Here is a 55,364-nt window from a genome sequence, read left to right on the forward strand (position 1 = left end):
CATCCTGCGCATGCCGGCATGGCGGGTCCGCGATGACAGCGATCTGGGTGCCATTCCTGTCACAGTGGATGTTCCGCCATTGCCTGCCGGGCTCGTGCATCGCGCGCTGGGGCAGGGGCTGCAAAAGGCGCAAGAATTGCAGGCACAGGGCCTGCTGTGGTTCGCCCTGCTCGCCTGCCAGGGCCAGTTCGTGGCCACCGCGGCGGCGCAGCCAGCGGCGGATGGCATGGCGCTGCCGGTGGAAATGGCGCCGCAGGCAGAAGTTGGTTCGGTATTTGCTTAACGAATTGCACAGGTTTCCAAAATGATCCAGATACGACGTGTTTTCACCCATCTCGAGGAAGTCCGGCATGAATTCGGGCCCGTGGCCGATGTGCCGCTGCTGCGCGGCGCCATCGGCGCGGTGCTGACAAACCCCTATTCCGGCCGGTATGAGCCGGACATCCTCCCGATGATGGACGCCCTGCAGGATGTGGGGCTGGACATGGCCCAGCGGCTGCTCAAGGCCATGGCCGTGCCCGCCGAGCGCATCGCGACCTACGGCAAGGGCGCCATCGTCGGGGCCGCCGGCGAGCTGGAGCATGGCGCGCTTTGGCACGTGCCCGGCGGCTATGCCATGCGCGAGCTGCTGGGCTGGAAGGGCGACCGCAACGCCTATGCCAAGGGCCAGGCGGAAAAGAAGACCGGGCAGCCCGCCAATGCCCTGTCCATCGTGCCTTCCACCAAGAAGGTCGGCGGCCCCGGCGCGGCGCTGGATGTTCCGCTCACCCACATCAACGCCAGCTACGTGCGCAGCCACTTCGATGCCATCGAGGTGCGCGTTCCCGGAGCGCCCGCGTCCGATGAAATCGTCTTCATCCTCGCCATGACCACGGGCGCGCGCATCCATGCCCGCGTCGGCGGGCTCAAGGCCGCCGACATCAGCCAATGGGACGGCCTGCGCTGAAGGCGTCAGGCCCGCTGCCGCGCCCACAAGAAAACCAAGGAGCAACACATGCCAGCCAAGATCCGGAAAATCATTGTCCAGACGGATGAAGTCCGCGTGGAGATGGGGCGCGACGTGCAGCCCCCCGTGCGCAAGGCCCTCGCCATGGCCGTGATCGACAACCCCTTTGCGGGCCGCTATGTCGAGAACCTCGACGAGCTGGTGGCCATCGGCGAGGAGCTGGGGGCCCTGCTGGGCGCCCGCTGCGTCGCCGCGCTGGGCATCGAGCCGGGCCAGGCGCAGAGCTATGGCAAGGCCGCCATCGTGGGCGAGGCGGGAGAACTGGAGCATGCCGCCGCCATCCTGCACCCCAAGCTGGGCGCCCCGCTGCGCGTGGCGGTGGAAAAAGGCGCCGCGCTGGTGCCGTCGAGCAAGAAGATCGGTGGCCTGGGCACGGCCATCGACGTGCCCCTGGGCCACAAGGACGCGGCCTACGTGCGCAGCCATTTCGACGCCATGGAGGCCCGCGTGGCCGACGCGCCGCGGGCCAACGAAATCGTCGTCGCCGTCGTCGTGACGGACAGCGGCCGGCCGCTGCCCCGCGTGGGCGGCCTCAAGGCGTCCGAAATCCAGGGTACGGACGGGCTGCGCTGAGCGCGGTCCCCGGCACTACCATCACCCACCACCATCCCCCCTGTCTCCCCAACCCACCTTTCAGGAGTTTCCCCATGACGATGCGACGAAACCTCATGCGTGCCACGGCTGCGGCCGCGCTGGCTATCACGCTGGCCCCTGTGCACGCCCAGGATGTCATCAAGATTGGCGAGATCAACAGCTACAAGGCGCAGCCCGCCTTCCTGGAGCCCTACAAGAAAGGCATGGAGCTGGCCGTTGACGAGATCAATGCCGCGGGCGGCGTGCTGGGCAAGAAGGTCCAGCTGGTCATCCGCGATGACAACGGCAACCCCGGCGACGCGGTCCGGGCCGCCGAGGAGCTGGTGTCCCGCGAGAAGGTCGATGTGCTCACGGGGTCCTTCCTGTCGCACGTGGGGCTGGCGCTGACGGACTTCGCCAAGCAAAAGAAATTCTTCTTTCTGGCCGGCGAGCCGTTGACCGACAAGATCGTGTGGCAGAACGGCAACCGCTACACCTACCGCCTGCGCCCCTCCACGTACATGCAGGTGTCGATGATGGTGCCCGAGGCCGTCGCCCTGAAGAAGAAGCGCTGGGCGCTGGTCTACCCCAACTATGAATACGGCCAGTCGGCCGTGGCCACCTTCAAGCAGCTGCTCAAGGCGGCCCAGCCCGATGTGGAATTCGTCGTCGAGCAGGCGCCGCCGCTGGGCAAGGTCGACTCGGGCAGCGTGGTGCAGGCCCTGGCCGATGCCAAGCCCGATGCGATCTTCAACGTGCTTTTCGGTGCCGACCTCTCCAAGTTCGTGCGCGAAGGCAACACGCGGGGCCTGTTCAAGGACCGTGAGGTGGTCAGCCTGCTGACGGGCGAACCGGAGTACATGGACCCGCTCAAGGACGAGGCGCCCAACGGCTGGATCGTCACGGGATATCCCTGGTACGGCATCCAGACGCCCGAGCACAAGGCCTTCCAGACGGCCTACCAGGGCAAGTTCAACGACTACCCGCGCCTGGGCTCCATCGTGGGCTACAGCGCCATCAAGTCGCTGGCCGAGGGCATGAAGAAAGCCGGCTCCACCGACACCGAAAAGCTCGTGGCCGCGTTCAAGGGCCTGCAGGTGCCCACACCCTTTGGCCCCATCGTCTACCGGGCCGAAGACAACCAGTCGACCATGGGCGGCTACGTGGGCCGCACCAAGAACGAGGGCGGCAAGGGCGTGATGGTGAACTACCGCTACGTGGATGGCAGCAAGGTGCAGCCCAGCAACGACGAAGTCAAGAAGATGCGCCCCGCGGATTGAGTCGCAACCCTCCCTGAGACGCTTCGCGTCTTCCCCCTTCTGCCGTGCTGTGCGCGGGAAGGGGGCGCCGCCCCCGCTGCGGGGCGGCCCTTGCTCGGCTGCCCTGGCCTGGGGTGCGCCAGTTTCATAGGCTGTGGGCGGCGCGTAGGTAGCGCCGTGGAGACCTGAGATGGGTTTTTCGAGTTTTATCGTTCAGCTGCTCAACGGATTGGCGGGGGCTTCCTCGCTGTTCCTGGTGGGCGCCGGGCTCTCGCTGATCTTCGGTGTCACGCGCATCGTGAATTTCGCGCATGGCTCGTTCTTCATGGTGGGCATCTACGTCGCCTACTCGCTGGTGGCCAAGCTGGGCACGGGCCTGGGTTTCTGGCCCGCGCTGCTGCTGTCGGCCGTGGTGGTCGGCGCGCTCGGCGCCCTGGTCGAGGTGGTACTGCTGCGCCGCATCTACAAGGCGCCCGAACTGTTCCAGCTGCTGGCCACCTTCGCGCTCGTGCTGGTGATCAAGGATGCCGCGCTCTGGATCTGGGGCCCCGAGGAGCTGCTCGGCCCGCGCGCGCCGGGCCTGTCGGGCTCGGTGGACATCCTGGGGCGGCAATTCCCCTCGTACGACCTGTTCCTGATCGTGGTGGGGCCGGTGGTGCTGGGCCTTTTGTGGCTGCTGCTCACCCGCACCCGCTGGGGCACGCTGGTGCGCGCCGCCACGCAGGACCGCGAGATGGTCAGCGCCCTGGGCGTGAACCAGGCCTGGCTGTTCACGGCGGTGTTCGCGCTCGGCGCCCTGCTGGCGGGCCTGGGTGGCGCGCTGCAGCTGCCGCGCGAACCCGCCACGCTGGAGATGGACCTGAACACCATCGGCGCCGCGTTCGTGGTGGTGGTGGTGGGCGGCATGGGGTCCATCCCGGGCGCCTATGTGGCGGCCCTGCTGATCGCGGAGATCAAGGCCGTGTGCATCTGGCTGGGCGTGGTGGAGATCCTCGGCTACAGCGTCTCCTTCTCCAAGCTCACCCTGGTGGTGGAGTTCCTCGTGATGGCGGTGGTGCTGGTGGTGCGCCCCTGGGGACTGATGGGCCGTCCGCAGGGCGTGAGCCGCAACACGGGCCTGCCGGAGACACCGCTGCGCGCGCCCGACCGCTGGTTCAAGCTCGGCGGCGTGGCCCTGGTGGCCGTGCTGGTGCTGCTGCCGCTGCTCACGGCCGGCTCGCCGTACCTCACCGTGCTGTTCATCGACCTCTTGATCGCCGCGCTGTTCGCGGCCAGCCTGCACTTCATCATGGGCCCGGCGGGCATGCACTCGTTCGGCCATGCGGCCTACTTTGGCCTGGGTGCCTACGCGGCGGCGCTGCTGGTGCGCTCTGCGGGCATTCCCATGGAGCTGGCCCTGGTGCTGGCACCGCTCGCGGCCGCGGCGGGCGCGCTCATCTACGGCTGGTTCTGCGTGCGGCTGTCGGGTGTGTACCTGGCCATGCTCACGCTGGCCTTCGCGCAGATCACCTGGGCCATCTGCTACCAGTGGGACGGCTTCACCGGCGGCAGCAACGGCCTCACCGGCGTGTGGCCGGCGGCCTGGCTGTCGGACAAGCGCAACTACTACTACCTCACGCTGGCACTGGTCGTGGGGGGCGTGCTGCTGCTGCGCCGCATCCTGTTCTCGCCGTTCGGCTATGCGCTGCGCGCAGGCCGTGATTCGGTGCTGCGCGCCGATGCCATCGGCATCGACGTCAAGCGCATGCAGTGGACGGCCTTCGTGATCGCCGGGCTGTTCGCGGGCCTGGGCGGCGCGCTGTTCGCGTTTTCCAAGGGCAGCATCTCGCCCGAGACGCTGCACGTGGGCCGATCGGTCGATGGCCTGGTGATGGTGCTGCTGGGCGGCATCCAGACACTCGCGGGCCCCGTGGTGGGCGCCGTCACGTTCACCTGGCTGCACGACACCGTGGCGCGCAACACCGATTACTGGCGCGCCATGCTGGGCGCCATCATCCTGATCCTGGTGCTGCTGTTCCCCCAGGGCATTGCGGGGGCCATCAAGCAGCTCTTCGACAACCGGCGCGAAGCCGATATCAACAAGCAGGAGGGCAAGGCATGAGCTTGCTCAAAGTCACGGGCCTGGGCAAGTCCTTTGGCGGCGTCAAGGCCGTCGATGGCATCCATTTCGAGCTGGCCGCCGGCGAACTGCTGGCACTCATCGGCCCCAACGGCGCCGGCAAGTCCACCACCTTCAACATGGTCAACGGCCAGCTGGCGGCGGACGCGGGCTCGATCCAGCTCCACGGCCAGGAGCTCGTGGGCCGCAAGCCGCGCGACATCTGGCGCATGGGCGTGGGCCGCACCTTCCAGATCGCAGAAACCTTCGCCTCCCTCACCGTGGTGGAGAACGTGCAGATGGCGCTGATCTCCCACGACAGCCGCCTTTTCGCGATGTGGCGCAAGGCGGCCGACCACAAGCGAGAAGAAGCCCTGGCGCTGTTGGACCAGGTGGGCATGAAGTCCCAGGCCGACCGCCCCTGCAGCGTGCTGGCCTATGGCGATGTGAAGCGCGTGGAGCTGGCCATCGCCATGGCCAACGCGCCCAAGCTGCTGCTCATGGACGAGCCCACGGCCGGCATGGCGCCCAAGGAGCGCAACGAACTCATGGCGCTCACCAAGCAGCTCGTGATCGACCGCGGCATGGCCGTGCTGTTCACCGAGCACAGCATGGACGTGGTGTTCGCGTACGCCGACCGCATGATCGTGCTGGCGCGCGGGCGGCTCATCGCCGAGGGCAAGCCCCTGGAGCTGCGCGACCACCCCAAGGTGCAGGAGGTGTACTTCGGCACCGGCAAGACCTTCGAGAAGAAAACGGCAGCCGCTGCTGCAGAGGCCGCATGAGCATGACGACCAACGAAACCAAAGAAGTGCTGCTGCAGGCCCAGGGCCTGCAGGCCTGGTACGGCGCCGCGCAGATCCTGTACGACGTCGACCTGGAAGTGCGCCGCGGCGAGGTCGTGGCCCTGATGGGCCGCAACGGCGCGGGCAAGTCCACCACGCTCAAGACGCTGATGGGCATGCTCGCCAAGCGCAAGGGCCAGATCCGGTTCATGGGCCAGGACATCTCCAAAAGCGACCCGCACGACGCGGCGCGCCTGGGCCTGGGCTTCGTGCCCGAGGACCGCCGCGTGTTCACCGACCTCACGGTGATGGAAAACCTGGAGGTGGGGCGCCAGCCCGCCCGCAGCTGGCCCGATGGCACGGCAGCCCCGGTGTGGACACCCGAGCGTCTCTTCAAGCTGTTCCCCAACCTGGGCGAAATGCCCCAGCGCCCGGGCGGGCGCATGAGCGGCGGCGAACAGCAGATGCTGACCGTGGCCCGCACGCTCATGGGCAACCCCTACCTGGTGCTGCTGGACGAACCCTCCGAAGGCGTGGCGCCCGTGATCGTGGAGCAGATGGTGCACATGATCCTGGAGCTCAAGGAACAGGGCGTGAGCATCCTGCTGTCCGAGCAGAACATGCACTTTGCCGAACTGGTGTCCGACCGCGCCTATGTGCTGGAGAAGGGGCAGATCCGCTACCAGGCCACGATGGCGGAGCTGGCGGCGAACGAAGAGGTTCGCCGCGCCTACCTCAGCGTATAGCACCATGGCCGCTGCCCGCCCGCCCATGGCGCGGCCAGGGCCCGGGGTGGCGGCTATGACGGATTCACAACACCTCGCGGAAATGGTTGCACAGCCGCTTCGCTTGCAGGGAAACTTGCGCCTTTGATGTAAGGAGCGTTTCATGAAGTTTCGTGGGATGGAGGATGGGAGCATCGACCGCCGGGTGGTGCTGACGGCCCTGGCCGCCGCCGCTCTGGGAGCCGCTGGCCCGGCAGCGGCCGAGACCGGGGTGACGGACACCCGCATCAAGGTGGGGCAGTCGGCCGTTTTCACGGGGCCGGCCAAGGATTTCGGGGTGGACTACAAGGCCGGCATCGTGCTGGCGTTCGACAAGGCCAACAAGACCGGCGGGGTGCACGGGCGTGCGCTGGAACTCGTCTCGCACGACGACGCCTACGAGCCCAAGAAGACCGCCGAGAACACCACGCGCCTCATCGAGGAGGACAAGGTGTTCGCGCTGATCGGCTACGTGGCCACGGGCAACCTGATCGCGGCCATGCCCATCGCCGAGAAGGCGGGCGTGCCCATGTTCGCGCCGCTGGTGGGCACGACCTCGTTCCGCACCAACCACAACCGCCACCTGTTCCACGTGCGCGCCAGCTACGAGACCGAGCTGCGCAAGATCGTGGGCCACCTGGCCACCCTGGGCATCAACAACATTGCCGTCATCTACCAGAACAGCGCGTTCGGCAAGTCCAACCTCGAGACCTGCCTGCAGATCGCGCAGGGCCTGAAGGTGAAGGTGGTGGAATCCGTGCCCATGGAGATCGCCGCCACCGACGCCAAGCCCCAGGTTGCCACGCTCACCAAGGCCCAGCCCGGTGCCGTGGTGATGATCATGGCCGGCAAGATGGTGGAAGTGTTCCTGCGCGACTACCGTGCCAGCGGCAGCGCGGCGCCGCTGTACACCATCTCCGTCGGCATCACCGACGCGCCGGGATCTGCGCAGCGCCTGAACGGCGGCATCGAAGGGCTGGTGACCGCCAGCATCGTGCCGTCGCCCCAGTCCAGTCGCATGCCCATCGTGGCGGACTACCGCAAGGACCGCGCCGACGCCGGCGAGAAGATCGACAGCTACACCATGCTGGAAGGCTACATCGCCGCGCGCGTGTTCGTCGAAGGCCTCAAGCGCGCGGGCCGCAACCTCACGCGCGATGGCTTCATCAAGGCCATGGAGGACATGGGGACGACCAAGCTCGGCGACTTCCCGCTGCAATACGGCCCGGGCAACCACAATGGCTCCAACTTCGTGGACCTGGAGATGTACACGCGCTCGGGCACCTTGAAGCGCTGAAGGCCAGGAGTCCGTTCGCCCCATGCACGCCACCCCCAGCGCCACGGCCACCGTCAACGGCCAGCCCTGCGCACTGCCCGCCACCGGCGCGGACGGCGCCACGCTGCTGCACGTGCTGCGCAACGACCTGCAGCTCAACGGCCCCAAGTACGGCTGTGGCCTGGGGCAGTGCGGCGCGTGCACGGTGCTGGTGGACGGCGTGGCCGCGCGGGCCTGTGTGATCCCCGCGCGGGGCGCGGCGGGGCGCGACGTGACCACGCTGGAGGGGCTGCCGGCGCGCTGCGGCCAGGCCGCGGGGCTGCACCCGGTGCAGCAGGCCTTCATCGACGAGCAGGCCGCGCAGTGCGGCTATTGCCTGAGCGGCATGGTGATGATGGCCGTGGCCCTGCTGGAGCGCAACGCCGACCCCGACGAGGCCGCCATCCGCCGCGAACTGGCCAGCAACCTGTGCCGCTGCGGCACCCATGTGGAGATCATCCGCGCCGTGTTGCGCGCGGCCGTGCTGATGCGGGAGGCCAGGGCATGAGCACCACGCCCGCCGGCGCCTTGCCATTGCGCGCCCACGCACCCCTGACCCGCGCCGACTTCCATGCCGCGCAGGGTGTGCTGCTGGTGGTGCGCAACCCGCCGCCCGCGCCGCCGCCCGTCAAAGGCCAGCCCGCGCTGGTGGCGGGCAATCCGGCCGAGGGGGTCGAAATCCTGATTGCCGTGTGGGACGACGGCAGCGTGACCGCGCTCAACGGTCACGTCGACCTGGGCACGGGCATCCGCACGGCGCTGGCGCAGATCGTGGCCGAGGAACTCGATGTGCCGCTGGCCCGGGTGCACATGGTGCTGGGCGACACCGCGCGCGCGCCCAACCAGGGTGCGACCATCGCCAGCGCTTCGATCCAGATCCACGCCAGGCCGCTGCGCATCGCCGCGGCGCAGGCGCGCCACTGGCTGGTGGCGCGCGCCGCCGCGCGCCTGGGCGTGGCGGCCGACACCCTGCGGGTGCAGGCCGGGGTGGTGCAGGCGGCCGCCGAACCGGCGCGCCAGATGGCCTATGGCGAACTGCTCGCTGGCGCGCACACCACCCTGGAGCTCGCCGAGGCCACGCCCACCAAGCCCGCGGCCGACTACACCGTGGTCGGGCAGCCGGTGCCGCGCGTGGACATCCCCGCCAAGGTCAGCGGCGAGCTGGTCTTCGTGCACGACATGCGCGTGCCCGGCATGCTGCATGGGCGCGTGGTGCGCCCGCCCTATGCGGGCGCCGACCATGGCGACTTCATCGGCAACACGCTGGAATCGGTGGACCAGTCGTCCATCGCCCACATCCCGGGCATCCGCGCGGTGGTGGTGATCCGCGACTTCGTGGGCATCGTCGCCGAGCGCGAGGAGCAGGCCGAGCAAGCCCTGCGCGAGCTGAAGGTGCAGTGGAAGCACTGGCCCGGTTTCCCGCGCCAGGACAGCGCTGAAGCGGTGGAGCAGGCCATTCGCGCCAACCCCGCCACCCAGCGCCGCCTGGTGGACGAGGGCGATGTGGATGCCGCGCTGGCCGCTGCCGACCAGCCCATGCCGCGCACCTATGTGTGGCCCTACCAGCTGCACGGCTCCATCGGCCCCTCGTGCGCGGTGGCCGAGTGGCGCCAGGACGAAACCTCGGGCCGTGCCCGCATGGCCGTCTGGGCCGGCACGCAGAACCCCCATGTGCTGCGCGCCGACCTGGCCCGGCTGATGGGCCTGGCCGACGTGGACATCGACCTGGTGCGCATGGAGGCTGCGGGTTGCTACGGCCGCAACGGGGCCGACGACGTGGCGGCCGATGCTGCGCTGCTCTCGCGCGCCGTGGGGGCGCCCGTGCGCGTGCAGCTCACGCGCGAGCAGGAGCACCTGTGGGAGCCCAAGGGCACGGCCCAGCTCATGCAGGTGCGTGGCGGGCTCAACGCCGATGGCTCGGTGGCGGCCTACGACTTCGAGACCTCCTACCCCTCCAACGGCGCGCCCACGCTGGCCCTGCTGCTCACGCGCACCATCGAGCCCGTGGCCCAGGCCTACGAGATGGGCGACCGCACCGCGCGCCCGCCCTACGGCTACGACAACCTGCGCGTGGCCGTGAACGACATGGCACCCATCGTGCGGGCCTCGTGGCTGCGCGGCGTCTCGGCGCTGCCCAACTCGTTCGCGCACGAGTCCTATGTGGACGAGCTGGCCACGGCGGCGGGCGTGGACCCGGTCGAATTCCGCCTGCAGCTGCTGAACGATCCGCGCGCGGCCGAGCTCGTGCAGGCCACGGCGGAAAAGGCGGGCTGGGTGCGCCGCACCGGCCCCTTGCAGCGCGGGCTGGACGGCGACTGGGTGCAGGGCCAGGGCTTTGCCTACGCGCGCTACATCCACAGCAAGTGGCCGGGCTTTGGCGCCGCCTGGGCGGCCTGGGTGGCCGACGTGGACGTGAACCGGAAGACCGGCGAGGTGCATGTGCGCCGCGTGGTCGTGGGGCACGATGCGGGCCTCATGGTCAACCCGGCCGGCGTGGAGCACCAGGTGCACGGCAACGTGGTGCAGACCACCAGCCGCGCGCTCAAGGAGCAGGTGCGCTTCGACCCCGTCACGCAGGCGGTGGACACGCGCGAATGGGGCAGCTACCCGATCCTGAGCTTCCGCGAGGTGCCGGTCATCGAGGTCATGCACATGCCCCGGCAGGACGAGGCGCCGCTGGGTGCGGGCGAGTCGTCCTCCGTGCCCGGCACGGCGGCCATCGCCAACGCGATCTTCGACGCCACGGGTGTGCGCTTTCGCGCGCCGCCCTTCACGCCCGAGGTGGTGCGCGCCGGGCTCAATCCGCTGCTGGGCAACGCCGGTGCGGGAGATGCGGGCACGGCAGGCACCGCCACCACGCAGCCTGCCGACGTGCTGCCCACCCTGGAGCTGCCAGCGCCTACCGTGCCCGCCACTGCCACGTGGCCGCGCCAGCGCAGCCCCTGGGCGCGTGCACTGGCCCTGGCCGCGGGTGGGCTGGCCATGGGCGCCGCGCTGCTGGGCTGGCGCCCGTCCATCGCGCCCGTGGTGCAGACGGCGGGTGGTGCGGCGGTGTACAACGCCGCCACCATCGAGCGCGGCCGCCTGCTGGCCGCCGCGGGCGACTGCGTGGTCTGCCACACTGCGCCCGGCGGCACGCCCAACACGGGCGGGCGCGGCATGGAAACGCCGTTCGGCACCGTCTACACCACCAACCTCACGCCCGACGCCGAGACCGGCATCGGCCGGTGGTCGTTCAGCGCCTTCCAGCGCGCCATGCGCGAGGGCATCTCGCGCGACGGCCGCCACCTGTACCCGGCGTTCCCGTACACCTCGTTCGCGAAGATGAGCGACGACGACCTCACGGCGGTCTACGCCTACCTCATGGCGCAGCCCGCCGTGCGCGCCGAGGTGCCCGCCACCCGACTTGCATTCCCCTTCAGCGTGCGCCCGCTCATGGCTGGATGGAACGCGCTGTTCCACGACGCCACGCCCTGGAAGCCCGACCCCGCGCGCCCGCCCGAGTGGAACCGGGGCGCCTACCTGGTGCAGGGCGTGGGCCACTGCGGCGCCTGCCACACGCCGCGCAATGCGCTGGGCGCGGAGCAGGGCGGGGCGGCCTTCCTGTCGGGCGCGCTCATCGACGGGTGGGAGGCCCCCGCGCTCACCGGCTTGTCCAAGGCACCCGTGCCCTGGAGCGCCGAGTCGCTCTACGGCTACCTGCGCCACGGCCACAGCGCGCAGCACGGCAGCGCCTCCGGCCCCATGGCGCCCGTGGTGCGCGAGCTGGCGCACCTGCCCGACGGCGACATCCGCGCCATGGCCACCTACCTCGCCTCGTTCACGGCCGCCACGGAGCCTGCCGCCGACGCGGCGCGGGCCCGCGCCACGGCGGCCGTGGCCCAGGCCGCCGCGCTCGCGCCCCAGCCCGGCTCCGCGCAGCGCCTGTTCAACGGCGCTTGCGCCGCCTGCCACCACGACGGCGACGGGCCGAAGCTGCTGGGCGTGAACATTCCGCTGGCCCTCAACAGCAACCTGCACAGCGACCGGCCCGACAACCTGCTGCAGGTCATCGTGCACGGCATCCGCGAACCCGCCGCGCGCGACATCGGCTTCATGCCCGGCTTTGGCCACGCGCTCAGCGACGCGCAGATCACCGAGCTGGCAGGCTACATGCGCCAGCGCTACGCCCCCGGGCGCCCGGCGTGGCGTGATGTGCCCGAGGCGCTGGCCCGTGTGCGGGCGGGGCCTGCGCATCCTTAAGCTGACGATCTCGCAGAACCGCTCTGGGCGAGCGTCAACACGTTTTGAAGCTTTTTGGTGCTGAGGCGCTAGTGGAACATGCGCAAGCAGCTATCAAAAATGGAGCAAATGCAGGCCCCGTGTTCAGCCCGACAATCGGGTTGCACCATCGCCCAGACACCATGACAGATGCCGTCCCCTTGCCATCGCATAGCGCCTTGCGCACCCCGCACCGGCGCGCGCAGCGCATAGGCGGGGCCGCAACGCTGGCCCTGTGCTGCCTGGCCCTCACGGCCTGCGGGCCGGATGTGCAGGGGTCGCCCAAGCCGCCCCCGGCGTTTGGCCCCGTGCAGAGCAGCTGGTTCGGCTGCCCGTCGCTGCAAGGGGTGTACGCCTGGCCGCCGGTGGAGCCCGGTGGTGTGCGGGGCAGCCTGCCGTTTTTCACCGGTTCGCCGGAGATGCAGGTCTGGGTACAGCAGCAGCGCGGCGAAACCACGCTGCGCACGCGCACCGTCAACCGCGCGCGCAACGTGCGCACCTCGTTGACTCGGCAGTGGAGTCTGGTCACCTACGGCGGCGCGCAGGCCCGCTGCAGCTCCGGCATGCTCGACCTGGTCCCGCAGACCGTGTCGCCGGACAAGGAGCCTGGGGTCTCGGGCGTGCTGCAGGGTTTCAGGCTGGCGCTGCTCAAGGATGGCGGGCTGGCCGTGGGCAAGCGCACCGTCAGCACGGGCAACAAGGGCTCGTACTTCTCGTGGGGCGGGCAGTCCTACGGCAGCTACGACGCGCCCGATGTGGAGACCTGGACCTGGCTCAAGCTGGCCCGCACCGCTGCGGGGGACAGCGAGCCGCCGGTCATCGACGCCTACGTGCCCGGGGCCACCTCCCCTTAGGCTTTTTGATTGCAGAGCGGCGCGCGAAAAAGGCCGCGAACTTCCCCGTTTATCGCGCCACCGCCTGCGCTGCCGCCTCGGCACAGTGACATCGGGGCTTGGTCCATGGTGGGGCAGGCCCGGGCGCCCGCATTGTTGTGGCAGGCGCCCACGTCATCGGCCTGCCCAAGCAGCGGCCGTCCACTGTCGTTCAAGGAGAAGACCATGCCCGCTAGTGAACTGGAAATCCACGAGATCGTGCTGCGATTGCTGCGTGAAGGCTATGCCGCCCTGACCGCCGCCCAACGCAGGGTGGTAGACACGCTGATGGCGGTGTGCTGACGCGCCACGCGGCCATTCAAAGTCAATTTTGAATCTTTTAGGGCCCTAGCGCTGGCCCCGATTGCACTGGTGGCTACTAAAAATGTAGCAATTGCAATTCGGCTCGCATGGCCCGCGCAATGAGGCGCATGTCATGGTCGCTGACGGAGAGCAGCCCAAAGCGGAACTTGCTGCCCCAGCGCTGGCGGTCGTCCACAAATTCAAAATCGTCCAGCAGCGGCGCAATCGCCGCCTCACGTGCAGGCACATAGGCCACGTCCCGCCGCGACGGCACAAACCCGCCGCCCATGTCAAACGCATACGGCGCGCCCGGCAGCACGAGGCCGATGGAGACAAACGCCTGCAGCCGGTCCTTGCCATCCATGGTCACCGTGGGCGCGTAGTACGCCACGCGGTCGCCGGGCCGTATGCGCTGCAGCGGCGCTGCCTTGCCGTGGCACACCTGCATGTAGCCCGCACCGGGTGTGGCGCAGCCCCGGCGGGCGTGCTGGGCGCAGGCCACGGCGATCCAGTTGCGGCGCGCTGGGGCGCCAGAGGTTGCCGCCGACACGGACGTTTCCATGCGCACGGGCTCGGCATCCGGCCAAAGGGTGTGTTGCAGCACGGCGTCGGTCATGAGAAAAGCTCCTGGTCAAAGAAGCCACCGATGGTGCGGGCGGGCTGCTGACACCGCAGTGTCAGTACCCTTGCAGCATCTCCTGCGTTGGGTACACGAGCCGTCAGACCAGCTGCACCCACTGCCACAGCGCGAACCCGCCCAGCAGCAGCGCCGATGCCTGGTTGATGCGCTGGCGCCAGGCCGGCGTGAAGTGCCGCCGCTGGTACGCGATCGCGCCGGTCAGCAGCAGCCACCACGCTGCCGACCCAGCCAGCACGCCCGCCACCATCCACAGCGGTGACGGCATGGCCTGCCGGCCGCCGCCCAGCGACCCAAACACCGCGATGAACGACACGATGGTGGCCGGGTTGGCCAGCGTGAGCGCAAAGGTGCCCGCCGCCAGGCCCAGCAGGCCGCGCGCATCGCGCGCCGGGGCGGCGGTGTGGGCTACCGGCGCATGCCAGGTGCGCCAGGCCAGCACCAGCAGCAGCGCGCCGCCGCCCAGCGCGAGCGGTGTCTTGGCGCTGGCCAGCAGGTCGATCAGCCAGCGCACGCTGAAGGCGCCGATGGCGCCGTACACCGCGTCCGCGGCAGCGGCGCCCAGGCCGGTGGCCAGCCCGGCCGCCAGGCCCCGCTCCAGGGTGCGCTGCATCGTCAACAGGCCGATGGGCCCCACGGGGGCCGCGATGAGGACGCCAATGAGGGCGGCTTGAAGAAAGAGGGTGAGTGGTGCGAAGTCCATGCACCGATGCTAGGGGGGTGCCTTGCGAAGGAGAATGCTGAAAATTAGGTATTTTTCAATTCTGGTTTCCTATTTTTCTGCATTTACTCAAAAAGGCGTTCCATGGAAGTCGATGACAAGGCCTGGCGGCTCATCACCGCGCTGCAGGCCGACGGGCGTGCATCCCTCAAGGACCTGGCGCACACGGTCGGGCTGTCGGTGCCCGCCACGCTGGAGCGCCTGCGGCGCCTGCAGGAGGCCGGGGTGGTGCGTGGCGTGCATGCCGACATCGACCCCGCCCAGGTCGGCTACGGCGTGCGGGCGGTGGTGGGCATCAACGTGCCGCAGCCCGGCAAGAAGGCGCTGATCGACAAGCTGCGCCAATCCGCGCGGGTGCTGGAATGCCACCATGTCAGCGGCAACGATTCGTATGTGCTGCAGGTGGTGGCGCGCGACCTGCCGGATCTGGAGCGTTTCCTGGGCGACATCAATGGCTATGGAGAAACACGCACTTCCATCGTGTTCTCCACGCCGATACCGCTGCGCGGCCTGGCCCGCCCCGAGGTGGGTTGTTGATCCAGTGGCGGGGCCCGGGGCGTCAGGCCATCAGAACGTCACCTTGACCGACGGCGCGCTGCGCTGCGCCTCGCCGTGGAACACCGCCTCGATGTTGTTGCCGTCCGGGTCCAGCACAAAGGCGGCGTAGTAGCCGGGGTGGTACGGCCGCTCGCCCGGGGCGCCATTGTCCGTGCCGCCATGGGCAAGGGCGGCCTGGTGGAATGCCTCCACCATGGCGCGGTCCCGGGCCTGGAAGGCCAGGTGGTGCCGGCCCGTGAGATGGCCCTGGGCGGCGGCGCTGTCGGCGGTGGAGACAAACAGCTCATCCGCCCAGAAGTACCCTTCGCCCGTGCCGCCCATCGGCACCTGGAGCGCCTTGAACACGGCGGTATAGAAGGCCTGGCTGGCCGGCAGGTCGCGCACGACCAGCTGGATGTGGTCGATGAGGCGGCCCCTGTGCAGTTCCTGTGTTTCCATGCGGTTGTCCTTTCTTCAAGACAGTGCGTGAAGACCCACGCGGTTGCCATCCAGGTCATGGATGTGCGCGAAGAACCCCATGCCCGGCGGCAGTGCCTGGCGCGGCAGGGCCACGCGGCCGCCCTGGGCCACCACGCGCTCCAGCGCGGCGTCGAGCGAGGGCGATGCATCGAGGTACACCAGTGTGCCACCACCAGAAACCTGCGGCGCCGTGGGGCCCATCATCAGCGCGCCCCCCGCGCCATCGGCCGCGGGGTCGTAGGCAAACACGGCGCCCTCGCTCGGGCCCATGTTCTCGCGGCGCATGGGCTGGGCCAGCACGGCTTCATAAAAGGCCTGGGCGCGGTCCAGCTGGGTGGTGGGGATCTCGAACCAGGCGACGGCGTTTTTCATGGGGGCTCCTTGTGTGTGAAAGAAAGAAGCCCTGATGGTGATCGGGGGCTGCTGACAGCGGCGTGTCAGCAGCCTGTCACGCGGCATCACATCGCCGGGGTGGGCGCCGACGCAGCCACCTGCGCACGAAACGCGCGGGGTGACAGGCCCGCATCGCGCGTGAAGGCACGCGTGAAGTACGCCGGGTCCGCATAGCCCAGCGTGTAGGCGATGGTGGCCACGCCCAGATGGGTGTAGGCCAGGTTGCGCCGCGCCTCGCGCATCAGGCGCGCCTCAATGAGGCGCTGGGCCGACACCCCGGTGGTGGCGCGGGCCACCCGGCTCAGGTGCGTGGGCGATACGGCCAGCGCGCGCGCATAGTCCGCCACCTGCCAGTGCTCCAGAAAATGCGCCTCGATCAGCGCCTCCAGCCGCAGCACCAGGCTGGACTCTGGTGCTGCAGCGTCGCCCGGGCTGTGCTCTTCCGTGGCCCGGGCCACCCAGCCCAGCAGCGTGGCGCTCAGGCCCCGCAGCACCAGCGCACGCGCCTTGGCGCGGCCCGAGAACTCCTGCCAGATCTGGCCCATGGCCTGGTGCAGCTCAGGCGGCGCGGGCGCCACGGCGGGCCGCGCCAGGTCGCGCCGCACATCGCCCACGCGCACAAAAATCTCGTCCATCAATTCATCGGCCAGCGTGGCCACCCAGCCCTGCGTGTGCTGCGTGAAGCGAAACGCATGCACGTGCCCCTGCGGCACGTTGATGAGCGCACCCGCAAACAGCGCAATCCGCTCGCCATCCAGGTGCGCCACGCCCCCGCCCGAGGTGATCAGCAGCACCTGGTGCAGCCGCGTGTGCCGGTGCGGCGCCAGCTCCCAGTCGTGCAGCACCGAGCGCTCGGCAATTGTCTCGCAGTGCAATACATCGGGCAGGTGTTGCGACTCGCCGAACAGGCTGTACGAGTGGATGGTTCCGATGTTCGAAAAGTGCATGTTCTGGCTCCATCCGTCCATTCAACGCGGCGACTGTGCCACGTATCTTTGGGTGGTCCGTTTGACCCATGTCATGAACGCACCAACCACTACAGGAGACACCATGAAAACCCAGGTCTGCATCATCGGCGGAGGCCCCTCGGGCCTCATGCTCTCCCAGCTCTTGCACCTCAAGGGCATAGCCACCATCGTGCTGGAGCGCCAAAGCCGCGAATACGTGCTGGGCCGCATCCGCGCCGGCGTGCTGGAGCACGGCTTCGCCGCACTCATGCGCGAGGCCCAGTGCGGCGAGCGCATGGACAAGGAGGGCGAGATCCACGACGGCTTCATCATCGCCCACGACGGCAAGATGGAACGGGTCGATTTGCACAAGTACAGCGGTGGTAGCTCGGTGGTGGTGTACGGCCAGACCGAGCTGACGCGCGACCTGTATGAAGCGCGCGACCGCATGAAGGGCGTCGTCATCCACAACGCTGAAGACGTGCAGCCCCACGACCTCAAAAGCGCCAACCCGTATGTGACTTACCGCCAAGGCGACGAGGTGGTGCGCATCGACTGCGACTTCGTCATCGGCGCCGACGGCTTCCACGGCGTGAGCCGCAAGTCCATCCCGCGCGACGTGCTCAAGGAGTATGAAAAGGTCTACCCCTTCGGCTGGCTGGGCGTGCTCTCGCGCACCCAACCCGTCTCGCCCGAGCTGATCTACGCCAAGCACGAACGCGGCTTTGCGCTGTGCTCGCTGCGCTCGCAAGTGCTGAGCCGCTACTACATCCAGGTGCCGCTAACCGACAACGTGGAAGACTGGTCCGACGAAGCCTTCTGGGCCGAGCTGAAGCGCCGCCTGCCCGCCGAGGTGGCCGCCAAGCTCATCACCGGCCCCTCCATCGAAAAGTCCATCGCCCCCCTGCGCTCCTTTGTGGCCGAGCCCATGCGCTACGGCAACCTGTTCCTGGCGGGCGACGCCGCCCACATCGTGCCCCCCACCGGCGCACGGGGCCTGAACAGCGCGGCATCCGACATCTACTACCTGTACCACGCCATGGTCGCCCACTACCAAAACGGCGACAGCACCGGCCTCGACAAATACTCCGAAAAGGCCCTGGCCCGCGTGTGGAAGGCCCAGCGCTTCTCGTGGTGGATGACGACCATGCTGCACACCTTCCCCGAGTCGCTGGCCTACGACCAGAAGCTGCAGGACACGGACCTGGCGTATCTGTTCTCATCGGAAAAGGCGCTGGGGTCGCTGGCGGAGAACTATGTGGGGTTGCCGTTCTAGTCACCCGGCAGTAGCACGCCACTCCATCAAAGGCTTGCATGGGACGCCCCCATGCGAGCCATTTTTGCGTGTACCCGGTCGGAGTTGTGTGCAACCGGCGCTTCGTCTGCTCACGCGGTGCGCCCCACGGCCTGCGCATTGCGGCTCCATGCGGCCCCCGTGACAACGCCGCTTTTCATGCAGCAGCCCTGCACGGCAATCTCCATCTGCTACGCAAAATTTAGGCAGAACTGATGCTTACGCCCGCACAGCAGGCCCGATAGCATCGCACCAAGTTTTCAGATCATTTGCCCAGTGCTGTCGATGTGAGGTTCGACGATGGCTTGAACACGATGAAGCTACTGACGCAGCGTTTTGATGCAGTGCACTTCACCCACGATAGTGCCAACTAACAGCCAGGAAAATCTCAAAGATGGATTGGGTCCCGATAGTCTTCATTGTCTTCAAGGTGGCCGTTTTCGGCACCGGCATGTTCTTCGCCATCAAGTGGCATTACGACCAAGGGAAGAAGGCGAAGAACGAAGCCAGCAGATCGCAAATGTTGGCTGAACGCAGGCCGGGCGCGTCGGAGTAGGGGGTTGATGCGCCTCGATGATGTGCGGGGTATCAGACTTCCGCCTAGCTGTATCGCGCGATAGTCTCCCTTCACCAAAACCGCGACAGAACGGGCTCGGAATTACTCTGATAGGGCGCTGGCCTACGACCAGAAGCGGCCGGGTATCAACCTAGCGTATCCGTTCTCGTCGGAGAAGGCGCAGGGTCGCTGGTCGAGAACTACGTGGGGTTGTCGTTTGGGTGATCGGTCAGCTTGCGAGCGTATGGTGGCTCCGAAACAAGCAGGTCTTCAGACAGACTAGGCGGAATAAGACCGCATCAGTTCCCATAGCTCATTTGGTGTCTGCGCCCATTGGTCGATACAGCCATCGATCATTGGGTTGTTGCCCCATGGCAATGCTGTGCGAATGTCCGTCTTGAGCGCAACAATGTGCTTGCCTAAAGCTTTTGCATATCCAATCTCTATGCAAACGCCCTCGTCAGGGGTGCGTCCATCAAGGATGGCCAGCAGAACGTCGCACTTATGAATCTCATCGATGTCTCGCAGATACACAGCACGATATACCTCTAATCGGCTGAGGCCCGTGGCAAGTTGCTCCGCGACAAGGAGTCCGTCTCTGTGCGGGACATACACCGAGCATGCTGTACTCAGCCCATCCGCGATGCTCTCAACGAACTCACGCTCAGTCGGGGTGAATAGCGGACCAGCCAAATAAATCTTCATGCGTTGGCTCCGTTCGCTTTTTCTTTGCAAATCTGATTGAAATCGATCGATGTGTACGGGGTAAAAAGAATTACCTCAAGAACTCTAGTGACAACTTGCGATGGAGTTAGGTTCGTCGTGTCGATGATCGTTGCCCCCATGCTTTCCCACATACGCTTAACTGCGTCGATCTGTGGAAGTAGCTGCTCAACGTTGTAGGTCTTGTCTCGTCCCGCAAGCCGCAAAACGAGGACGCGTGGATCGCACGTCAAGACAATCAAGTGACCTGCTGCAATGCTTTTAACAGTGCCCTCTGGGGGCACCATCCAGGTCAACAACTCAGAAGCTCGTGTTGCTACGGCACTATCATCCTTTACGAAGTAAAGAGGATCTAACGGGCTACGGTCAACTACCGCAATAACCTGAGATGCTGCGGAGACTCGTCGGTTCTTTTTTCTGAATTGTTGATTGATCCACCCGTCAACCTCTGCGCGTTGGTCTTCCGAGAGTTCACTGTGCGGTCGGCCAAGAAGTGTGTTTCTTCTATCGACCCATTCATCAAACGTAGCGATGCTTTTCAGCTGCTCTAGGGTCGTTGTCTTTCCTGTGCCAACAGGACCCGTCAGGTAGTACCTGTACTCCGTTCTTGTTCCATTAGGTTCCGAGTCACATTGCGCATTGAACTCGTCTTGGTCTAAAACCAAAAGGCGGGCCAGCTGCTTGATCTCTGCTGTCGTGAGAAAAAGCGTCACAAGGTTGTAGATCCCGAAGTTGGCTTTGCGAATTGCGTCTTGCTCTTCAGGGCTCGGCTTGTCTTTAGAACACCAGTGAATTTGATAGTGAAAATTTCCTGGATTGCTTCGAGCAGAGATGCGAAGCAGGTGTTTTAGGTTTGCATCGTTCATGGATAGGCCCATGAAGACGATAGTGTGCTTTGCAAGGTGGCTAAGAAGGGACAAGTAGTGCCCTGCGCCAACGTCCACCAACTGATCGGCAAATTCCTGCTCCATGAAGACGACTTGCTCACTTAGTCCGTCAACAGTTTGTAGTGGCAGGAATCCATTCGGGTGGTAAATCACACCCTGGTTTCTCCTGAATTGCGCTGTGGGTTGCCAAATGACTTCGAACCCTTTGTCATCGCCGGTGGGAATGCCACGCTCACTGTTATGGCAGTAGAGCATTCGTTCAACGGTGTCATCGAAGTTGTAATTGATGGTCATTGCCGACCGCTTGATTAGCGAAGCGAGGTCCCAAAGATATGGGTGCTCCTTCAGATCTTCATCGGTTGTCTTGGCGGTGACATACAGATGCTTATGTACTAGCTTCAACCAACCAGTCTGTACTCTGCGGGCTCTGATCACGGCGTCTTCATTCACACCAACTGCAGGCAGCGACTGCATGTACTTTTGATAGAGAAATTGAGACTGAGCTGTCAAGCTTTCAGACACCTTAAGTAGTTCCGTGCCGTTCACGCGCTCATCGTTTGCAATTCTTTCAATAAGAACTTTCCAGCTCGGAATGGCGAAATCCATGCTTACGCCAGCACCGAGGCACAGCCCGAGGCGATTGTCCTTGGACATGCGCTGGCGCATGTGCACGATATGTTTGATGTTCTCTGATAGAAAGGACATGGTGCTCTCAAAGGAAAGTAAATGATCGCTGCGCGGATGGCGAATCGGTTGACGATTCTTTATCAAGCAAACTAGATTGTTGCTGGCATGGGGAGATCATGCCTTGCTCTACTCAGGTCTTCTAGTCATCCTCGCACGCAAAAAAGCCCGGCTTGTGCCGGGCTTTCCACTTTCAATCCCCCCTCACTTACAGCTAAAACTGCCCGCACTCTCCACATCCCCCGTCCCGTTGTAGCGCGCCACCTTGGGGTACACACACAGCGGCCGCGTGCGGTTGGCAGACCAACTGGCAGGCAGCTCGGCATTCACCACATTGGCTCCCGTGCCGCGTGCCTTGGCCGTCACGCTGTCGGGCGCCTTGCCTTGTTCTACCCACGCCACCAGCGGGGCCAGCATGTCGAACTGATCGGTGGCGGGGCCGCCGGAGCAGTGGTTCATGCCGGGCACCAGGAACAGGCGGGCAAACGCATCGGCCTTGCCGCTGTGGTTGGCCTGCAGGCGGTCCATCCAGTGGGCGGTGTCCATGGGCGAGAACACGCCGTCGGCCACGCCGTGGAAAACGATCATCTTGGCGCCCCGGTTCTTCAGGGTGCTCAGGTCGGCTTCGTTGGGCGGGGTCATGTAGGACCAGGGGGACTCGGTGTACGTAGTGTTGGTGGCGAACATCTTGGGGTAGTCCGTCTCCATGCTGAAGTTCAGCGCGTACTGCATGCCGGGGATGGCGGTGAACGCGGCCACCGTGGACGGGGGCGAGGTGAAGATGAAGGCCACGGCCCCTGCGTCGCGCGTGGCGGGCGAGCCGAAGTGCCAGGACGCGAAGTTGGCGCCCGCAACGCCGGGGTCGAACCAGGTGCCGGTGTACAGCGCTTCGCCCTTGCTGTTCCTGGGGCCGGCAAAGATGCTGGCCAGCACGCCCTTTTGCTCGCTGGTGATGCAGGAGCCGTCGCGCGCGCCGGTGCAGGTGGGCACGTCGGTCTGCAGGTTGAAGGCGGCCTGGCAGGCGGCCACGTCGTTGACCTGGCCGTCGGTCACGCCGTCCAGCGCGTCGCACTTGGCGACGATCTTGCTGCCGATGAGCTTGAACTCGGCGGGGCTCACGGCCGTGTTCAGGTCGGGCAGGCCGGTGGTGGCGTCCTTGGTGGATACCTTGGCGTATTGCTGGGCCTTCCACAGCTGGGTGGTGGCGGCCTTGGGCAGGTGAAAGCCGGGGTTGCCCGCCAGGATGCCGTCGTACTGGTCGGCATAGCGCGATGCGCCCACCATGGCGTGGCGGCCGCCGTTGGAGCAGCCGGCCAGGTACGAGCGGTCGGGCGCCTTGCCGTAGGCGCTCTTGATGAGGTTCTTGGCCATGGGGGTGAGGGTGCCCACGGCCTGGTAGCCGTAGTCCAGCCGGGCCTGCGGGTCCACGCCGAAGAAGGGGGTGGGCGCGCCATGGCCTGCGTCGGAGCTGAGCACCGCAAAGCCCTGCACCAGGCCGGGGGCCACCGGCGCGGCGCCGCTCACCGAGCCCAGCGCGGTGACCACGCTGCCGTCCAGTCCGCCGTTGGCCTGGTGCAGAAAGCGGCCGTTCCACGCCACGGGCAGGCGCATCTCGAAACCGATGGCGTAGCTGGCGCCATCCACGGGGCCGGTGCGCTCCTTCATCTTGCCCTTGACGAGGCAGTGCGCGGGCGCCTGGGTGGTCACGCCCTGCAGGGCCAGGGGCCCCTCGGGCACCTGCTCGGCGGAGGTGATGCGCGTGTCGGGCAGGGCCAGACTGGTGGCGAGCGTGGCGCACGACTGCAGGGGGGCCGGTGTGGCGGCGGAGAGCTGGGGCAGGGCGGCATCGGACGAGCCGCCGCAGCCCATGAGCAGGGCCGTGGTCACGGCCGACAAAGCGATGGGATGGGCGTGCATTCTGGGCCTTCTTTTTTTCAAGCTCATGGTGTGTCTCCTGTTTTTCTGAGGCGCAAGGAAACCCGCGGCGTGGCCTCAACACGCTGTGGGCGGGAGATCGGCGGAAGGCGGATTGCTACTGAATCAGGAGCTGCTGGCGTATATGGGTCCAGCGCCTGCGGCCTCCTGGGGCCTGAATTCCAAGGCGTGCGCGATGCGCTGGCGCAGGATGCCGGTGCGCAGGTCGAATTCGGGCAGCACCCACAGGGCAAAGGCCTGGGCGGGGGCGGTCCAGCGGTCCGTGGCGCTGGTGGGTTCGCTCCCGCGTTCGCGGAGGCGGGCGGCGCCGATCTGGGCCCAGGCCCATTCCAGCAGCACCAGCGCCACGGCGCGCAGGTAGTCGTCGGCCACCCAGTAGGGCAGCTCGGGGTCGGACTGGGCGGCCGCCGCCAGGGCCTGCGTGATCTCGACCAGCGCATGGCGGCGCGCGCTGGCGGCAGTGCTGGGGGCCGCGCCGGGCAGGCTGCCCAGCAGGGCGCCCAGGCCCTGGCCGCCATCGGCCAGCACCTTGCGCACCAGCAGGTCGATGGCCTGGATCTCGTTGGTGCCCTCGTAGATCATGGCCACGCGCGCGTCGCGCACGATCTGCTCGATGCCCCATTCACGCACATAGCCGTGGCCGCCAAACACCTGCAGGCAGGCGCTGGCGCCGTGAAAGCCCTGGTCGGTGAGCGCGGCCTTGAGCACGGGCGTGACCAGCGCGCACCAGCGCTGGGCGGCGGCGCGCGCGGCAGCGTCGGTGCCGTGCTTGGCCACGTCGAGCTGCAGGGCCGTGTGGTAGGCCAGCACGCGGCCGCCGTCGATCCAGGCGCGCTGCGTGTGCAGGATGCGGCGGATGGCGGGGTGGTCCTGGATGAGGCTGGTGTCCCTGGCGCCGGGCGCGCGCATCTGGCGGCGCTCGGCCGCGTAGGCGCTGGCCTTTTGCCATGCGGCCTCCAGCAGGCCAATGCCCTGCAGGCCCACATGCAGGCGCGCCGCATTCATCATCACGAACATGGCGTTGAGGCCTTTGTTCGGCTCGCCCACCAGCCAGCCGGTGGCGTCGTCAAAGCGCATCACGCAGGTGGGGCTGCCGTGCAAGCCCATCTTTTCTTCGATGCGCTCGCACACCACGGCGTTGCGGCTTCCATCTTGAAGAATCTTGGGCACCAGGAACAGCGACAGGCCCTTGGGCCCCGCAGGCGCATCGGGCAGGCGCGCCAGCACCAGGTGCACGATGTTGTCGGTCAGGTCGTGCTCGCCGCCGGAGATAAAGATCTTGCTGCCGTTCACCCGCGCGCTGCCATCGGGCTGCGGCACCCCACGTGTGCGCACCAGGCCCAGGTCGCTGCCCGCGTGGGCTTCGGTGAGGCACATGGTGGCCAGCCACTCGCCGGTGGCGACCTTCTCCAGATACTGCGCCTTGAGTTCGTCGCTGGCGTGGTGCTTGATGCATTCGTAGGCGCCGTGCAGCAGGCCGGGGGCCATGGTCCAGCCGTGGTTGGCGCCGGCCAGCCATTCGAACAGCACACATTCGAGCACCGCAGGCAGGCCCTGGCCGCCGTCCTCGGGCGCGCATGACAGCGACGGCCAGCCCGCCTGCCAGAAGGCCTGGTAGGCGTCGCGGAAGCCTGCGGGCGTGCGCACCTGGCCTGCGTCGAAGCGGCAGCCTTCTTCGTCGCCGTTGCGCTGCAGCGGTGCCACGGCGCTGTCCACAAACTTGGCGGCTTCGTCGAGCACCTGCGCGGCCAGCTCGCCATCGGTGTTCGCAAACGGGGGCAGCGCCTGCCAGCGGCTGGGCGCCTGCAGCACATGGGTCAGCAGATGCTGGATGTCGGCAAGGGCCTGGCGTGCTTGCATGGTTTGCTCTTGTTCTGATAGCTATTGGCGCTTGATGGACGCGCGGTAGCGGCTGTTTTTGCTTGAAATCCTGGTCGGCCAGCGGCAGCCCGTTCACACTGATCCGGTCGAACGGACTGCGCGGGTGGCATGCCCAGGCTTCGACAGGCTCAGCCTGAACGGGTGGGAATGGCTGCGCGCCCTCGCGCCGCGTTGCGCACTGCCCGTGATACCGGCGCGGCCCCGGCCAGCGCCACCGTGGAGCTGGCTTCGCCAGGCCACGGGTGGCGTCCCCCTCAGGGGGAAGCGGCGAAGCCGCTCAGGGGGAGCTCAGGAATCCGCGGTGAAGCCGATCTTCTTGATCAGCGGGCCCCAGGTGTCGTACTCGGCCTTCTGCCAGCGCGCCTGCTCCTCGGGCGTGGAGCCGTGGGGCATCAGGCCCACGATGGCCAGGCTATCGATGACCGACTTTTCCTTCAGGGCTGCGTTGATGGCGGCGTTGGCGGCGGCAATCACCGGCTTGGGTGTCGCCGCCGGGGCGTAGAAGCCAAACCACTCTTCGGTGGTCAGCTCAGGGAAGCCCTGCTCGGCAAACGTGGGCACATCAGGAACGTACTGCGAGCGCTTGGGGCCCGAGGTGGCCAGGATGCGCAGCTTGCCCGCCTTGTAGTTGGCGATGAAGTCGCCGTGTGGCGTGACCATGGCCGCCACCTGGCCGCCCACGACGTCCGTCACGCCGGGGATGGAGCCACGGTAGGGCACATGGCGCAGGTCCACGCCGCTGTTGATGCCCAGGAGCGCGCCCAGGAAGTGGGGCGTGGAGCCCGCGCCGGGCGAGCCGTAGCTCGCGTCCTTGGGGTTGGCCTTGGCCCAGGCCAGGAAGTCCTTCACCGTCTTGACGCTGGCGGGCACCATGGGACCCACGGCCAGGCCGTGGTGCATGATGGCCGCGATCGACACGGGCGCGAAGTCCTTGTCGGTGTAGTTCATCTTGCTGTAGATGTGCGGGTAGTTGGCCAGGGCCGACACCTGCGCCACGGCCAGCACGGAGCCATCGGCAGGGGCTGACTTCAGGGTCTCCAGCGCGATGCGTCCGCCTGCACCGGGCTTGTTCTCCACCACGCCGGCGTTCTTGCTGAAAGCCGAGCCACCCCACTTCTCGGCCACGCGGCGCGCCACGGTGTCGCCCGAGCTGCCGGCTGGAAAGCCGAAATACACCTTGACCTGGTCCACCTGCGCCTGGGCGGCGAAGGGGTGCAGGGCGCCCAATGCGGCGCTGGCGCCAAGGGCCTGAACGAATTGACGGCGTGTGGTGGTCATGGTTTGTCTCCTGATGTGAATCTGACGGAAATTTCAAAAATCAACTGGGGTGTTTGCACACCCTCTCGTTATCGACTGGGCTGCGCCTCCCACGGCGCTTGAAACTGGCGCTGCGCAAGCCAGCGCCACCGTGGAACTGGCTTTGCCAGGCCTCCGGTGGCGTCCCCCTGGGGGGATGACGCGAAGCGGCTCAGGGGGGCTTCTCATCTTGGTGCCATACGGAGGGCGCCATCCAGGCGAATGACCTCGCCGTTCAGGTGCCCGTTGGTCACGACGTGGCAGGCCAGCTCGGCAAACTCCTCGGGCTTGCCCAGGCGTGGCGGGAAGGGGATGCTCGCGGCCAGCGACTGCTGCACGGCTTCGGGCAGCTCCTTCATCAGCGGCGTGGCGAACAGGCCGGGCGCCACGGTGCACACGCGGATGCCGTGCTGCGCCAGGTCGCGCGCCATGGGCAGCGTCATGCCGACCAGGCCACCCTTGGAGGCGCTGTAGGCCTGCTGGCCCACCTGGCCGTCGAACGCGGCGGCTGAGGCGGTGAACATCATCACGCCGCGCTCGCCGCTCTGCAGGGCGGGCAGTTTCGCGCAGGCGGCGGCGAACAGGCGGCTCACGTTGTAGCTGCCGATCAGGTTGATGGTCACCACGCGCGTGAAGTCTTCCAGCGGCGCGGCGCTGCCGTCGCGCTGCACGATGCGCTTGGCGCTGCCGATGCCGGCCACGTTCATCAGGATGCGCGCGGGGCCGTGTGCGGCGGCGGCCTTCTCCAGCGCGGCGGTCACGCTGGCGGTGTCGGTGATGTCGCAGGCGCAGGCCACTCCGCCGATATCGGCAGCCACTTGCTCGGCCAGCTCGGCATTGCGGTCGAGCACGGCGACCTTTGCGCCCAGGCGCGCCAGTTCGCGGGCGGTGGCTTCACCGAGGCCCGACGCGCCGCCGGTCACGATGGCGGCTTGTCCTTGGATATCCATGCTATGTGTCCTTGATGAAAATGGTTTGTGTCTTTGGTGTTCAGTGGCGCGGCACCAGCGTGCCGGGCAGCGTGCCGCCGTGCAGTGCGTCCACCACGTGCGCGCGGTGCTGCAGCACGGCGCGCTGGTTGATGGAACCCTTGTCGGTGACTTCGCCCTTGTCGAGCGAGGGCGGCTCGGCCATCAGGTGCGCACGGGCCACGCGGGTGGCGCTGCCGGTGGACTCGGCGGCGAGCCGGTCGATGACCTGCTGGAAGTGCTGCTGCACGGGCGCGCTCTCCAGCACCTCCTGCAGGCTCGCGCTCTCGGGCAGGTCGCTGAGCGTGCGGATGGTGGGGGTGGGCACCAGCAGCGCGCCGATCTCCTTGAGGTTGATGCCGGTGATGACCGCGTCCTGCACGTAGGGCGCGCAGGCGGCGATGATCTTGGCGCGCATCGGCCCCACGCTCACGAAGGTGCCGGTGCTGAGCTTGAAGTCCTCGGCAATGCGGCCGTCGAACTTCAGGCCCTTGTTCGGGTCGGTCTCGTCGATCCATTTCACGGCATCGCCCGAGCAGTAGAAGCCTTCTTCGTCGAAGGCATCGCGCGTGGCCTCGGCATTGCGCCAGTAGCCGGGCGTGATGTTGGGGCCGCGGTAGCGCACCTCGACCTTGCCGTCGACGGGCACGAGCTTGAGTTCGAGCCCCGGCGTGGGCACGCCGATGTCGCCCGCCTGCACGTCGGGGCTGTTCACCGCCACGCAGAAGGGGCAGCCTTCGGTCATGCCCAGGCCCGTGTTCATCACGATGCGCTCGCCCACCTCGCGCTCGGCGCTCTCGAACAGCGAGTCCCAGATGGGCTGCGACAGCGCAGCAGCGGCAAAGAAGAACATCTTCACGCGGCTGAGCAGATTTTTGCGCAGCTGCGCGTCGGTCTTCATGGTCTGCGCGATGACCTCGAACCCCGTGGGCACGTTGAAGTACACCGTGGGCGCGATCTCGCGCAGGTTGCGGATGGTCTCGGCCATGCCCTTGGGCGTGGGCTTGCCTTCGTCCAGATAGAGCGTTCCGCCGTTGTAGATGACGATGCCGAAGTTGTGGTTGCCGCCGAAGGTGTGGTTCCACGGCAGCCAGTCCACCAGCACCAGGGGCTCCTCGGCCAGCACGGGCATGGACTGGTTCATCTGCTGCAGGTTGGCGGCCCACATGCCGTGCGTCACGATGACGGCCTTGGGCAGCTTGGTGGAGCCCGAGGTGAACATGAACTTGGCGATGCTGTCGGCCGTGATGGCGCCGTGCGCCGCATCCACGGCGGGCGTGGCGGGGGTGGCCAGCAGGTGGCTGAAGGGCAGGGTGCTGCGGCCTTCGATGGCGCCCGAGCCCAGCACCACCCGCACGTCGGGGGCCAACGTGGCCTGGATGGCCCGCGCGAAACGCTGGCCGTCGCTCGCGAAGACCAGGCCCGGGGTCAGCGTGTCGAGCACGTGGCGCAGCTTGTCGAAGTCCTGGCTGATGGTGGAGTACGCGGTCGACACGGTGCACTGCGGCACGCCGGCCACCAGGCAGCCCAGCGACAGCAGCGCGTGGTCCAGGTCGTTCTCGCTCAGGATGGCCACGGGGCGCTCGGCGCTCAGCTGCATGTCGAGCAGGGCCTGGGCAATGCTGCGCGCGGCCTGCCAGGCCTGGCCGTAGGTGATGTGGCGCCAGTCGCCCAGGCTGCCGTCGGCGTTCTTCACGCGCTGGGCCATCCAGGTGCGGTCGGGCGCCACATGCGCCCAGTGCGCCAGGCGGTCCGTGAGCCGCACGGGGTAGGGCGCCAGGTCTTGCGTGGCCCGCACGTAGACCACGCCGTCGTCTGTCCGGCGGGTGCTGACTTCGGTCACGCCGAAGCGCAGCGGCCGGTAGCGGGGAGAAGGGTTGGTTGCCGTCATGGAAAAGCGTCTCGGTGGGGCTGGCTGGATGCGCAGTGGCGGACCGCGCGTGTCAGTCCTTCTTGACCTTGGCAGCCTTGCCGTCCAGGAAGGCGCGCACGCGGGCCTTGGCCTCGGGGGCGCTCTGGGCGATGGCGGCCATCATGGCTTCGGTCATCAGGCCCTGGTCCGACGGCTGCTCGGCAATGCGCGGCAGCGCGTGCATCAGCGCGTAGTTGGTCAGCGGCGCGTTCTGCGCAATGCGCTGGGCCAGCTCGAAAGCCTTGTCGAACGCCGTGCCGGTGGGCACGAGGTACTGCGCGAAGCCCACGCGCTCGCCGTCCGCCGCGTTGTAGACGCGGCCGGTCATCATCATGTCGGTCATGCGTGCCGTGCCGATCAGGCGCGGGATGCGCACCGCGCCGCCGCCACCCACGAAGATGCCGCGCGAGCCCTCGGGCAGCGCGTAGAAGGTGGATTCATCGGCCACGCGGATGTGGCAGGCGCTGGCCAGCTCCAGGCCCCCGCCCACCACTGCGCCGTGCAGCGCGGCCACCACGGGCACGGGGCCGAACTGCACGCGGTCGAGCGCCGCATGCCACATGCGCGAGTGGTGCAGGCCCTGGCCCGCATCGCGCTCTTTCAGCTCGGACAGGTCTAGGCCCGAGCAGAAGTGCTCGCCTTCGCCATCGATCACGGCCGCGCCCACGGTGGCGGGCAGGTTGTCCATCACGTCCCGCAGCGCCAGGATCAGGCCGTCGTTCAGGGCATTGCGCTTGGCGGGGCGGGCGAGGCGGATGACCGCGATGTCCTCGCGTTCGCCGCGGATTTCGAGGGAGATGTCGGAGTGCTTGGTCATGGTCATCGAGGTGAGTTGGAGAAATTATGGTTATCAAAAATAACTAAAACAAGGCCATGGAGGCGGTCTTTGCTAGGTGCTTTCCCTAGCTTTTCTGGGTGTTCATATGATTATGATAAATAACTAAAATGGCACCGATTCACAGCAAGGAACCGTCATGAACGCCTTCATCCCCTACGGCATTTACTGGTCGTCCCCGTTCGCCAAGTGGCAGGGCTCGCTGGCCAACCTCAACGCGCTGCCGCTGGCGGCCACGGTGGGCAAGCAGGCGCTGGCCGCGCGCGGGTACGACCTGGCGGCGGTGGACCTGGCGATCCTCGGCATCACCAACCCGCAGAAGGGCAGCTTCTACGGCCTGCCCTGGGTCACCGGCCTCATGGGCATCGACCGCGTGGCGGGCCCCACGGTGCAGCAGGCCTGCGCCACCAGTGTGCGCGCGCTGCAGATGGCTGCGCAAGAGGTGGCCTGCGGCACGGCCACCAGTGCGCTGCTGGTGATGGCCGACCGCCAGTCCAACGGCCCGGTGGTGTACTACCCCGATTCGAGCGGCACCGGCGGCTATGGCATCACCGAGCACTGGGTGCCCGACAACATGGGCCACGACCCGTATGCCAAGAACCCCATGCTGCAGACCGGCGAGAACGTGGCGGCGCGCTACGGCATCACCACCGAAGAGCAGCACGCGCTCAAGCTGCACCGCTACACGCAGTACCAGGCGGCGCTGGCCGACGACCGCGCCTTCCAGAAGCGCTACATGGCCGATGTGCCGGTCACGGACTCGAAATTCCGCAAGCAGACCGGCACGCTCAGCGCCGACGAAGGCATCTTCCCCACCACCGCCGAAGGCCTGGCCAGGCTCAAGCCGGTCAAAGAAGGCGGCACCGTGACCTTCGGCGGCCAGACGCACCCGGCCGACGGCAATGCGGGCGCCATCGTCACCACGCGCGACCGCGCCCGCGCCTTGGCCACCGACCCCGGCATCGAGGTCGAGATCCTGGGCTTCGGCATGGCGCGCGTGGAGGCCGGCTTCATGCCCATGGCGCCGTCGCCGGCGGCGTTCAACGCCTTGAAGCACGCAGGCCTGTCCATCGCCGACGTGCACGCGATCAAGACGCACAACCCGTTTGCGGTGAACGACATCGCGCTGGCGCGCGACACCGGCTTTGCGTGGGAGCGCATGAACAACTACGGCAGCTCCATCATCTGGGGCCACCCGCAGGCGCCTACCGGCCTGCGCGCCATCATCGAACTCATCGAAGAGCTGGTGCTGCGCGGCGGCGGCGTGGGCCTGTTCACCGGCTGCGCCGCGGGCGACACCGGCTACGCCACCGTGCTGCGCGTGACGGACAGCAAAACCACTTCCAAGGCCTGACCATGACGACCGCTTCGACAAGCTCTTTCTCCGCCCTCTTGAACGCCTGGCTGGTCGACGGCGTGCGCACGCCCATGGTCGACTACTGCGGCCCGCTCGGCCATGTGTCGCCCACCGACATGGGCATCAAGGTCGCCCGCGCCGTGCTGGACAAAAGCGGCGTGCCCGCTGCCGACGTGAACTCGGTCATCACCGGCTCGATGGCGCAGGCCGACTTCGACGCCTTCGTGCTGCCGCGCCACATCGGCTTGTATGCGGGCGTGCCGCAGAGCGTGCCGGCCATCCTGGTGCAGCGCATCTGCGGCACGGGCTTCGAGCTGTTCCGCCAGGCCGCGGACCAGATCGCGCTGGGCTATGCCGACGTGGCGCTGGTGGTGGGCACCGAATCCATGACGCGCAACCCGATCGCCGCGTACACGCACCGCACGGGCTTCAAGCTCGGTGCGCCGGTGGAGTTCAAGGACTTCCTGATGGAGGCGCTGATTGACACCGCCGGCCCCGTCACGATGATCGAGACCGCCGAGAACCTGGCCAAAAAATACGGCATCACCCGCGAAGACGTGGACGCGTACGCGGCGCGCTCGTTCGAGCGGGCGCTGCAAGCCCAGGCCGACGGCTTTCTGGCCGGCGAGATCGTGCCGGTGACGAGCGAGAAGTTCGAGCTGGCAGGCTACGCCACGCGCGGCATCACGCTGCCGCGCAAGGTGGCGCAGCTCGATCGCGACACGCACCCGCGCCCCTCCCCCATTGAGGCCCTGGCGGGGCTGCGCACGGTGTACCCCGGTGGCGTGCAGACGGCGGGCAACAGCTCGGCCCTGGTGGACGCGGCCGTGGGCGCCGTGGTGGCCAGCGATGCCTATGTGCAGCGGCGCGGCCTCAAGCCCCTGGCGCGCCTGCGCGGTGCGGCAGCGGTGGGCGTGGCGCCCGAGTACATGGGCATCGGCCCGGCCCCCGCCATCCGCGCGCTGCTGGCGCGCACCGGGCTCACGCTGGAGGACATCGGCCTGTTTGAAATCAATGAAGCACAGGGCGCGCAGACCATCGCCGTGGAGCGCGAACTGGGCCTGGACCGCGACAAGCTCAACGTGAACGGCGGCGCGATTGCGCTGGGCCACCCCTTGGCCGCCACGGGCGTGCGCCTGACGGTGACCCTGGCGCGCGAGCTGCGCCGGCGCGGCCTGCGCTACGGCATCTCGAGTGCCTGCGTGGGCGGCGGGCAGGGCATTGCCTTGCTCATCGAGAACCCGGATGCTTGAAATTTAAGAGAAACAGGGCTCAAGCGCTTATGGGATAAGCGCGAGCAGCTATCGAAGCAATAGTGTTCAATTGAAGGTCACCATGAAAATCATCACCGCAGCCCAGGCCGGGGCCCTGATCCCCGACAACGCCACCATCTTCCTGGGCGGCCTGGCCGTCTCCAGCCTGCCCGAGGAAGTGCTCAAGGGCGTGGAAAAGAATTTCCTCGACACCGGACACCCGAAGAACGTGACCACCTGGGCCTGCGGCGCCATCGGCAACAGCAAGGACGCGGGCATGGTGCACTTTGCCCACCCGGGCATGATCAAGCGCACCGTGGCGGGCCACTTCGGCCAGACCGGCGCCGAGATGATGAAGATGGTCTTCGACGGCGAGGTGGAGGCGTACAACTTCCCGCAGGGCAGCCTGTCGCACCTCACGCGCCACATCGCCAGCCGCAGCCCCGGGCTGCTGACCAAGGTGGGCCTGGGCACGTTCGTGGACCCCCGCATCGAAGGCGGCAAGCTCAACAGCAAGTCCACCGAAGACCTGGTCAAGCTCGTCGAGTTCAACGGCGAGGAATGGCTGTTCTACCCCGCGCCCAAGGTCGACGTGGCCATCATCCGCGGCACGTTGGCCGACGAGAACGGCAACATCACGCTGGACAAGGAAGGCGTTCTGCTCGAGCAGATCAACATCGCCCACGCAGCCAAGGCCTGCGGCGGCATCGTGATCGCGCAGGTGGAGCGCATCGTCAAGGCCGGCAGCCTGCACCCCAAGTCGGTCAAGGTGCCGGGCGTGTCGGTGGACTACGTGGTGGTCAGCCAGCCCGAGAACCACATGCAGACCATCACCACGCAGTTCAACCCCGCGCTGTGCGGCGATGTGCGCGTGCCGCTCAACTCGCTGGCGCCCATGCCGCTGGACGAGCGCAAGGTGATCGCGCGCCGCACGGCGCTGGAGCTCACGCCCGGCGCCATCACCAACCTGGGTATCGGCATCCCGGCCGGCGTGCCGTCGGTGGCGGCGGAAGAGGGCGTGTCCGACCAGTTCACGCTGAGCGTGGAAAGCGGCATCACCGGCGGCATCCCGGCGCAGCTGGGCGACTTCGGCACGGCCTACAACGCCGACGCCATCATCGAGCAGTCGCTGCAGTTCGACTTCTATGACGGCGGCGGGCTGGACGCGAGCTTCCTGGGCCTGGCGCAGGCCGACAACCACGGCAACGTGAACGTGAGCAAGTTCAACGGCCGGCCCGTGGGCTGCGGCGGCTTCGTGAACATCACGCGGTCCACCAAGCACCTGGTGTTCTGCGGCACCTTCACCGCGGGCGGGCTGGAGGTGCAGGTGGCCGACGGCCAGCTCACCATCGTCAAGGAAGGCCGCTCGCGCAAGTTCATCGAGAAGGTCGAGCAGATCACCTTCAACGGGCTGGACGCCGCGCAGCGCGAGCAGAACGTGCTGTTCGTCACCGAGCGCGCCGTGTTCCACCTGACCACCGAGGGCCTGGAGCTGACCGAGATCGCGCCGGGCATCGACCTGGAACGCGACGTGCTGGCGCACATGGGGTTCAAGCCCCTGATGCGCGATGTGAAGATGATGGACCCGGGCCTGTTCCGTGCCCAGTGGGGCGGGCTGGCGCAGGCAATGGCCGCCAAGGCCAGGTCCGCTGCCTGATACGGAACGGAGCAACCCTGCGCGGGCTCTCAGGAGGCGGGGTCCGGCGAATAGACCTTCTGCAGCAACCGGATCAGCGTCTTGCGCTCGGCGGCGGTCAGGCCCGCCGTGGCGTCCACTTCCAGCTGGGCGGCGGTCTCCTCGGCCTGCGCGGTCAGCTCCACCCCCGCGGGCGTGAGGTGCACGCCCATGGCGCGCCCGTCGCTGGGGTGCGGGCGGCGCTCGATCAGCCCGCGCCGCTCCAGCGCGGCGATCAGCCCCACCAGGTTGGGCGGCAGCACATTGAGCGTGGCGCACAGCTGGCGCGAGGTGATGCCCGGGTTGTGGGCCACCAGCGACAGCACGGAAAACTCCACCACCTTCAGGCGGTACACCGCCATGCGCTCCATGAACACCTCGATGACCGCCAGCGACGCACGGCGCGCGTTGTAGCCCACCAGCGTGCGCAGGAAGCTGGTGTCCACGGCCTCCGGCGTGGAGAGCGCGGTGGCGGGGGGCGGTGGGTTTCTGAAGGGGCGGGCGCTGGACATGGGGCGATGGGTGCCGGAGCAAGGTCGGGTTTGGCGACGCATCGGGCAAGACCACTTTCTGACTCCCTTTCGCCGCTGCCGCTTATTTTATATACATCTTTTGCTACTAAAAATATAGCTATATCGCGAAATCGAAAAACGCGGCTCCACCCGCCTCAAGCGGGGCTGCGCAGCACGCGGCGGTATTGCACGGCCTCGGCCACATGGATGACCTCGGTGGTGGGCGAGCCCGCCAGGTCGGCGATGGTGCGCGCCACCTTCAGCGCACGGTGCGTGCTGCGGGCCGACCATCCCAGCCGCGCGGCGGCGGTGTTCAGGAATCTGGCGGCCGCATCGTCCAGCCGCAGGTGCGTGTCGATCTCCTGGCCCTGCAACGCCTGGTTGGCCTTGCCCTGCCGCGCCAGCGCCAGGGCGCGGGCATGTTCCACCCGCCCGCGGATGGCGGCGGTGGGCTCGCCCGCGGGGGCCTGCACCAGTTGCTCGGCGGGGAGGGCGGGCACCTCCACATGCAGGTCGATGCGGTCCAGCAGCGGGCCGCTGAGCTTGCCCTGGTAGCGGTTGATCTGGTCGGGCGTGCAGCGGCACGCGCGTTGCGTGGACCCGAGAAAGCCGCACGGGCAGGGGTTCATCGCCGCGATCATCTGAAAGCGCGCGGGGAAGTCCGCGCGCTGCGCGGCCCGCGAGATGGTGATGTGGCCCGTCTCCAGCGGCTCGCGCAGCGCCTCGAGGGCGGCGCGGGGAAATTCCGGCAGCTCGTCGAGGAAGAGGACGCCGTGGTGGGCCAGCGAGATTTCGCCCGGCCGGGGCGGCGATCCACCTCCGACAAGGGCCACCGCGCTGGCCGTATGGTGGGGCGTGCCCGTGGGCCGCTGCCCCCACAGTTCGGGGCGGAACCGCCCGGCCAGGCTGGCGATCGCTGCGCTCTCCAGCGCCTCGTCCACCGTCATGGCCGGCAGCAGCCCGGCAAAGCGCAGGGCCAGCATGGACTTACCCGAGCCTGGCGGGCCAGCCATCAGGACACTGTGGGCTCCGGCGGCCGCGATCTCCAGCGCGCGCTTGGCCGTGGCCTGGCCTTTCACGTCGGCCATGTCCAGGGAGGCCGCTGCGGCCGCCATCGGCGTGGCTTGCAGGCGGGTCCAGCCATCGTTGTCCACGGAGGCATCGCCCGCCGCGGCGCTGCCCGGTGGCAGGAAGGCGCGCACCACGTCCAGCAGGTGCCGGGCGCGCACCACCTGCGCGGCGGGCACGAGGGCGGCCTCTTCGGCGCTGCCGGGCGGCAGCACCAGCACGGCGCTGATCTGCTGCGTCTGCAGCGCGAGGCTCGTGGCCAGCGCGCCCCGCACCGGCCGCAGTTCGCCCGACAGCGACAGCTCGCCCGCGAATTCGTGCCCCGACAGGCTGGCGCCGTCCAGCTGCCCGCTGGCCGCCAGGATGCCCAGCGCGATCGGCAGGTCGAACCGGCCGGAATCCTTGGGCAGGTCGGCGGGGGCGAGGTTGACGGTGATCCGCTTGTTGTGGGGGAACTCCAGCCCCGCGTTCTGCAGTGCCGACCGCACGCGCTCGCGCGCTTCCTTCACTTCCACTTCGGCAAGGCCCACCAGGGTGAAGCTGGGCAGGCCGTTGGCCAGGTGCACTTCGACAGTGACGGACGGCGCCTGCAGCCCCAGAAGGGCGCGGCTTTGCACCAAAGCAAGACTCATGAAGCGATTCCTCCCCAGATGGGTGCGTTTTATGGCGTTCCCGCGCGGGCCCTTGGCGCCATGCACCAATAGCGTGCGTATGGCCGTGGCACGGTGCTGATGCCCACTGTACCGGGGATCGTTGTAACGCGAAGCAACGGCGCGCGCGGATGTATTGCGCCGCGTGGCACGGTCCGTGCTTAAAGCGCTCGTCCCTACTTTGTCCAACCGGAGGAAACATGACCCGCGCCATCATCAAGACCCTGGGCGTTGCCCTTGCAGCATCCCTTCCCCTGCTGGCCAGCGCCCAGCTCACCGGCAACGTCAGCCTGACCACCAACTACAAGTTCCGTGGCCAGGACCAGGACGCCTCCAAGGCCAAGGCCCTCAAGCCCGCGCTGCAAGGCGGTTTTGACTATGCCTTCGGCGAATCCGGCTGGTACGTGGGCAACTGGAATTCCAGCGTGGACTGGCTGGCCAACAACTCGCTCGAAGCCGACCTGTACGGCGGCTACAAGTTCAAGGCCGGCGGCGCCGACCTGGACCTGGGCGCGCTGACCTACATCTACCCCGGCAATGCCAACGGCAACACCACCGAGCTGTATGGCGCGGCCACCATGGGCCCCTTCACCGCCAAGTATTCGCACACCATCTCCAAGGACTACTTCGGCTGGGCCGGCGCCAAGTCCGGCTCGGGTCTGAAGGGCCGCAACACCGGCTACCTGAACCTGGCGTTCGCCCAGGAAGTGGCTCCCAGCGTCACCCTGAAGGCCTCGGTGGGCTTCACCCGCTTCGCCAGCGACATCAAGGACCTGGGCGTGCCCAACTACATGGACTACAGCGTGGGCGGCGCGTATGACTTCGGCAGCGGCCTGTCGCTGGGCGCCGCCGTGGTGGGCGCCAACAAGAAGGCCTTCTTCGGCCACGTCAACAAGTCGCGCGTGATCGTCACGCTCACCAAAACCCTGTAAGCAAGTCTCGATGGGCGCCGGGTGCGCCCATCGTCGGAGGAACCAAAATGAAAATGGTGACAGCCATCATCAAGCCCTTCAAGCTCGACGAGGTGCGTGAAGCACTCTCGGACATCGGCGTGCAAGGCATCACGGTGACCGAGGTCAAGGGCTTCGGCCGCCAGAAGGGCCACACCGAGCTGTACCGCGGCGCGGAGTACGTGGTCGACTTCCTGCCCAAGGTCAAGATCGAAGCCGCCGTGGCGGATGACCTGGTGGACCGCGTGATCGAGTCCATCGAAAGCGCCGCGCGCACCGGCAAGATCGGCGACGGCAAGATCTTCGTGACCCACCTGGAGCAGGTGGTGCGCATCCGCACTGGCGAAACCGGCAAGGAAGCCCTGTAAGGGCCCGGCCGCATCACACCCAAGAAGAGAAACGCCATGAAAAAACTGCTTGCTTCCTTCATTCTGGGGCTGGGCCTGCTGACCATGGGCAACCTGTCCCTGGCCCAGGCGCCCGCCGCCTCCGAGCCGGCCGCCGCCGCGCCCGCTGCGGCGGCCGCTCCCGCCGCTGAAGCCCCTGCGGCTGCCCCTGCTCCCGCGGCCGCCGCTGCACCGGCCGCCGCCGCCGAAGCCCCCGCTCCGGTCCCCAACAAGGGCGACACCGCCTGGATGATGACCTCCACCATCCTCGTGATCCTGATGGTCCTGCCCGGCCTGGCGCTGTTCTACGGCGGCCTGGTGCGCAGCAAGAACATGCTGTCCGTGCTGATGCAGGTGATGGTCACGTTCTCGCTGATCGTGGTGCTGTGGTTCATCTACGGCTACAGCCTGGCCTTCACCGAGGGCGGCGCCTTCATCGGCGGCTTCGACCGGCTGTTCATGAAGGGCATCTGGGACAACGCCGCCGGCACGTTCGCCAACGCCGCCACCTTCAGCAAGGGTGTCGTGATTCCGGAAGTGGTGTTCGCCGCCTTCCAGGCCACGTTCGCCGGCATCACCTGCGCCCTGATCGTCGGTGCGTTCGCAGAGCGCATCAAGTTCAGCGCCGTCATGATGTTCATGGTGCTGTGGTTCACCTTCAGCTACCTGCCGATCGCCCACATGGTGTGGTTCTGGATGGGCCCTGACGCATACGCCTCCAAGGAAGTGGCCGACGCCATGACCGGCAAGGCCGGCCAGATCTGGCAGTGGGGCGCGCTGGACTTCGCCGGCGGTACCGTGGTGCACATCAACGCCGCCGTGGCGGGCCTGGTGGGCGCGTTCATGGTGGGCAAGCGCATCGGCTACGGCAAGGAAGCCATGGCGCCCCACAGCCTGACGCTGACCATGGTCGGTGCCTCGCTGCTGTGGGTGGGCTGGTTCGGCTTCAACGCCGGCTCCGCCCTGGAAGCCAACGGCTTTGCCGCCCTGGCCTTCATCAACACGCTGGTGGCCACCGCCGCCGCCGTGCTGGCATGGTCCATCGGTGAAGCGCTGATGCGCGGCAAGGCGTCGATGCTGGGTGCGGCGTCGGGTGCCGTGGCCGGCCTCGTGGCCATCACGCCCGCTGCCGGCAACGTCGGCATCGGCGGTGCGCTGGTGATCGGCCTCGTGGGCGGCTTCGCCTGCCTGTGGGGTGTGAACGGCCTCAAGAAGCTGCTGGGCGCGGACGACTCGCTCGACGTGTTCGGCGTGCACGGCATCGGCGGCATCGTGGGTGCCCTGCTGACCGGCGTGTTCAATGCGCCTGGCCTGGGTGGCCCCGGCTACGTGGCCGACTGGGTGACCGCCACCATGGTGACCTCCGCCGACTACTCCATCGCCGCCCAGGTGTGGACCCAGACCAAGGCCGTGCTGCTGACCATCGTGTGGTCGGGCGTGGTTTCCTTCGTGGCCTACAAGATCGTCGACCTGACGGTGGGCCTGCGGGTCTCGGAAGAAGACGAACGCGAAGGCCTGGACATCACCTCGCACGGCGAAACAGCGTACAACCGCTGAAGCAGGCCGGTGCGCCCGACGCGCCGCGGTGTCTGGTGGCACCGTGGCGTCGCAACAAGAACAAGCGAGTCGCTCCTTTGGTTGTTGAACCCGCCGGCAACGGCGGGTTTTTTTCGTACCGGGCGGGGGGACTCGCTTGTCTGCATTCTGTTCTGGCATGCACGCCCAGAGCACACGTCCGCAGACATCCCTCCCGGCGGTCCCGAGCCATTTGCACGCGCGCTGTTCAAAAAATTCACGCGCTCTCCGCGTGGCGCCGGACATCGCTGGAGCTACGATGCAAGGCATGGACCTCGCCCTTGCCCAGATCGCCGACCGTGTGCGCACCGCCGCCGCCGACCAGACCCCCTTGCGCATCCGGGGCGGGGGCACCAAGGACTTCCATGGCCTGGCGCTGCATGGCGAGGTGCTCGACACCCGCGTGCTGCGCGGCATCGTGAGCTACGAGCCCAGCGAACTGGTCGTCACCGTGCGCGCGGGCACCCCGCTGGCCGAGCTGGAGGCCACGCTGGCCGAACAGGGCCAGTGCCTGCCCTTCGAGCCCCCGCACTTCGCCAAGACCCCGCCGGATGCCGCCACCGTGGGCGGCATGGTGGCGGCCGGCCTGTCGGGGCCGGCCCGCGCCAGCGTGGGCGCGGTGCGCGACTATGTGCTGGGGGTCACGCTGCTCAACGGCCGGGCCGAGCTGCTGAGCTTTGGCGGGCAGGTGATGAAGAATGTGGCGGGCTATGACGTGTCGCGCCTCATGGCCGGCGCCTGGGGCACGCTGGGCCTGCTCACCGAGGTCAGCCTCAAGGTGCTGCCGGTGGCCCCGGCCGAGGCCACGCTGCGCTTCGAATGCAACCAGGCCGATGCCTTGCGCAAGCTGCACGCCTGGGGCGGCCAGCCCCTGCCGCTCAACGCGAGCTGCTGGGTGCAGGACACGGGCACGGGCACCCTCTACGTGCGCCTGCGCGGGGCCGTGGCCGCCGTCGAGGCCGCGTGCAAGACCATGGGTGGCGTGCGCATGGACGACAGCGCCGCCGTGGCTGCCGATTGGGCCGCCTGCCGCGAACAGACCCTGCCCTGGTTCAGCGACCGCGCCCAGCGCCCCGGCCACGCGCTGTGGCGCCTGTCCCTGCCGCCCACGGCCCCCGTGCTCCAACTGCCTGCGGCGGCCCAGCCGCTCATCGAATGGCACGGCGCCCTGCGCTGGGTGCAGGCGCCGGAAGCGGCGGGCGATGCCCTGCGCGAGGCCGCACGCGCGGTGGGCGGAAGTGCTTCTGTTTTCATAGCTTCCAGCGCAGGTGTATCAAGCGGTAGCGGCCAGTTTGGCTTGAAATCCAGTGCGCTGGAGCAGATCCACGCGCGCCTCAAGCACAGCTTCGACCCCGCGGGCATCTTCAACCCCGGGCGCATGGCCCGCGCCTGGTAAGCCACGCGCCAGCCTGCGGCACCCATGCGACGCCTGCGCCATCTCACCGGACACCACCGCACGGTGGCGAGCAACCGCGTGCTGGGCCTGCTGCTGGCCTTCAATGCGGGCGCGGTCAATGCCGGGGGGTTCCTGGTGGTGCACCTGTACACCTCGCACATGACCGGCTTTGTCTCGATGCTGGCCGACAACCTCGTGCTGGGCAACATGGCCCTGGTGCTGGGCGCGGTGGGGGCGTTGCTGGCCTTCGTCAGCGGCGCGGCCACCACGGCCGTCATGGTCAACTGGGCGCGCCAGCGCAAGCTGCACAGCAGCTATGCGCTGCCGCTGCTGGTGGTGGCGGTGCTCATGCTGGTGTTCGGCCTGGTGGGCGCCATCACGCTCAACTGGCGCACGCCGTTCGCCGTGCCCACCACGGTGCTGCTGCTGTCGTTCATCATGGGCCTGCAGAACGCCACGGTGACCAAGATGTCCTCGTCCCAGATCCGCACCACGCACATGACCGGCGTGGTGACCGACCTGGGCATCGAGCTGGGCAAGATGCTCTACTGGAACCGCACCGGCACCGCGCCGGAATCCCAGGTGCGCGCCAACCAGGCCCGGCTGCGGCTGTTCGCGGGGCTCGTGGCGATGTTCCTCGTGGGAGGCGTTGCCGGGGCCGCGGGCTTCAAGCACGTGGGCTTCGTGTTCGTGGTGCCGCTGGCGCTGGTGCTGCTGGGGCTGTCGCTGCCCCCCTTGTGGGCCGACCGCGCGCGCCTGCGCCACCCCTTGCGCAAGGCGCTGCCCCTGGAGCCGCCGCTCACTCCGCCGCCCGCGCTCTGAGCGTTCCGGCCCTGTTTTACCTTCCCCTGTCCAGGCATGCTCCATGCAAACCCAACTCGCCCCTGAATACCGCGCCCGCGCCGATGGCCTGGAGGCCGAGGCCATCCTGCGCAAATGCGTGCACTGCGGCTTCTGCACCGCCACCTGCCCCACCTATCAGCTGCTGGGCGACGAGCTCGACGGCCCGCGCGGCCGCATCTACCTCATCAAGCAGGTGCTCGAGGGCGCCGAGCCCACGCGCAAGACCCAGATGCACCTGGACCGGTGCCTGACCTGCCGCAACTGCGAAAGCACCTGCCCGAGCGGCGTGCAATATGGTCATCTGGTCGATATCGGCCGCAGGATCGTCGATGAGAAAGTCGCCCGCCCGGTGGGCGAGAAGGCCTTGCGCTGGGCGCTGAAGGAGGGCCTGCCTTCGCCCCTGTTCGCCCCCGCCATGAAGGCCGGGCAACTGGTGCGCGGCCTGCTGCCCGCATCCCTCAAGGCCAAGGTGCCTGCGCCCCAAAATGCCGGCGCATGGCCCGTGCGCGAACACGCGCGCAAGGTGCTTTTGCTGGCGGGCTGCGTGCAGCCGGCCATGATGCCCAACATCAACACCGCCACCGCCCGCGTGCTCGACGCCGTGGGCATCCAGACCGTGGTCGCGCCCAAGGCGGGCTGCTGCGGTGCCGTCAAGTTCCACCTCAACGACCAGGACGGCGGCAAGGCCGAGATGCGCGCCAACATCGACGCCTGGTGGCCGCTGGTGGAGCAGGGCGGGGTGGAAGCCATCGTCATGAACGCCTCGGGCTGCGGCGTCACCGTCAAGGAATACGGCCACATCCTCAAGGACGACGCGCAATACGCCGCCAGGGCCGAACGCATCAGCGCGCTCACGCGCGACCTGTCGGAGCTGCTGCCGGCCCTGCTGCCCGAGCTGGCCGACAAGCTGGCGGGCCGCGCCCAGCCCGCCGCCGACGTGCTGTACGCCTACCATCCGCCGTGCACGCTGCAGCACGGCCAGAAGCTGCGCGGCGGGGTGGAAACGCAGCTTGCGCGCCTGGGGTTCCGGCTGCGCGCGGCGCGCAACGAGGCCCACCTGTGCTGCGGCTCGGCGGGCACGTATTCGGTGCTCAACCCGGACCTGGCGTACCAGCTGCGCGACCGCAAGCTCGGCGTGCTCGGCGAGGCGTTCGGCGACCAGCCCCCGGACGTGATCCTGTCGGCCAACATCGGCTGCATCACCCATTTGCAAAGCGGCACCGGCACGCCGGTGCGCCACTGGATCGAGGTGCTGGACGAAGCCCTGGCCTGACAAGGGGATGCCGCCGCTGGCGGGCTTTTCTCCAACGCTGGCATGATTGAGGGTTTTGTTGCCCTCTCCCTCACCCATTCGCACCGCCATGACCGACTCCGTGCCCGCACAAGAACAACCGAGCGCAGCCCCTGCCACACCGCTGGCGGCGCCTGTTTCGGCCGCACCGGCCGAGGCGGCTGCCGCCGCTCCCGGGGCGTCCGCCGCCGCCGACGCTGCCGGGGCACCCCAGCAGCGCGCGGGCGGATCACGCCGTGGCGGCCGCAACCGCCGCAAGCCCGAAGGGCGCCCGGCGCCAGAGGGCGGCGCCGAGGCCTCTGCCCCCGCACCTGCGCGCGCGCGCGCGCCGCAGCGTGTGCACCCCGCGCTGGAGCAACTGGCGGGGCTCTACCCGCACCTGTTCGGCGCGGTGTTCCGCCCGCTCAAGCGCGGCATCTTCCAGGACCTGCTGGCCGCGCACCCCGAGGTGTTCGAGCGCGAGGCGCTCAAGGTGGCGCTGGGCATCCACACCCGCTCCACGCGCTACCTGCAAAGCGTGGCGGCGGGCGACCGGCGCCATGACCTCTCGGGCCAGCCCGTGGAGGACATGGCCCCCGAGCACGTGCACCACGCGCTGCTGGAGGTCTACCGCCGCAAGAAGGCCCGTGCCACCGAGGACCTGCTGCCCAAGCTGCGCAACCGCATGATGGCCGCGTTCGAGGCCTCGGGGCTCACGCGCGAGGCCTACACCGAGCTGGTGCAGGGCCGCGACGAAGCCGCCAACGCCATCCTCGAAGAGGCCTTTGCCGAATGGTCGGCGCGCAACGCCAAGGACGAGGCTTTGCTGCGCGCGTTCGAGGCCAGCGGCCAGACACTGGAGGCCTTTGCCGACATGTACGGCCTGGTGCCCCGCACCGTGGGCCAGCAGCTCGAGCGCGCTCGCCGCCTCGCCGCCGCGCGGGTGCAGGCCGCGGCGGCCGCGGCCGTGGCCGCCATCGCACCGGCCCCGCAAGACGCCTGACGCGAGAGGCTCGCCCGTGCCGGCGGCACCTTCCAGGCTGATCTTCCTGCCCGGCGTGGGGGGCGACCCCGCGTTCTGGCAACCGGTCTCGTCGGCCATGCCGCTGCCCGCCGCGCGCGTGCTGCTGGGCTGGCCCTGGCGCGATGCCGGAGCCGGAGCCGGCGCGGGGCTGGCGCCGGACGCGGCCGGTGGCATGCAGGATCTGGTCGATGCGGTCACGCCGCACATGGACCGGCCCTGCGCGCTGGTCGCGCAGTCCCTGGGCGGCGTGGTGGCCCTGCTCGCCGCCCTCGAGCGGCCCGACCACCTGACCCACCTGGTGCTCGTGGCCACGTCGGGCGGCGTGCCCATGGACGACCTGCGTCCCCACGACTGGCGGCCCGATTTCCTGCGCGCCAACCCCGCGTTTCCGCCGTGGATGGCCCAGGCGCGGTGGGACCTGTCGGCCCGGCTGGCGTCGGTGCGCGCGCCCGCCCTTTTGCTGTGGGGCGACAGGGACCCCATCAGCCCCGTGGCCGTGGGGCGGCGCCTGTGCGGCCTGCTGCCGGGCGCGCGCATGCACGTGCTGCCAGGCGGTGCCCACGACCTGGCCCGCACGCACGCCGGGGCCGTGGCCGGGCACATCCACCGCCATCTGCGGGGCGGCGCCTCAGGGGATGCCGGACAGGGCGCTTCGCAGAACGCCTAGAATCCCGCTGCGGCCCGGTTCATGGGTTGCCGTAAGCGTTTACGTCAATCAACGTGCCAACCAACGCCGGCCTTGCCGGGGTGGTGGCCCCTTTCCTGTCCCGGCGCGGCCCGCGCCGCGTGGGCGGGCGGGGGCGGCACCTTGTCTGACCGGCTGCTTTCTGGAACTGCAATGAACCACTCTTCGTCGCCCACCCCACCGCCTTCCCCCAGGACCTCCTGGGGCCTGCGCAAGCTGCCCGCACGGTCCGCGGCCTGGGTCATGCCCCTGCTGCTGTCGCTGCTCATGACCTTCATCGTGTCGCTGATCAGCACCGTGCGCGTGGTGGGCTTCTCGCTGGATCTTCCCCGCCTGTGGATGAGCTCCTGGGCACTGTCCTGGCTCGTCGCCTTCCCCACGCTGCTGCTGGTGCTGCCCGTGGTGCGCCGGGTGACGGCCGCCATCGTGGAGCCGCAGGGCTGAGGCCCCCCCGGGGCACAGGCTGCTGACACGGTGTGTCAGCAGCCTGCCGCCCGGCCCCCAGCGCGTTGCGCACGCTACTGACATCAGGCTGTCAGCAGCGGGTCCGCACCATCGGTCCTTGCAGCTGCACACCACCGATCGATCCCTCGATCCCCTTCACAGACAAGAGAGGACCAGCCCATGACCACACCCACCACCGTCCAGATTCCCTCATTCAGCGTGGCCGGCATTGCCGTCCGCACGCGCAACAGCGATGAGATGAACCCCGCCATCGCGCGCCTCGGGGGCCTGTGGGACCGCTTCTTCAGCCAGAGCTGGGAGCGCAAGTTGCCTGGCCGCGACAGCGATGGCCGCATTTTCGGCGTCTACAGCGGCTACGAATCCAACGAACACGGCGCCTTCGACGTGACCGCCGGCATGGCCACGGCCGACCCGGAACTGGCCCAGGCGGTGCCCGGAGCCGCCCGCGTGGACATCCAGGCGGGCGACTACCTCGTCTTCACCGGCCACGGCGACATGCCCCAGATGGTGATCGACACCTGGGTCCGCATCTGGCGCTACTTCGCCGAGAACCCGCAGGTGCAGCGCCGTTTCGGCACCGATTTCGAGGCCTACGAGGGCCCGGACAGCGTGGCCATCCACGTCGGCGTGAAGCCGTAGCACCACCGGCCTGCCGATGGCGGCGCACCCCGCCCAGCCGCCACGCGCAGCGCCTTGGCGTTGGTGCATGATGCTATATGTTCAATAGCTTCCCGCGCTGATGGCATGAGCGGTGCAAGCCAGGAATACCCACAAGATGTCCCCTTTCATCCATGCGCCGCGCTGACCGCCTTTTCCAGATCGTCCAGCTCATCCGGGGGCGGCGCCTGTCCACGGCGGCGTTCCTGGCCGAGCGGCTCGAGGTGTCTCCGCGCACCATCTACCGCGACGTGGCGGACCTGCAGCACCAGGGCGTGCCCATTGAGGGCGAGGCCGGCGTGGGCTACCGGCTGGGCGCCGGCTTCGAGCTGCCGCCGCTGATGTTCAGCCAGGGCGAGGCCAACGCGCTGGTGGCGGCCGCGCGGCTGGCGCAGGCCTGGCTGGACGCGGGGCTCGCGCGCGAGGTGGAAGGGGCCCTGGGCAAGATCCTGTCGGTGCTGCCGCCGGCCGCGCGCGCGGCGGCCGAGGCGCAGGCGCTGTATGCGCCGTCCGTGGGGCTGGACCCCCGGGCGCAGGCCACCCTGCAGGCCCTGCGCGAGGCGGTGCACAGCCGCCACGTGGTGCAGATCGACTACGCCGACGTGCACGGCCGCCCCAGCCTGCGCCGCCTGCGGCCGCTGGGGTGCTTCTACTGGGGCAAGGTCTGGACGCTGTCGGCCTGGTGCGAGCTGCGCAACGATTTCCGGGGCTTTCGCATCGACCGCATCGTGGACCTCGTGGTGCTGGAGGAGCAGTTTCGCCAGGAGCCCGGCAAGACGCTGGCCGACATGCTGCGCAAGGTGGAGGCGGAGATGGCCTCGCGGCCGCCCGAATGGCCGCCCGCGCCGACGCCCGGGCTGACGGCCTGAGGGCCTTCGGGCCCTGGGCCGCGCCGGCCCGCCAGGCATCAGCCGCGCCGGGCCGCCTCGATCGTGGCGATGTCGATTTTTTTCATCCCCATCATGGCTTCGAACGCGCGCGCGGCCGCCGCCTTGTCGGGACCGGTGACCGCGGCCGTCAGGGCCCGGGGCGTGATCTGCCACGACAGGCCCCAGCGGTCCTTGCACCAGCCGCAGGCGCTTTCCTGGCCGCCATTTCCGACAATCGCATTCCACAGACGATCGGTTTCGGCCTGGTCGTCGGTCGCCACCTGGAACGAGAAGGCCTCGCTGTGCCGGAAGGCGGGGCCTCCGTTCAGGCCCAGGCAGGGGATGCCCATCACCGTGAACTCGACCGTCAGGACGTCGCCCTGCCGGCCCGAGGGAAAGTCCCCGGGCGCCCGGTGGACCGCGCCCACGGCGCTGTCCGGAAACGTCTCGGCATAGAACTTCGCGGCATCCAGCGCGGTGCCGTCGTACCACAGACATACCGTGTTCTTGCTGACCATCTTGGTGCTCCTTGGGGGCGGGACAGCGCCGTAGCCTCTCACATCTGGCGGCAGGCTGCAATGCGCGCGAGGGGCCGTGGATGGCGGGGCATCGGCGGTGCGGTGGTTTTTTTCATGCTATTAAAAAAATAGCTATTTGCGCAGATTCGATAAGCGCTGATGGGACTTTGAGCTACAGATGCCCGGCCTGGAAGACGGCCCTCGCATGGGGGCCAGGGCCGCGGGCCTGGGGTGCGGCGGTCCTGGCACCATGGTGCAACGAATTGCTACGCACCGGGATTTGCATGCGGTTTCGGGACGCTCGATCAAGGATTCCGGCACCCCCAGGACAATCCGGGCCGGCGCCGTCGCCGTCGCGCAAGATCCGCTGCCGCGCCTGGGGCGCATGGCGGCCGCGAACCCGTCGTGCCCACCGGCGCCACGGCCTCCCTGGCGGCCGACCAGGCCGGCAATGCGCGGTACCTGGGCACGCCGTGGTGCATGAAGGAGGCTGCGGGGCGCTGGCGCCCGCGCGACTGGGGCCGGTGGTGGAGCCGCGGGGTCTGATGGCCGGGACGGTGGGGCTGTGTGCCGGGGGATGACGGCGGTGGTGCGGCGTGTGGCGTGGCTGCGGCCGCTGTTCGGGTTGCCGGGCGGGCGCGGGCGCGTTCCGAAGACAATGCCCGCATGCAGCCCCGCTCCCATGCCCCTGGCGTCCAGCCCGTGATCCGGCCGGCGACCGATGCCGACAGCCACGCCGGCCTGGCCCGCGTGTGGCGCAGGGCCTGGCGTTCCGCCAACCCCTCGGTGAGGCCCGTGGCTCCGCCCGGCCACTGGGAGGCGCGGGTGCGCGCGGAATTCGGTCCGCCGTGTGCGGTGCTGGTGCGTGCGGTGGGGCCGGAGGTCACGGCGTTCCTGGTGCTGGACGTGGGCGGCGCGCATCTGCACCAGCTGTTCGTGGACCCCGCATGCCAGGGCCGGGGCGTGGGGGCCGAAATGCTGCAGCAGGTGGTCCGCCTGTGCCCGGGCGGCTGGACCCTGCACGTGGCCACGGGCAACCACGGCGCGCGCCGCTTCTATGCGCGCCATGGCCTGGTGGAGGGGCCGGTCGATACCCATCCGGCCACGGGCCGCGAGCGGGTGCTGTGCCGCTGGGCGCCTGCGGCGGCAGCGGCAGCAGGCTGAGCGCGGCCTCAGGCCGCGAGGGCCGCCTCGATGTCGCCCGCCAGCTTCTTGGGCGCGTCCTGCGGCGCATAGCGGCGGATCACGCGGCCGTCCTTGCCAACCAGGAACTTGGTGAAATTCCATTTGATCGCCTTGCTGCCCAGCAGGCCGGGCGCTTCGGCGGCGAGCCACTGGTACAGGGGCGACGCGTTGGCACCGTTCACATCGATCTTGGCCATCATCGGAAAGCTCACGCCGTAGTTGAGCTGGCAGAAGCTCGCGATCTCGTCGTTGCTGCCCGGGTCCTGGCTGCCGAACTGGTTGCAGGGAAAGCCCAGCACCACCAGGCCCTGGCCGCCGTACTGCTTGTGCAGCTCTTCCAGGCCCCCGAACTGGGGCGTGAAGCCGCAGGCGCTGGCGGTGTTCACGATGAGCAGCACTTTGTCCTTGTATTGCGACAAGGGCACGGTCTGGCCGTTCATCTGCTGGGCTTCAAAGTCGTAGATGCTGTCGGGCATGGCGCATGCTCCTGAAGGTGGAAGACTGTGCATGGTAGGGGTTGCGCCCCTTTTCCGCTTTTCGCCCCGGCGGTTCAGGGGGTGCTGGGGCCCGCCCTGCGGAACTGCAGCGCGGCGAGCAGGGACGCCAGCAGGATCATCGCCCCGCCCAGCACGGTGCGCGTGTTCAAGGCCGAGGCGCCCAGCAGCGCGGAAGACACGCTGGCGAACATCACCTCCGACAGCATCACCAGCGCCGTGGTGCCGGCCGCCAGGCGCGCGGCGCCGAACTGCAGCGCCCAGTTGCCCAGCATCAGCACGCCGGCCAGCAGCAGGCCGGTGACGACCCAGGTGCTGTTGGGGGCGGGGAAGGGCTCGACCACGCCCACCTGCAGCCCGAGGCCAGCCACGGCCAGCGCCATGAGCATGCAGCCGCCGAACATGGTGGCCATGCGCGCCGGCCCGGGCACGGCGTGCAGGCGGCGCAGGGTGACGTTGGTGAGCGCGAACATGAAACCGCCCAGCAGTGCCAGCGCGTCGGCCAGGCTGAGGTTCTGCAGCAGCCGGGCGGCGGGCGCGCCCTCGGGCAGCAGCACCAGCACCACGCCGGCGAAGGCCAGGGCCAGGCGCAGCAGCGCGGCGGGCGTGGGGCGTTCGCCCAGGATCCGCCAGGCCAGCAGCACGGCCCAGGCAGGCATGAGATAGAACAGCAGGATCACGCGCACCACGTCGCCGATGGTCACGGCCCAGTTGAAGGCCACGTTGTTCAGCCCCGAGGCCAGCGCCAGCAGCCACAACTGCGGATGTTCGCGCACCTGCCGCAGGATGCCCGGGCGCCAGGCCATGAGCGCGAGCAGCACCACGGCGTACATGCAGGCCGTGGCCCACAGCGGATGCAGCCCCGCCTGGTGCATGTGCTGGAACGGCCACCACGCCAGGCCCCAGACGAAGGCGTTGAACAGCAGGGCGGCAAAGGGCAGGGGAGATTGCATCGAGAGTAAAAACAGGCTCTAGCGCTTGATAGATAAGCGTCAATAGCTATCGATTATGTAGCAATTTGCGCAAGTGAGGCGGCGCCAAAAACTGGCACGCTTCCCCGCCAGTGCACCCGTGGAACTGGCTCTGCCAGGCCACTGGGTGCGTCCCCCTCCGGGGGAAGCGGCGCAGCCGCTCAGGGGGGCAACTCAATGATGCGTATCGTGCCGCGCAATGTGCAGCAGGTGGTTCACTTCGTCGCGGTAGTTGATGCAGTTGCGCTGGTGCCAGCGGCGGATGATCCACATGATCCCGGCCACCACGAGGCCGAAGGTGATGATCGCGCCAAACACCGACAGGCCGAGCTTGAGCGACAGGCTGTAGAACGCGCCCAGCGCCAGGATGCACGCGTTTTCGTTGAAGTTCTGCACGGCAATCGACCGGCCCGCACCCATGAGATTGTGGCCCCGGTGTTGCAGCAGTGCATTCATGGGCACCACCAGGTAGCCGCCGAGGCCGCCCAGCAGGATGAGGAAGGGGATCGCCAGCCAGATGTTGTTGATGAACACCATCAGGATCAGCAGCAGCCCCATGGCGATGCCCAGCGGAATCACCTTGGTGGCCATGTCCAGGCGCATGCGCATCGAAGCCACTACCGCCCCCACGGCCGTACCGATGGCCACCACGCCAGTGAGGGCCGATGCCTGCGTGGTGTTGTAGGCCAGTGCGGCACCGGCCCAGGCCAGCACGATGAACTTGAGGTTGGCTCCCGCGCCCCAGAACAGGGTGGTGGTGGCCAGCGAGATCTGGCCGAGCTTGTCGCGCCACAGGCGACCGTTGCAGGCCCAGAAGTCGGGCAGCAGGCTCAGCGCGTTGGAGAACACGCTGCGCGCAGGATCGGCGCGCAGCGGGCGCATCTCCACCCCGGTGTGTGGAATGCGGGTGTTGAACCAGGCGGCCACTCCATACACGGCGATCAGTGCGGCGATGGCCGATTCGGCAGGAGTGTCCACACCCGTGTCGATCATCGGAATGTCGATGCCCAGCAGCATCCCGGACAGATGCTGCCCCACCAGCTGGCCACCAAACAGCACGCCGAGGATGATGGACGTGATGGTGAGCCCTTCGATCCAGCCATTGGCCTTGACCAGTTGAGAGGCTGGCAACAGCTCGGTGAGGATGCCGTATTTGGCGGGCGAGTAGGCCGCAGCACCCAGCCCCACCACCGCGTAGGCAATGAGCGGGTGCGAGCCGAACAGCATCATCAGGCAGCCCACCACCTTGATGGCGTTGCTGACGAACATGACCTTGCCCTTGGGCAGGGCGTCGGCAAAGGCGCCGACGAAGGGCGCCAGCACCACATAGAACAGCGCAAACATGGGCACCAGGGCCGCGCGTTGCCACTCGGGGGCACCTTCTGTGCGCAGAAGCTCCACGGCGGCCACGAAAAGTGCGTTGTCGGCCAGCGAGCTGAAAAACTGCGCCGACATGATGGTGTAAAAACCGCGCTTCATCGAATGGCTGTTGGCTGCATCAGTTCGGCTGATGCCCTGTTAAATGTGGGGACCCTGGCAAGTGACGGACGGTTATATCACGCGGATAAACGGCCACGGTGCCAGAATCCGGTGCTTCCCACCCGGTCAAACCCCATGCCCCGTCCCATTGCCGCCACCATCCACACCGCAGCCCTGCACCACAACCTGGAGCGTGTCCGACAGGCGGCGCCCGATGCCAAGGTCTGGGCCGTGGTCAAGGCCAATGCCTACGGGCACGGCATCGAACGCGCGTACGAAGGCCTGCGCGGCGCCGACGGCTTCGCGCTGCTGGACCTGGCCGAGGCCGAACGCGTGCGGCATCTGGGCTGGCGCGGGCCCATCCTGCTGCTCGAAGGCGTGTTCGAGCCGCGCGACCTGGAGCTGTGCTCGCGCCTGGGCCTGTGGCACGCGGTGCATTGCGACGAGCAGATCGACATGCTGGCCGCCCACAAGACGCAGGTGCCCCACCGCGTGTTCCTCAAGATGAACTCGGGCATGAACCGGCTGGGCTTCGCGCCGCAGCGCTTTCGCGCGGCCTGGGCGCGGCTCAACGCGCTGCCGCAGGTGGACGAGATATCGTTCATGACCCACTTCAGCGATGCGGACGGCCCCCGGGGGGTGGCGCACCAGCTGGCCGTGTTCAACACCGCCGCCCAGGACCTGCCGGGCGAGCGCACGCTGAGCAACAGTGCCGCCACCCTGCGCCACGCGGCGGACGCGCGCGTGCGCGCCGACTGGGTGCGCGCCGGCATCGCGCTGTATGGCAGCGCGCCCGACTACCCCGAGCATGACGCCAGCCATTGGGGCATGCGCCCCACGATGACCCTCGCCACCCGCCTCATCGCCACGCAGCAGCTGCAGGCGGGCGACACCGTGGGCTATGGCTCGCGCTTCACGGCCGAGGGGCCGCTCTTGATCGGCGTGGCGGCCTGTGGCTATGCCGACGGCTACCCGCGCCACTGCGATACCGGCACCCCCGTGCTGGTCAACGGCGTGCGCACGCGGCTGGTGGGGCGGGTGAGCATGGACATGGTGACGGTGGACCTCACGCCGCTGCAGCAGGCGGGCGTGGCCGCGGGGTTCGGCTCCGAGGTCACGCTGTGGGGCCAGGCTGGCAACGGCACGGTGCTGGGCGTGGACGAGGTGGCCGCCGCCGCGGGCACCGTCAGCTGGGAGCTGCTGACGGCGTTGGCCCAGCGTGTGCCTGTGTCGGTGGACGGCATCGGCTGATCCGAACCGTCGACAAGTTCACGCACGGCGGGGCGCGGGGCTGCACTGCCGGGCCAAAGTGGTGTGAAATGGCGCGGCGCCGGCACGCAACACCGCCGGCCGCCCCCCTCTTTCCACCGCAGGTGTTTCCTCCATGGCCACTTCCCGCAGCGACCGCCACAGCAACAGCAAGAAGAAAACTTCCACCTGGCGCTCCGTGCGCATGCCCCACCACGGCACGGTGGCGCGCACCCTGCAGCAGCGCTACAGCCTGCGCTGGCATGGGCTGCTGATCGGCAGCTTCACGTTGCTGCTCATGTGGTGCACCTCGCATGTGCAGATGCTGCTGGGCGTGGAGTCGCTGGCGCTGCGGTATTTCGTCACCCTCTCGGTGGGCTACCTGGGGTATCTGCTGGTGCTGCGGGCCTGGGCGGCGCGGCTGGTGCGGCAGGACCGCGACACGGGTGGCGATGGCAGCGGACTGGATGTGCCCGACGTGTCCTGGCCCGGCAACGGGCCGTCGGGCGGTGGCGGTGGCCAGGTGCCGCTGCCGCGCACGGGCGGCGGTGATTTTGGCGGTGGCGGAGCGTCGGGCGATTTTGGTGGCGCATGGACGCAGGGCCTGTCCCGCGGGGGCTCCAGCAGCGATTCCAGCGCGCTGGGCGACCTGGCCAGTGGCGCCGCCGACGCCCTGGGCAGCGCCGACGAAGGCGCCGTGGTGGTCGTGCCCGTGGTGGCGATCTTCCTCATCGGCGCGGCGATCATTTTCGGCGCGGGCTCGCTGGCGATGCTGTTTTTCGGTTGGGACGTGCTGCTGACCGTGGCGGTGGAGATTGCCTTCTCGGTGGCTACTGCGCGGGCCGCCGTGGGCGTGGAGCGCGAGGGCTGGCTCACGGCCGCCGTGCGCCTGACCTGGAAGCCCTTGCTGGGCGCGCTGGTCTGCGCCGTGGTGCTGGGTGCCACCATCGACCATTTCATGCCCGGCGTGCAGTCGCTGCCCCAGGCCGTGCGCATGATCCAGGGGCAGTGATGCAAAAGGCAGAATGCTACTAAATTGGTAGCTTGAAATATAGGAGTATCAAGCGGTAGGGGCCGGTTCTTTTCATGTCCTGGCGCCTCCCGGCCTGGGTCAGGCTGGCCCCGCGTTCCCTCTCCCGGCCTCAGCGGCGGCAGTCCCGGCCGCCTTCGCAGCCGGTCTCGATGGCGTCCAGGTTGCTGCGCACCTGCGCCAGCAGGGCGAGCAGCTGGGCCTGCGTGGCGTCGTCGCACCCTTTGAGCAGGGACGCCGCCAGCCCCCGGCGGGCGTCGCGCAGCGCCTGGTGCAGGGCCGCACCCTGGGCGCTCAGGCGCAGGCAGCGGCTGCGTTTGTCCTCGGCATTCGGTGCGCTCTCCAGCCAGCCCTTGTCCTGCAGCATCCCCACCATGCGGGCCACCTGTGCCTTGTCGGCGCCGCTGTGGGCCACCAGTTCGCGCTGCGTGGTGCCGGGGTGGCGGCCCACGAACATCAGCGCCCGCACTTCGTTGTGCGTCAGGTCGGGGTGGATGGCGGCCATGGCGCGCACCATGTGGGCCCGGTAGACATGCAGCAGGTCGTGCATGGCTTCAAAGACATCGGCGGGCGCGTGGGTGGTCATGGGGGTTTGTGGTTGACAAAATCAACCAATGCGCAGATCATTGGTTGATCAAATCAACATTTTAAGTCATGAACGCACCCCTGCCTACCGCCACACCCCGCGCCGACGCTGCGCACCTTGCCATCGAACGCGTCCGCCACCCCTTGCAAGCCCGCCACCTCCAGGTGGTGCGGCGCACCGCCGTCAGCCCCGGTTTCGTGCGGCTCACCCTGGCCGGGCCCGAGCTGGCCGGGTTTGTGAGCGCGGGGTTTGACGACCACCTCAAGCTCATCCTGCCCCAGCCAGGCCAGGAGCGCCCGTCGCTGCCGTCGATGCAGGACGGCCGCCCCGTCTTCCCCGACCCACGCCCCGTGCTGCGCGACTACACCCCCGCGCGCCATGACGCCGCTGCGGGCGAGCTGGACATCGAGGTGGCCCTGCACGACGCAGGCCCCGCCACCGACTGGGCCGCGAGCGCCGCCGTGGGCCAGTGGGTGGGCATTGCCGGGCCGCGCGGCAGCATGGTGGTGCCGACCGGTTTTGACTGGCATTGGCTGCTGGGCGACGAAACCGCCTTGCCCGCCATCGCCCGCCGCCTGGCCGAGCTGCCCGCGCACACCCAGGCCACCGTGCGCATCCAGGTGAGCAATCCTGCCGACCAGCGGGTCCTGGCCAGCGCGGCGCGGCTCGATCTGCAATGGGTAGACGCGCTGCCTGCGGCGGTGGAAGACCTGGCGCTGCCCACCGGCGCGGGGTTTGTGTGGGCCGCCGGCGAACACGGCGACATGGCCGCCGTGCGCCGTGCCGTGCTGGCCAAGCCGGGCGTGGACGCCAGGCGCATGCGCATCTCCGCCTACTGGAAGCGCGGCGCTGCAGACCACCACGAAGACCTGGTCAGCGCAGCAGCGTAAGCGCCGCCGCCTGCTGCACCGCTTCGGTCATGCGGTGCAGCGCCTGCACGTTCAGGCGCCAGTACTGCCAGTACAACGGAACATCGACGGGCTTGCCCGGAATCAGCTCGACCAGCGTGCCGGCCTTCAGGTCGTGCTGCACCATCGGGTCCGGGGTCATGCCCCAGCCCAGGCCAGCCCGGGAGGCCATGACAAACGCGTTCGCCTCGGGCAGCCAGTGCACGGGCGGCGCGAGTTTGCGGCGCGTGATGCGCCCCACGAAACGCGCCTGCAGCGCATCCTTGCGGTTGAACACCAGCATGGGCGCCTGCGCCAGGGTGGCGGCGTTCACCCCCTGGGCAAAGTGACGCTGCAGGAAGACGGGGCTCGCCAGCGCGCGGTACCGCAGCGTGCCCAGCGGCAGCACC

54 protein-coding genes (2 of these 54 only partly in view) are annotated in these 55,364 nt (G+C 68.2%); 33 read left to right on the forward strand and 21 right to left on the reverse strand.

The features are described from left to right. The 11 genes from AC07OD_RS24045 to AC07OD_RS24095 all read left to right on the forward strand — a co-directional run. On the forward strand, positions 1–283 hold the end of the coding sequence (locus tag AC07OD_RS24045) for a UPF0280 family protein (RefSeq protein WP_218296582.1). Its footprint begins 644 nt before the window's first position; 283 of the gene's 927 nt are visible here — the last part of the coding sequence; its start codon lies beyond the left edge, outside the window; the stop codon is at positions 281–283. A 21-nt stretch (positions 284–304) separates the two neighbouring features. Beyond that, a complete protein-coding gene (locus tag AC07OD_RS24050; protein WP_218296583.1) occupies positions 305–946 on the forward strand; it encodes an amino acid synthesis family protein in 642 nt (213 codons plus the stop codon). A gap of 48 nt (positions 947–994) precedes the next feature. Next, on the forward strand, positions 995–1,579 hold the full coding sequence (locus tag AC07OD_RS24055) for an amino acid synthesis family protein (protein WP_492254354.1): 585 nt from the start codon (positions 995–997) through the stop codon (positions 1,577–1,579). 74 nt (positions 1,580–1,653) lie between these two features. Next, on the forward strand, positions 1,654–2,859 hold the full coding sequence (locus AC07OD_RS24060; RefSeq protein WP_218339177.1) for an ABC transporter substrate-binding protein: 1,206 nt from the start codon (positions 1,654–1,656) through the stop codon (positions 2,857–2,859). A 169-nt stretch (positions 2,860–3,028) separates the two neighbouring features. Further along, positions 3,029–4,939 (forward strand): ABC transporter permease, encoded by a 1,911-nt coding sequence (locus tag AC07OD_RS24065; RefSeq protein ID WP_218296586.1) that lies wholly within the window; start codon positions 3,029–3,031, stop codon positions 4,937–4,939. Then, a complete protein-coding gene (locus AC07OD_RS24070) occupies positions 4,936–5,721 on the forward strand; it encodes an ABC transporter ATP-binding protein (RefSeq protein ID WP_218296587.1) in 786 nt (261 codons plus the stop codon). Before AC07OD_RS24065 ends, AC07OD_RS24070 begins: the two co-directional genes overlap by 4 nt. After that, positions 5,718–6,467, forward strand: coding sequence for an ABC transporter ATP-binding protein (locus tag AC07OD_RS24075; protein ID WP_494598227.1), 750 nt, complete (start codon positions 5,718–5,720; stop codon positions 6,465–6,467). The genes AC07OD_RS24070 and AC07OD_RS24075 overlap by 4 nt, the downstream gene beginning before the upstream one ends. A 142-nt stretch (positions 6,468–6,609) precedes the next feature. Then, the gene (locus AC07OD_RS24080; protein ID WP_218339176.1) at positions 6,610–7,782 is read left to right on the forward strand and encodes an ABC transporter substrate-binding protein; all 1,173 of its coding nucleotides are present in this window, start codon (positions 6,610–6,612) and stop codon (positions 7,780–7,782) included. A 22-nt stretch (positions 7,783–7,804) separates the two neighbouring features. Then, the gene (locus tag AC07OD_RS24085; protein ID WP_218296590.1) at positions 7,805–8,308 is read left to right on the forward strand and encodes a (2Fe-2S)-binding protein; all 504 of its coding nucleotides are present in this window, start codon (positions 7,805–7,807) and stop codon (positions 8,306–8,308) included. After that, positions 8,305–12,042, forward strand: a complete 3,738-nt coding sequence (locus tag AC07OD_RS24090) for a molybdopterin cofactor-binding domain-containing protein (protein ID WP_494598228.1) — start codon at positions 8,305–8,307, stop codon at positions 12,040–12,042. Before AC07OD_RS24085 ends, AC07OD_RS24090 begins: the two co-directional genes overlap by 4 nt. 161 nt (positions 12,043–12,203) lie before the next feature. Next, positions 12,204–12,914: a hypothetical protein gene (locus AC07OD_RS24095; RefSeq protein ID WP_494598229.1), complete on the forward strand. Its 711-nt coding sequence runs from the start codon at positions 12,204–12,206 to the stop codon at positions 12,912–12,914. Positions 12,915–13,311: 397 nt separating this feature from the next. Here AC07OD_RS24095 and AC07OD_RS24100 read toward each other — a convergent pair whose 3' ends face one another. Both AC07OD_RS24100 and AC07OD_RS24105 read right to left on the reverse strand, forming a co-directional pair. After that, positions 13,312–13,851, reverse strand: coding sequence for an EVE domain-containing protein (locus tag AC07OD_RS24100; RefSeq protein WP_494598230.1), 540 nt, complete (start codon positions 13,849–13,851; stop codon positions 13,312–13,314). Between the two features lie 103 nt (positions 13,852–13,954). After that, positions 13,955–14,575: a LysE family translocator gene (locus tag AC07OD_RS24105; protein WP_218339171.1), complete on the reverse strand. Its 621-nt coding sequence runs from the start codon at positions 14,573–14,575 to the stop codon at positions 13,955–13,957. A gap of 102 nt (positions 14,576–14,677) precedes the next feature. Between AC07OD_RS24105 and AC07OD_RS24110 the strand changes: the two genes are divergently transcribed. Further along, a complete protein-coding gene (locus AC07OD_RS24110) occupies positions 14,678–15,130 on the forward strand; it encodes an Lrp/AsnC family transcriptional regulator (RefSeq protein WP_218296595.1) in 453 nt (150 codons plus the stop codon). A gap of 30 nt (positions 15,131–15,160) precedes the next feature. Here AC07OD_RS24110 and AC07OD_RS24115 read toward each other — a convergent pair whose 3' ends face one another. From AC07OD_RS24115 to AC07OD_RS24125, 3 genes are all read right to left on the reverse strand, one after another. Next, the gene (locus AC07OD_RS24115) at positions 15,161–15,589 is read right to left on the reverse strand and encodes a VOC family protein (RefSeq protein WP_218296596.1); all 429 of its coding nucleotides are present in this window, start codon (positions 15,587–15,589) and stop codon (positions 15,161–15,163) included. Positions 15,590–15,604: 15 nt separating this feature from the next. Then, a complete protein-coding gene (locus AC07OD_RS24120; RefSeq protein ID WP_494598231.1) occupies positions 15,605–15,982 on the reverse strand; it encodes a VOC family protein in 378 nt (125 codons plus the stop codon). Between the two features lie 86 nt (positions 15,983–16,068). Beyond that, entirely contained in the window at positions 16,069–16,950 is an 882-nt protein-coding gene (locus AC07OD_RS24125) for a helix-turn-helix domain-containing protein (RefSeq protein ID WP_494598232.1), read from the reverse strand. A gap of 103 nt (positions 16,951–17,053) precedes the next feature. On the opposite strand from AC07OD_RS24125, the gene pobA reads away from it, so the two are divergent. Both pobA and AC07OD_RS24135 read left to right on the forward strand, forming a co-directional pair. Next, entirely contained in the window at positions 17,054–18,226 is a 1,173-nt protein-coding gene (gene pobA, locus AC07OD_RS24130; protein ID WP_494598233.1) for a 4-hydroxybenzoate 3-monooxygenase, read from the forward strand. A gap of 412 nt (positions 18,227–18,638) precedes the next feature. Next, positions 18,639–18,800, forward strand: coding sequence for a hypothetical protein (locus AC07OD_RS24135; protein ID WP_494598234.1), 162 nt, complete (start codon positions 18,639–18,641; stop codon positions 18,798–18,800). 279 nt (positions 18,801–19,079) lie between these two features. Here AC07OD_RS24135 and AC07OD_RS24140 read toward each other — a convergent pair whose 3' ends face one another. The 8 genes from AC07OD_RS24140 to AC07OD_RS24175 all read right to left on the reverse strand — a co-directional run bounded on the left by AC07OD_RS24140 (position 19,080) and on the right by AC07OD_RS24175 (position 29,903). Then, positions 19,080–19,505 (reverse strand): nucleoside 2-deoxyribosyltransferase, encoded by a 426-nt coding sequence (locus tag AC07OD_RS24140; protein WP_494598235.1) that lies wholly within the window; start codon positions 19,503–19,505, stop codon positions 19,080–19,082. After that, entirely contained in the window at positions 19,502–21,115 is a 1,614-nt protein-coding gene (locus tag AC07OD_RS24145; RefSeq protein WP_494598236.1) for an SIR2 family protein, read from the reverse strand. Before AC07OD_RS24145 ends, AC07OD_RS24140 begins: the two co-directional genes overlap by 4 nt. A 183-nt stretch (positions 21,116–21,298) precedes the next feature. After that, positions 21,299–23,011: a tannase/feruloyl esterase family alpha/beta hydrolase gene (locus tag AC07OD_RS24150; RefSeq protein WP_494598237.1), complete on the reverse strand. Its 1,713-nt coding sequence runs from the start codon at positions 23,009–23,011 to the stop codon at positions 21,299–21,301. Positions 23,012–23,134: 123 nt separating this feature from the next. Then, complete coding sequence (locus AC07OD_RS24155; RefSeq protein ID WP_494598238.1) at positions 23,135–24,889, reverse strand: acyl-CoA dehydrogenase family protein; 1,755 nt, start codon at positions 24,887–24,889, stop codon at positions 23,135–23,137. A gap of 309 nt (positions 24,890–25,198) precedes the next feature. Next, complete coding sequence (locus AC07OD_RS24160) at positions 25,199–26,188, reverse strand: Bug family tripartite tricarboxylate transporter substrate binding protein (RefSeq protein WP_494598239.1); 990 nt, start codon at positions 26,186–26,188, stop codon at positions 25,199–25,201. Between the two features lie 203 nt (positions 26,189–26,391). After that, on the reverse strand, positions 26,392–27,156 hold the full coding sequence (locus AC07OD_RS24165; protein ID WP_218386018.1) for an SDR family NAD(P)-dependent oxidoreductase: 765 nt from the start codon (positions 27,154–27,156) through the stop codon (positions 26,392–26,394). Between the two features lie 40 nt (positions 27,157–27,196). Continuing rightward, positions 27,197–29,065 (reverse strand): feruloyl-CoA synthase, encoded by a 1,869-nt coding sequence (locus AC07OD_RS24170; protein ID WP_494598240.1) that lies wholly within the window; start codon positions 29,063–29,065, stop codon positions 27,197–27,199. Positions 29,066–29,117: 52 nt separating this feature from the next. Next, a complete protein-coding gene (locus AC07OD_RS24175; protein ID WP_492808177.1) occupies positions 29,118–29,903 on the reverse strand; it encodes a crotonase/enoyl-CoA hydratase family protein in 786 nt (261 codons plus the stop codon). A 157-nt stretch (positions 29,904–30,060) separates the two neighbouring features. On the opposite strand from AC07OD_RS24175, the gene AC07OD_RS24180 reads away from it, so the two are divergent. From AC07OD_RS24180 to AC07OD_RS24190, 3 genes are all read left to right on the forward strand, one after another. Continuing rightward, the gene (locus AC07OD_RS24180) at positions 30,061–31,275 is read left to right on the forward strand and encodes a thiolase family protein (RefSeq protein ID WP_494598241.1); all 1,215 of its coding nucleotides are present in this window, start codon (positions 30,061–30,063) and stop codon (positions 31,273–31,275) included. Between the two features lie 2 nt (positions 31,276–31,277). Further along, positions 31,278–32,531 (forward strand): thiolase family protein, encoded by a 1,254-nt coding sequence (locus AC07OD_RS24185; RefSeq protein ID WP_494598242.1) that lies wholly within the window; start codon positions 31,278–31,280, stop codon positions 32,529–32,531. A gap of 82 nt (positions 32,532–32,613) precedes the next feature. Beyond that, positions 32,614–34,188 (forward strand): acyl CoA:acetate/3-ketoacid CoA transferase, encoded by a 1,575-nt coding sequence (locus AC07OD_RS24190; protein ID WP_492808173.1) that lies wholly within the window; start codon positions 32,614–32,616, stop codon positions 34,186–34,188. A gap of 29 nt (positions 34,189–34,217) precedes the next feature. Here the strand turns inward: AC07OD_RS24190 and AC07OD_RS24195 are convergent, their stop codons facing one another. Together AC07OD_RS24195 and AC07OD_RS24200 are read right to left on the reverse strand one after the other, a co-directional pair. Beyond that, on the reverse strand, positions 34,218–34,718 hold the full coding sequence (locus tag AC07OD_RS24195; protein ID WP_218339159.1) for a MarR family winged helix-turn-helix transcriptional regulator: 501 nt from the start codon (positions 34,716–34,718) through the stop codon (positions 34,218–34,220). Between the two features lie 155 nt (positions 34,719–34,873). Beyond that, complete coding sequence (locus AC07OD_RS24200) at positions 34,874–36,418, reverse strand: YifB family Mg chelatase-like AAA ATPase (RefSeq protein ID WP_494598243.1); 1,545 nt, start codon at positions 36,416–36,418, stop codon at positions 34,874–34,876. Positions 36,419–36,636: 218 nt separating this feature from the next. Here AC07OD_RS24200 and AC07OD_RS24205 point away from each other — a divergent pair, with 218 nt between their 5' ends. The 11 genes from AC07OD_RS24205 (at position 36,637) to AC07OD_RS24255 (ending at position 46,556) form a co-directional block, all read left to right on the forward strand. Continuing rightward, positions 36,637–37,368, forward strand: coding sequence for a TorF family putative porin (locus tag AC07OD_RS24205; RefSeq protein ID WP_218296613.1), 732 nt, complete (start codon positions 36,637–36,639; stop codon positions 37,366–37,368). A gap of 47 nt (positions 37,369–37,415) precedes the next feature. Continuing rightward, a complete protein-coding gene (glnK, locus tag AC07OD_RS24210) occupies positions 37,416–37,754 on the forward strand; it encodes a P-II family nitrogen regulator (protein WP_010466918.1) in 339 nt (112 codons plus the stop codon). A 36-nt stretch (positions 37,755–37,790) separates the two neighbouring features. Further along, positions 37,791–39,329, forward strand: a complete 1,539-nt coding sequence (amt, locus tag AC07OD_RS24215) for an ammonium transporter (RefSeq protein ID WP_492244748.1) — start codon at positions 37,791–37,793, stop codon at positions 39,327–39,329. A 277-nt stretch (positions 39,330–39,606) separates the two neighbouring features. After that, complete coding sequence (gene glcE / locus AC07OD_RS24220; RefSeq protein WP_494598244.1) at positions 39,607–40,743, forward strand: glycolate oxidase subunit GlcE; 1,137 nt, start codon at positions 39,607–39,609, stop codon at positions 40,741–40,743. 24 nt (positions 40,744–40,767) lie between these two features. Next, a complete protein-coding gene (locus AC07OD_RS24225) occupies positions 40,768–41,565 on the forward strand; it encodes a YoaK family protein (protein ID WP_218296616.1) in 798 nt (265 codons plus the stop codon). 43 nt (positions 41,566–41,608) lie between these two features. After that, positions 41,609–42,859: a glycolate oxidase subunit GlcF gene (gene glcF / locus AC07OD_RS24230; protein ID WP_369641105.1), complete on the forward strand. Its 1,251-nt coding sequence runs from the start codon at positions 41,609–41,611 to the stop codon at positions 42,857–42,859. 88 nt (positions 42,860–42,947) lie between these two features. Next, entirely contained in the window at positions 42,948–43,859 is a 912-nt protein-coding gene (locus AC07OD_RS24235) for a ProQ/FINO family protein (protein WP_494598245.1), read from the forward strand. Between the two features lie 16 nt (positions 43,860–43,875). Continuing rightward, positions 43,876–44,547 carry an alpha/beta fold hydrolase gene (locus AC07OD_RS24240; protein ID WP_494598246.1) on the forward strand — a complete coding sequence of 224 codons (672 nt, stop codon included), beginning with the start codon at positions 43,876–43,878 and terminating at the stop codon, positions 44,545–44,547. A gap of 171 nt (positions 44,548–44,718) precedes the next feature. Further along, entirely contained in the window at positions 44,719–45,009 is a 291-nt protein-coding gene (locus tag AC07OD_RS24245; protein ID WP_218339154.1) for a DUF2798 domain-containing protein, read from the forward strand. 180 nt (positions 45,010–45,189) lie between these two features. Then, positions 45,190–45,669, forward strand: a complete 480-nt coding sequence (locus tag AC07OD_RS24250; protein WP_494598247.1) for a GyrI-like domain-containing protein — start codon at positions 45,190–45,192, stop codon at positions 45,667–45,669. 152 nt (positions 45,670–45,821) lie between these two features. After that, on the forward strand, positions 45,822–46,556 hold the full coding sequence (locus tag AC07OD_RS24255; protein ID WP_218296621.1) for a helix-turn-helix transcriptional regulator: 735 nt from the start codon (positions 45,822–45,824) through the stop codon (positions 46,554–46,556). 38 nt (positions 46,557–46,594) lie between these two features. Here AC07OD_RS24255 and AC07OD_RS24260 read toward each other — a convergent pair whose 3' ends face one another. Continuing rightward, the gene (locus tag AC07OD_RS24260) at positions 46,595–47,074 is read right to left on the reverse strand and encodes a VOC family protein (RefSeq protein ID WP_218296622.1); all 480 of its coding nucleotides are present in this window, start codon (positions 47,072–47,074) and stop codon (positions 46,595–46,597) included. Between the two features lie 405 nt (positions 47,075–47,479). Between AC07OD_RS24260 and AC07OD_RS24265 the strand changes: the two genes are divergently transcribed. After that, positions 47,480–47,620, forward strand: a complete 141-nt coding sequence (locus AC07OD_RS24265) for a hypothetical protein (protein ID WP_494598248.1) — start codon at positions 47,480–47,482, stop codon at positions 47,618–47,620. 120 nt (positions 47,621–47,740) lie between these two features. Continuing rightward, complete coding sequence (locus AC07OD_RS24270; protein ID WP_494598249.1) at positions 47,741–48,238, forward strand: GNAT family N-acetyltransferase; 498 nt, start codon at positions 47,741–47,743, stop codon at positions 48,236–48,238. A gap of 8 nt (positions 48,239–48,246) precedes the next feature. Here AC07OD_RS24270 and AC07OD_RS24275 read toward each other — a convergent pair whose 3' ends face one another. From AC07OD_RS24275 to lplT, 3 genes are all read right to left on the reverse strand, one after another. Continuing rightward, on the reverse strand, positions 48,247–48,735 hold the full coding sequence (locus tag AC07OD_RS24275) for a glutathione peroxidase (protein WP_218296623.1): 489 nt from the start codon (positions 48,733–48,735) through the stop codon (positions 48,247–48,249). Positions 48,736–48,809: 74 nt separating this feature from the next. Further along, positions 48,810–49,706, reverse strand: a complete 897-nt coding sequence (locus AC07OD_RS24280; protein ID WP_492254374.1) for a DMT family transporter — start codon at positions 49,704–49,706, stop codon at positions 48,810–48,812. 192 nt (positions 49,707–49,898) lie between these two features. Continuing rightward, complete coding sequence (gene lplT, locus AC07OD_RS24285) at positions 49,899–51,203, reverse strand: lysophospholipid transporter LplT (protein WP_010466960.1); 1,305 nt, start codon at positions 51,201–51,203, stop codon at positions 49,899–49,901. 135 nt (positions 51,204–51,338) lie between these two features. Here lplT and alr point away from each other — a divergent pair, with 135 nt between their 5' ends. Together alr and AC07OD_RS24295 are read left to right on the forward strand one after the other, a co-directional pair. After that, the gene (gene alr, locus AC07OD_RS24290) at positions 51,339–52,454 is read left to right on the forward strand and encodes an alanine racemase (RefSeq protein WP_218339149.1); all 1,116 of its coding nucleotides are present in this window, start codon (positions 51,339–51,341) and stop codon (positions 52,452–52,454) included. Between the two features lie 133 nt (positions 52,455–52,587). Next, positions 52,588–53,463, forward strand: coding sequence for a hypothetical protein (locus AC07OD_RS24295; RefSeq protein ID WP_494598250.1), 876 nt, complete (start codon positions 52,588–52,590; stop codon positions 53,461–53,463). A gap of 130 nt (positions 53,464–53,593) precedes the next feature. Here the strand turns inward: AC07OD_RS24295 and AC07OD_RS24300 are convergent, their stop codons facing one another. Then, the gene (locus tag AC07OD_RS24300; RefSeq protein ID WP_369641113.1) at positions 53,594–54,067 is read right to left on the reverse strand and encodes a MarR family winged helix-turn-helix transcriptional regulator; all 474 of its coding nucleotides are present in this window, start codon (positions 54,065–54,067) and stop codon (positions 53,594–53,596) included. Positions 54,068–54,135: 68 nt separating this feature from the next. On the opposite strand from AC07OD_RS24300, the gene AC07OD_RS24305 reads away from it, so the two are divergent. After that, positions 54,136–54,957 carry a siderophore-interacting protein gene (locus tag AC07OD_RS24305; protein WP_218296629.1) on the forward strand — a complete coding sequence of 274 codons (822 nt, stop codon included), beginning with the start codon at positions 54,136–54,138 and terminating at the stop codon, positions 54,955–54,957. Here AC07OD_RS24305 and AC07OD_RS24310 read toward each other — a convergent pair. Next, positions 54,941–55,364 carry the final stretch of a LysR family transcriptional regulator ArgP gene (locus tag AC07OD_RS24310; protein WP_494598251.1) on the reverse strand. It continues 464 nt past the right edge of the window, so the window shows 424 of its 888 coding nt (coding positions 465–888); the start codon falls outside the window, past its right edge; its stop codon occupies positions 54,941–54,943. The genes AC07OD_RS24305 and AC07OD_RS24310 overlap by 17 nt on opposite strands.

The sequence above is a fragment of the Acidovorax sp. GW821-FHT10E03 genome (assembly GCF_059415205.1).

Bases quoted from the DNA above. Each gene is read 5' to 3' on its own strand.
- AC07OD_RS24050 (WP_218296583.1), top strand. From the start codon at position 305: ATGATCCAGATACGACGTGTTTTCACCCATCTCGAGGAAGTCCGGCAT.
- AC07OD_RS24055 (WP_492254354.1), top strand. From the start codon at position 995: ATGCCAGCCAAGATCCGGAAAATCATTGTCCAGACGGATGAAGTCCGC.
- AC07OD_RS24060 (WP_218339177.1), top strand. From the start codon at position 1,654: ATGACGATGCGACGAAACCTCATGCGTGCCACGGCTGCGGCCGCGCTG.
- AC07OD_RS24065 (WP_218296586.1), top strand. From the start codon at position 3,029: ATGGGTTTTTCGAGTTTTATCGTTCAGCTGCTCAACGGATTGGCGGGG.
- AC07OD_RS24070 (WP_218296587.1), top strand. From the start codon at position 4,936: ATGAGCTTGCTCAAAGTCACGGGCCTGGGCAAGTCCTTTGGCGGCGTC.
- AC07OD_RS24075 (WP_494598227.1), top strand. From the start codon at position 5,718: ATGAGCATGACGACCAACGAAACCAAAGAAGTGCTGCTGCAGGCCCAG.
- AC07OD_RS24080 (WP_218339176.1), top strand. From the start codon at position 6,610: ATGAAGTTTCGTGGGATGGAGGATGGGAGCATCGACCGCCGGGTGGTG.
- AC07OD_RS24085 (WP_218296590.1), top strand. From the start codon at position 7,805: ATGCACGCCACCCCCAGCGCCACGGCCACCGTCAACGGCCAGCCCTGC.
- AC07OD_RS24090 (WP_494598228.1), top strand. From the start codon at position 8,305: ATGAGCACCACGCCCGCCGGCGCCTTGCCATTGCGCGCCCACGCACCC.
- AC07OD_RS24095 (WP_494598229.1), top strand. From the start codon at position 12,204: ATGACAGATGCCGTCCCCTTGCCATCGCATAGCGCCTTGCGCACCCCG.
- AC07OD_RS24100 (WP_494598230.1), bottom strand. From the start codon at position 13,851: ATGACCGACGCCGTGCTGCAACACACCCTTTGGCCGGATGCCGAGCCC.
- AC07OD_RS24105 (WP_218339171.1), bottom strand. From the start codon at position 14,575: ATGGACTTCGCACCACTCACCCTCTTTCTTCAAGCCGCCCTCATTGGC.
- AC07OD_RS24110 (WP_218296595.1), top strand. From the start codon at position 14,678: ATGGAAGTCGATGACAAGGCCTGGCGGCTCATCACCGCGCTGCAGGCC.
- AC07OD_RS24115 (WP_218296596.1), bottom strand. From the start codon at position 15,589: ATGGAAACACAGGAACTGCACAGGGGCCGCCTCATCGACCACATCCAG.
- AC07OD_RS24120 (WP_494598231.1), bottom strand. From the start codon at position 15,982: ATGAAAAACGCCGTCGCCTGGTTCGAGATCCCCACCACCCAGCTGGAC.
- AC07OD_RS24125 (WP_494598232.1), bottom strand. From the start codon at position 16,950: ATGCACTTTTCGAACATCGGAACCATCCACTCGTACAGCCTGTTCGGC.
- pobA (WP_494598233.1), top strand. From the start codon at position 17,054: ATGAAAACCCAGGTCTGCATCATCGGCGGAGGCCCCTCGGGCCTCATG.
- AC07OD_RS24135 (WP_494598234.1), top strand. From the start codon at position 18,639: ATGGATTGGGTCCCGATAGTCTTCATTGTCTTCAAGGTGGCCGTTTTC.
- AC07OD_RS24140 (WP_494598235.1), bottom strand. From the start codon at position 19,505: ATGAAGATTTATTTGGCTGGTCCGCTATTCACCCCGACTGAGCGTGAG.
- AC07OD_RS24145 (WP_494598236.1), bottom strand. From the start codon at position 21,115: ATGTCCTTTCTATCAGAGAACATCAAACATATCGTGCACATGCGCCAG.
- AC07OD_RS24150 (WP_494598237.1), bottom strand. From the start codon at position 23,011: ATGCACGCCCATCCCATCGCTTTGTCGGCCGTGACCACGGCCCTGCTC.
- AC07OD_RS24155 (WP_494598238.1), bottom strand. From the start codon at position 24,889: ATGCAAGCACGCCAGGCCCTTGCCGACATCCAGCATCTGCTGACCCAT.
- AC07OD_RS24160 (WP_494598239.1), bottom strand. From the start codon at position 26,188: ATGACCACCACACGCCGTCAATTCGTTCAGGCCCTTGGCGCCAGCGCC.
- AC07OD_RS24165 (WP_218386018.1), bottom strand. From the start codon at position 27,156: ATGGATATCCAAGGACAAGCCGCCATCGTGACCGGCGGCGCGTCGGGC.
- AC07OD_RS24170 (WP_494598240.1), bottom strand. From the start codon at position 29,065: ATGACGGCAACCAACCCTTCTCCCCGCTACCGGCCGCTGCGCTTCGGC.
- AC07OD_RS24175 (WP_492808177.1), bottom strand. From the start codon at position 29,903: ATGACCAAGCACTCCGACATCTCCCTCGAAATCCGCGGCGAACGCGAG.
- AC07OD_RS24180 (WP_494598241.1), top strand. From the start codon at position 30,061: ATGAACGCCTTCATCCCCTACGGCATTTACTGGTCGTCCCCGTTCGCC.
- AC07OD_RS24185 (WP_494598242.1), top strand. From the start codon at position 31,278: ATGACGACCGCTTCGACAAGCTCTTTCTCCGCCCTCTTGAACGCCTGG.
- AC07OD_RS24190 (WP_492808173.1), top strand. From the start codon at position 32,614: ATGAAAATCATCACCGCAGCCCAGGCCGGGGCCCTGATCCCCGACAAC.
- AC07OD_RS24195 (WP_218339159.1), bottom strand. From the start codon at position 34,718: ATGTCCAGCGCCCGCCCCTTCAGAAACCCACCGCCCCCCGCCACCGCG.
- AC07OD_RS24200 (WP_494598243.1), bottom strand. From the start codon at position 36,418: ATGAGTCTTGCTTTGGTGCAAAGCCGCGCCCTTCTGGGGCTGCAGGCG.
- AC07OD_RS24205 (WP_218296613.1), top strand. From the start codon at position 36,637: ATGACCCGCGCCATCATCAAGACCCTGGGCGTTGCCCTTGCAGCATCC.
- glnK (WP_010466918.1), top strand. From the start codon at position 37,416: ATGAAAATGGTGACAGCCATCATCAAGCCCTTCAAGCTCGACGAGGTG.
- amt (WP_492244748.1), top strand. From the start codon at position 37,791: ATGAAAAAACTGCTTGCTTCCTTCATTCTGGGGCTGGGCCTGCTGACC.
- glcE (WP_494598244.1), top strand. From the start codon at position 39,607: ATGCAAGGCATGGACCTCGCCCTTGCCCAGATCGCCGACCGTGTGCGC.
- AC07OD_RS24225 (WP_218296616.1), top strand. From the start codon at position 40,768: ATGCGACGCCTGCGCCATCTCACCGGACACCACCGCACGGTGGCGAGC.
- glcF (WP_369641105.1), top strand. From the start codon at position 41,609: ATGCAAACCCAACTCGCCCCTGAATACCGCGCCCGCGCCGATGGCCTG.
- AC07OD_RS24235 (WP_494598245.1), top strand. From the start codon at position 42,948: ATGACCGACTCCGTGCCCGCACAAGAACAACCGAGCGCAGCCCCTGCC.
- AC07OD_RS24245 (WP_218339154.1), top strand. From the start codon at position 44,719: ATGAACCACTCTTCGTCGCCCACCCCACCGCCTTCCCCCAGGACCTCC.
- AC07OD_RS24250 (WP_494598247.1), top strand. From the start codon at position 45,190: ATGACCACACCCACCACCGTCCAGATTCCCTCATTCAGCGTGGCCGGC.
- AC07OD_RS24255 (WP_218296621.1), top strand. From the start codon at position 45,822: ATGCGCCGCGCTGACCGCCTTTTCCAGATCGTCCAGCTCATCCGGGGG.
- AC07OD_RS24260 (WP_218296622.1), bottom strand. From the start codon at position 47,074: ATGGTCAGCAAGAACACGGTATGTCTGTGGTACGACGGCACCGCGCTG.
- AC07OD_RS24270 (WP_494598249.1), top strand. From the start codon at position 47,741: ATGCAGCCCCGCTCCCATGCCCCTGGCGTCCAGCCCGTGATCCGGCCG.
- AC07OD_RS24275 (WP_218296623.1), bottom strand. From the start codon at position 48,735: ATGCCCGACAGCATCTACGACTTTGAAGCCCAGCAGATGAACGGCCAG.
- AC07OD_RS24280 (WP_492254374.1), bottom strand. From the start codon at position 49,706: ATGCAATCTCCCCTGCCCTTTGCCGCCCTGCTGTTCAACGCCTTCGTC.
- lplT (WP_010466960.1), bottom strand. From the start codon at position 51,203: ATGAAGCGCGGTTTTTACACCATCATGTCGGCGCAGTTTTTCAGCTCG.
- alr (WP_218339149.1), top strand. From the start codon at position 51,339: ATGCCCCGTCCCATTGCCGCCACCATCCACACCGCAGCCCTGCACCAC.
- AC07OD_RS24295 (WP_494598250.1), top strand. From the start codon at position 52,588: ATGGCCACTTCCCGCAGCGACCGCCACAGCAACAGCAAGAAGAAAACT.
- AC07OD_RS24300 (WP_369641113.1), bottom strand. From the start codon at position 54,067: ATGACCACCCACGCGCCCGCCGATGTCTTTGAAGCCATGCACGACCTG.
- AC07OD_RS24305 (WP_218296629.1), top strand. From the start codon at position 54,136: ATGAACGCACCCCTGCCTACCGCCACACCCCGCGCCGACGCTGCGCAC.